Below are 57,671 nucleotides of genomic sequence, written 5' to 3'. Positions count from 1 at the left end.
CCGCGTATGTACGACATGATCCTTTTTTTACGAAACACAACGGCCACTGACGGGCTGTTTAAATAAACCACTATGAAACAAATATTACTACTGTTTACAGTCCTGGTTTCATCCGTACTGCACGCACAAACCACCGGGTACAAAATCAATATCGATGTAAAAGGTCTGCCTGAAAAATGCGAGGTGTTCCTGAAAGATTTCGAGACCACAACAGAGATCAACAAAGGTGTGTTGGTGGGCGGCAAGGGAACGCTGCAAGGGCAAATGGAGAACGCGCCGCGGTTGTTGTTCCTCACGCTGTATACCGGCAGCGAAACCTACTGGTGCAATTTTATGATCGATGCAGAGGAAGTAACGATCCAGGCTGCGACGAAGGATTTTCCGTTTCATGTGAAGGTGCAGGGATCGGCGGTACAGGATGTTTTTTCCAAACTCAATACTGAACTTGCAGACAACCGGACGTTGCGCGATAGTTTGTTTGCATATGCAAAGACTATTATGACCAACGCAGACAAGAAAGCGGAACTGAAACGGCTGGTGCGGGAAATGGCGGTGATCGATTCGATGGAGATCGTTACCAAGAAAGAATTTGTTGAAAGTAACCTGCAGAGTTATCCTGCCGTGTTGGAGCTTTTCCTCGTGCGGTCGTCTTATGAGAAAGCAGAAGTTGCAGCGTTGTTCCTGCAACTTTCCGAAACGCTCAAACAAAGTGCATATGGTGTCAAGCTGAAAAATTACCTGGGTATTGAAAAGATTGTGGCAAAAGGAGACAAGGCATTTGCATTCAGTGCGCAGGACAAAGATGGAAACATACACCCGTTCCCGGAAGCAAATGGCAAATATGTGCTGCTGGATTTTACGAAAGATTATTGCGCGCCCTGTGTGGCTTCGGTAAAAGAACTGAAAGAGATCAGTACTAAGTATAAGGATCGGTTGGCAGTTGTCAGCTTTTCCCCGGATGAAAAACAGGGCTGGTTGAAAGGCTTGCAAAGGGATCAACCCAGCTGGCTTAACCTGTGGGACGGAAAGGGTACGGCAGGGCCGGTGATATTAAATTACGGAGTGCAGGCTTATCCCACTTTTCTCTTGATCGATCCATCCGGAACTGTTGTGGCGAAGTCGGTGGGGTATTCGGCGGGGAGTCTGCAAACCATGCTAAAGAGCTTTTTGTAAATTCTACTGTATGTGATTCTACAAGAGATTTATCGCGGCGCGTCCGTTGTAATTCTGGACTTGGATTTAGCGTTTTTTATTTCGGAACTATATCAGTTAATTCGGCTTCTAATTTTTTTGTGCAATAGTGCTGCCTGTACCACACAAGGTACTCACTTCTGAATTTGTTTTTGAATTCGTGGTATTCCTGATATTCATCAAATGCGCTTTGGTGGAGGGGGATTTTCACATGATAGAGCAACATTTTCGAAATCAATTCCAGTGATAAGGTAATTGTCCCGGAAAGCGACAATAAGACTTCTCCAAATTTCATCGCACCTTCAAATTTCTTTATAGTTTCAGTATCTTTTTGTCTTGCTGAAAGTTTTTGACCATAAAAGTGCAATATCACGGCAGCCCTTGGGGAAAGCATGCCCTTTTTTAGAAAATACCGAATGAGAATAATATACACGTCAAGTTTCTTATCACTTGCATACATTCCCGTTGCAAGCTGTTTTTCTACTGAAGTTCTGCCTTCCGTTCTTTTATGATGGTTCTCAATTTCAACACGTAAGGGTCGCGCCTTAGAATTATTTTCGATTGCATTATCCAGCTCCTCTAATTTGTCGTTTTCAACAGAACTTATATAGTTCGAAATAAGTTTGTTTTCAAGCAATTTTATTTCATGTCTAGTATTAACCAGATACATGATTTCCTCCATTTCCTTATCAGACTCAATCATGTTATAGAATTCTAGATGGCGGTATACAGCATCGGGATTGTTGAAGTGTCTCACTTCGTTAATTTCTTCTAGCAGTTCAAAATAATAGAGTCTGTTTTTAATTTCGAATTCAAACTCCTCTTGTGTAATGTTCTTAGTTATGGTAACTGGTTTTTGCTCGGGAAGGAATTTGTAAACCTTCTCCATTTTTTCGATCTCGACGATTTCGTGAGCTGTTTGTTTTAGTTGATCCCATTTCTTTTGTGCTTTGTAAACACCTATAAGTCCATATTTGGCAGGAAGAAACTTTTGGGCGCGTAAATAGTAGGTTTCAGCCAAAGAAAATAATCCACCAAGCATCATAACCTGTCCGATATAATAGCAAGTCACAGGATCTTCAACATGCGTAGTTCCGAGGGGTTCGAAAACTGATTGAAAATGATCATCCACCGGGTAGGTCAGGTTAATGCAAGACCTTATATAGTAATACATGTCAAAAATGGAAAGGCCACCGTCTACTCTGAATTCTGTATAAAAAACTGCAGTGCGCGTGGGCAGTCCCAAATAGTAAGATGAGATTGCGTTTAACACGGAAACAACAGAAGTTGCTTTGTACACCCATTTCGAATGCGATAGAAAGTCCAGGAAGGTTATCCATTTTTGGCATTTTCCATAAATGTCCGCGACGTCTTTCACGTAGTGAGAATGAGTACTCAAAATTGGATATTGATTGATCAAGGTAATGCTTGCCAAGGGACAGTCGTAACGCACAAATGCACCCCATAAAGTATGTACAACCTTCATCGTTTCAGTATAGCTATGCAGGTAAGGGTTAAACATCATAGCCTGAAAACCCATTTGAAAGTGCGCTAGAGCCTCCGAATATTTTCCTGCAAGTTCATAAATACTTGCTGCAGAAATATAAAGATGATAATCTTTCAGCTCTTTCAGCCTTTCTAACACGCCAGCGAGGGCTTTGTCAAAATCCTTTCTTTGGGCATACAATGCCGCTCTGTTTACAACTGAGGGAGTGTGATTCAGCTTTGAGGCAAATTCGAAGTACTCCAGTGCCTTGTCAAGCTGGTTATCATTAAAGTAAATGGTTCCGATAGAGCCGTGTATCTCAGCCTCCGTTGGCGCGAGGGAAAGTGCTTCTTCAAAGGCCTCCAGTGCTTTCTCGCTTTTATTAAGATTGTAGTAAGCTGTGCCTAAAAACTTAAAAGTCTCAACATCTGCCTTACCTTCCTCTACAATCTTGGTTGCAATCTCTGTGACTTTTTGGAACTCCTCCTTTCCGTGATAGGCACGCATTAATTGATACAGAATCGGAGACTTATTGGAAGGCATTAACTGCAAGGCGTACTCCAGACATTCTAACGCGGCATCATAAAAATGGAAAGTGTTCAGTTCCCGCGCACGGTACAGATAATACGAGTAGTTGCCAGAATTGAGCTTAATAGCTTGTGAAAAAAAATCGAGTGCCTGCTTGAAATTTCTTGAGTCATGCTCCGCCAAGCCCGCTAAAAAATACAGCCTATCACTTGCATATTTCTCAAGTTTTTCTATCGTCAGGAATCTCGCAATGGATTTAAAGTCTTTTTGGGCCAGATACCCCTCACATTGGTTGAGTAACAAGTCCAACTCCTTTTCTTTAAGCATGTACTGAATTTACAAAACACTGTTTAAAAAACCGCGAGTGTACGTTATTTCTTTATAGAAACACTACGACGACTATTTGTGTGTCATGGAATCATTGTACAGCAGTTCTTTTTGCTCTTTTGAACGATAACCGGTATCGATGATGTGCCGGGTGGTTCAGAAGCAGAGTCTGTTACGGAAACGAAATCAAATCCTAGAAACTACTGAGGATTAATGCGGAATGAGCCGGATAATTCAGGAGATTTAGGAGGCTTTAAGGATTATTAAAGTTGGAATTGTCAAACAATTATTTACTTTCATCCGGTAAAACAATGTCCAACCACCATGCAATGAAACCGTTGCGGTGGTTGTCTTGTTTTAGAGGGCAAAGACACTTTAGACCAAACCAAAACCCAGACCATTGCATCCATCCCCCCAGGATACGACCCATCTTTTGGATCGCCTCTCTAGAGGCGACAACGGGGCATTGGAAGCTCTCTTTCTCACTTACAAAGATTCCGTTTACGAGACCGCTTTGCGTTTCGTGAAGATCGAGGTTTACGCGGAGGAAATCCTGCAGGATGTCTTTCTTGACCTGTGGATGCACCGCGGCGAGGCACCCGGCATCGAGAACCTGCCCGGCTGGCTGTATACCGTCGCACGCAACCGTTCTTTTAAGGTTTTGCGGGGGATCGCCAGACGTAATATCCATGAGGGCAAAGTAAAGGCCGAGGCACATGAAAGGGAACAATCGGGAGATACCGACTACCTCCTGGAAGAGGCCGAACTGAAGGGCATGGTGGCGGAAGCCAAATCCCGGCTGACGGCTGCGCAGCAGACCGCATTTTACCTGATGCGGGAGCTGGGGCTTTCGCGCGACGAAGCCGCTGCACAGATGGGTATCTCTCCCAATACAGCCAAGGTCCACCTCCTACATGCCACCCGTGCCATTCGCGCGCACCTGATCGTAAAGGGCGTGATCGTTCCATCGGTACTGGCAGCCTTCCCTCTCTTTATTTACAACTGATCATAATTTCTTTTTAAAAACATAACATTTCCCTAATACAGGCTCCAACTTCCGGGGTCATGTCATGACAGGGTCAAATTTTATCTATGGCAACACGCGCAGCACTGGAACAAGTTTTAGCGGACTATCTCAAGCCGGAAGCGACTGACGAAGATCGCCAGCGCCTTTATATTGCTTTGCAAAACGAGGCAGACGCTGAAGTTATGCGCCAGCTTATCGAAGCGGACAGCAGCATACCGAAAGGTGAAGTCAGGCTGGATGATGAATCAACAGAAGCCATACGCGCTGCACTCATGCTGGCTACAACAGAAGCGCCGGTAAGAAAAATGTTCTTTGCCAAAGCGACCCGTTGGATAGCTGCAGCCGTTGTTCTGTTTGCCGTAGCCACTACATTCTTTCTCTTAAACAAGAAAGATATAGAGCCACAAAAACCAATCGCACAGCTGACACAAAAAGAAAGATTTAAAAATGATATCCAGCCCGGTAAAACAGGTGCCATTTTACGTTTATCCAATGGCCGGGAAATATTGCTGGACACAGCGAAAGACGGGCAACTTTTTGACGGATTTACCAAAGGAAATGAAGGGATAAGAGTATCAGAAAACGCTGTTCAGTATGCAACCGTCATCACACCGAAAGCGCGTATACAAACCGTACAATTAAGTGACGGAACCACGGTGTGGCTCAATGCAGGATCGAGCGTGAAATTCCCGACTGTATTCAACGGAAATACCAGAGAAGTTGAGATCACAGGTGAGGTATATTTTGAAGTTGCGAAAAATAAAGACAAGCCCTTTATCGTCAACACCGGACAGGACAAGATCACTGTACTCGGAACACATTTCAATGTGAACACGTATGCGAAGCAGGTGACGACATTACTCGAAGGATCTGTCAAAATCAACAACGATATCCTGAAGCCTGGCCAACAATACTCAGAAGGCAAATTCTTTCAACCTGACATCGAAAGTGTAATGGCCTGGAAGGATGGAAGGTTCTTATACGATGGTGCAGGTATCAAACAGATCATGCAGGATATTGAAAGATGGTACGATGTAGACATCGAATTTAAAGAAATCGTGAATTACAGTTTTGTCGCCAAGGTAAACCGCAATCTTCCTGTGAGCGAGCTATTGAAAATTTTAGAGGCAACTGGTGATGTGCATTTTACGATCGAAGGAAAAAAGATCAGTGTTTTTAAGTAGTACGAACCATACAAAATAAAAGCCAGTAGTGCGCTAACACCACCGGCCGGAAGTTAAGAGTAAACCAAAACGCTAGACACGTTCATTGTTCAACCCAAAACCAATGCAATCTATGCATTTAACTGCAATTTTCCGAACCCCTCAACTCATCAAAGCCATGAAGTTGATTACAATTTTGCTGCTTGCAGCACTGTTACAGGTCTCGGCTAAGGGACTTTCCCAAGTCGTAAGTATTCGTCTAAAAGAAAGCACTCTAGAAAAGGCTTTTAAAGAAATCGAGAAGAAGACAGGATACACATTTGTTTATACGAAAGAACGTCTTGGGGCTGCAAAACCTGTTACTATTGATGTCGAAAATCAACCTTTAGAAAGTGTTCTCGAAAAATTATTTGATGCGCAACAGCTCACGTTTAGTATCTCGGGCAAATATATTTCTGTAAAGCAAAGGGATAAAACAGTCCAGGATTATGCTACAGCCGCTGCAATTATCGCAGTTAGTGGACGAGTTACAGATGATGAAGGAAATCCACTTGTCGGAGCTAATGTTATGATAAGAGGCACCAAGAATGGTGCTCAAACAAATGTCTCTGGCATTTATCATTTGCAAAGTGTTGAAGAATCCGCGTCGCTGGAATTTAGTTATGTTGGGTTTGAAATGAAAGTAATGCCAGTACTCGGGCGAAGTGTGGTGAATGTGACTTTGAACAGAACTGAAAGCAAACTCGATGAAGTGCAAATACAGGCATACGGTACCACAAGCCAGCGAATGACGACCGGAAATATTAGCATTGTTAAGGGGTCTGACATTGCAAAGCAACCCGTACCTAATGTAATGCTTGCATTGCAAGCGAGAGTGCCGGGTTTGTTCGTACAGCAGAACAATGGCGTAGCTGGCGGTGGGATCAGTCTTAGGATACAAGGTCAAAATAGCATTGGATATGGGAATGATCCATTGATAATAATTGACGGCGTGCCATACTCATCGCAAATGCCTAAGTTTAGTAATTCAGACATCGTTCTAGGGGAAAATGGAGGGAATGGAGGAAATTTCGGAAGCGGAAGTCCACTGAGCTTTATTAATCCTCAAGATGTTGAAAGCGTGTCCGTGTTAAAAGATGCTGAGGCCACATCAATTTACGGATCTCGAGCTGCTAACGGGGCCATTATCATTATTACAAAAAATGGGAAGGCGGGTAAGGTTAAATTAGACGTCGATGTGCAGGAGGGTTGGAGCAATGTTACGCGGTTCATGAAGATGATGAATAGGCGTCAATATCTTGATATGCGCTACGAAGCGTACAAAAATGATGGTGTTAACTTGTCGACGATAACAAGTAATAGCACAAATTATGATGTGACACTCTGGGATACCACGCGTGAAACAAATTGGCAGAAATTTTACATTGGTGGGACTGCTAAATATACAAATCTCAATGCAAGTGTATCGGGTGGAAGTTCAGAAATACAGTATTTGTTAAGCACGACATATAATAGGCAATCGACTGTTTTTCCGGGCGAATATGCCGACCAAAAGGGGGCCGTTCATCTGAGTGTTTCTGCAAACTCACCTAACAACAGATTCAAATTACGTTTTACAAATAACTACACTATAGATGATAACAAATTGCCAGGTGTGGATCTTACAGCAGCCGCTAACTTAACCGAGCCTATTGCGCCAGCACTTTTTAACCCAGACGGGAGCTTGAACTGGGCAATGACTCCATCAGGGGTCTCAACTTTGGAGAATCATCCAATGCAGTATATTATTTACAATCAATATCATCGCAAGGTTAATAGTCTTGTTACGAATTTGCTATTATCCTACTCTGTATTACCGGGGTTAGATTTTAAAACAAGTTTTGGGTTTACAAATCTAACCGCAAGTGACTTTAACAGCAGTCCCCTTGCCGGTGCAAAGCCAGAAAACGTTTCAAATTTCGTTCGCCGAGCATCATACGGTAGTGTGGCTTCAAACTCGTGGATTGTCGAGCCCCAAGTGACTTATAAGCTTGCTAAAAAGAACCTAAATGTTGATGCATTAGTAGGTTCAACTTTCCAAGCCAATAAGAATAACTCGGGAGCGTATGTTGGAACCGGTTATGTCAGTGACGCACTATTGACTAATCCAAGTGCTGCAGCGACAATAGTATCAGATGTCTCGAATATCTCAGAATACAAATACAATGCTCTCTTTGGAAGAATTCAATTGGCTGCAAGGAAAAAGTACATAGCGACATTTACTGGTAGATACGATGGAACAAGTCGCTTTGGCGAAAAAAACAAGTTCCAAAGTTTTGGAAGTGCGGGTCTCGCATGGATATTTTCTGAGGAATTAATGTTAAAAGGGAAGCTACGTTTCTTAAGTTTTGGTAAATTAAGAGCGTCGATCGGCACAACGGGAAGTGATCAAATTGGTGACTATCAATACATTGGTCTTTTTGGAGCTGGCTCTTCCGGGAATCCTTATCAAGGTGGGAGCTTTCTGTTACCACTTGGGATAGCTAATCCGTATATTCAATGGGAGTCGACGACCAAAGTTCACGCCGGGATTGATCTTGGTTTTATCAATGACAGAATTATTCTTTCGGCGAGCTATTCCAGAAACAGATCGTCTAACCAACTTCTTCTGTATAAATTGCCTTCTACTGCAGGTCGTACATCCGTTCCCGATAATTTTCCGGCAACAGTTCAAAACTCATCATTTGAATTATCGTTGAATTCAAAAAATCTTACAACAAAGAAGATTTCTTGGACTACCAGTTTGAATATGACGGTTGCGCGAAATAAGCTTTTAGAATTCCCAAATCTATCGCAATCATCATATGCAAATACCCTGATAGTAGGACAATCTATCGCGACGCAAAGGCTACTACGCTTTGGTGGAGTTGATCCCGCCACAGGAGTTTATAAAGTATTGGACCGTTTCGGCAATCCTACCAGTACCCCAGATCAAGCAAACGACCGAACGGAATTTGTCACGTTCTTCCCTATATATTATGGGGGGATTGAAAACTTATTTAATACTGGGAATTTCGAGCTAAGTTTTTTATTTCAATTTGTTAAGCAAAATACTGCAAACTTGCTTTTTAATAATGGAACATCGGTACCTCCAGGTGCTTTTGTGTCTGGATCAAGTAATCAACCGGTAACTGTTTTTGATCGTTGGCAAAATGTAGGAGATCATGTGACTATTCAAAAATACACGGCGGATTATTTCAGTGCAACAGCAGCTCAACAAGATTTGGCTTTTGCCAGCGATGCGAGGAATTCAGATGCGTCCTATATACGTTTGAAAAATATCGCAATTGGTTGGACGTTACCATCTACTTGGTTGAAATCTGCAGGTTTTAAACTTGTCAAATTTACCCTAAATGCCCAGAATTTGTTGACCATGACTAAGTTCAAAGGAGGTGATCCTGAAACTCCTGGTTATAGCAGTCTACCCCCTTTGCGAACAATAACATTTGGTGTACAAATAGGTTTATAATTTTAAAAATACACTCATGCAAACCATTCATAATACTCGGCCCCAAATATTTATAACGTACTCTTTTATTATCGTCTTTTTAGTTTCAGGCTGCAAGAAATTTGTTGAAGTAGATCCGCCTGTGGTAAGTGTAACAAAAGAGAATGTGTTTAAAACAAAAGAAACTGCGGTCGCGACAGTGACCGGCCTATACACGTATCTATCAAATACTTTCACACCTTTTACAGGAAAAATGGGGATTTCAATGCTTGGAGGTCTTCTATCGGACGAGCTAACGTTGAACTCCTCAGTAACTGACACCAAATTGAATGCTTATTTCAGAAACAATCTATTGGTCAGCAATGGGGCAGATGGATGGGAGCCATGCTATACATTTCTTTTTTGGACGAACTCTGTCATAGAGGGATTGCAAGAGGAAAAAGCATTGCAAAGCTCAGTTAAAAGTGAATTAATAGGCGAGGCTAAATTTCTTCGTGCTTTTGTAAACTTTCATTTAACTAACACCTACGGTGCTATACCAATTGTGCTGACGACAGATTATAAGGTTAATTCCACCTTGTCGCGAAGCAACATAAGTGATGTTTACGCCCAGTGTATTAAAGATCTTACAGAAGCAAAGTCCTTGCTGAGCGAAAACTATCTCGACTTAAACCTGCTACCTTACTCTTCGGCAGCGCGCAGGGTTCGAGTGAACAAATGGGCTGCATCAGCTTTATTGTCACGAATTTATCTGTACAATAAACAATACAGCGAAGCGGAAAATGAAGCCTCATTAGTAATTTCAGCATCGCAAACTTTTTCACTTGCCCCACTTAAAGATGTTTTTTTAGCAACCAGCACTGAAGCGATTTGGCAACTTCAGCCAACTGCAGCGGGTTGGAATACTGAAGATGCTCGGGTTTTTGTTATTAATGGATCGCCAAATAATAGTCGGCCAATACGACTCAGCACATATTTGTTGAGCAGTTTCGAACCAGGCGACCAAAGAATTAGCAACTGGACAAAAGATACGACCATCGGAGCGGTAAAATACACTTACCCTTTTAAGTATAAGATCGCTACACAAAACAAGCCTGTCGATGAATACCTTACAGTTTTACGCCTTGGTGAAATATATTTAGTACGATCAGAAGCGAGGGCGCAGCAAGATAAAATTGCTTTAGCAAATTCAGATCTCAATACGATCAGAAATAGGTCTGGATTGGCGAGTAAATCCTATACAGACAAAGGTAGCTTACTCGATGCCATTTTTCAAGAACGGCGGGTCGAGTTATTTACTGAGTTTGGACACAGATGGTTTGACTTGAAAAGAGCAGATAAGGCTAATGCAGTTATGTCCACAATTACTCCATTAAAAGGAGGGACTTGGACAACTTCGGATCAACTTCTTCCTTTACCGCTAAATGATATCCTCAGAAATCCCAATATAACTCAGAATCCAGGGTATTAAGCTAATCTAATTGAATCGCCGAGTTGTTACGAATGTTAATTCGAGCTATCAGACTAAAGATTCTTCCAAACTTAGAAAATTCATGCAAAGATGAGAAAGATTATTATAGTTCTATCAATCCTAACGATAAGTCAGTTTGGTGACTTACAAGGGCAGATAATTAGAAAATCGAATGGCGGCATTATATTTCGGCAGTTTGCGGATTGGTCTGAGGTTCGCACTGCTGCCAAGAAAGAGAATAAACTAATCTTCGTTGACTGTTTCACCACTTGGTGTGCGCCTTGCCGCGCCATGGAGCATGACGTTTTCAGTACGGACACCGTTGGCAGTTTTTTCAATTCACATTTCATATCTATCAGATTACAGTTTGATCAAACTAAAGGAGACAATGCTCACGTGAAGTCATGGTATGGCGAAGTAAAGAAGATGGACAAGAAGTTCTCTGTTGACGTGTATCCTTCGTTCCTGGTTTTTGATTCCACAGGCCAAATTGTCCACAGGGGGACCAGCTACCAAAATGTTAATTCATTTCTTGCTTTCGGCAAAACGGCCCTAGATCCCAAAACTCGATATTATTCATTATTGAATCAATACGACCTAAAATTGCTACATCCGGAACAATTTCCCGCTATCATAAAGATGAGCACAAAGTTTGGAAACGTTCAATACGCTAGTCGTCTTTCAAAAGACTTTCTTAGTTACTTGGTCACTCGTCCAGAAGAAGAATGGTATTCGAAAGAAGCGATTGCTGTGATTTCTGATAATATCAGAGGAAAGCAAAGTAGATTTTACAAAATGTTTACAAGCAATCCTGGTAAGGTTAACAAAGTTACTGGTGGGTCAGCTTCTTCTCAACGAGTACTGGATACAGTTATTGGACGATCATTTCTTAATCATGCGGTATCAATTTACATGAGCCAAGGAAAAGAGCCGGCTTGGGATTCGTTATCCAAAGTGCTAACACGTGAACATGATGTAGTTACTGCGCGCCGAAATATACTTCTTGCGAAGTTAAGTTACTACGAGGTCTTAGGCGATAGAGAAGGTTATTTGAGCTGCTTCGTTGAGCTTGTTGCAATGAACGCTTTTGATTTGCCTGCTAGTGATTCCTGGCTCAATTATGTCGCCTATAGTAATATCTACGGGGATAATGGCAATGCAGGAACGGATGATTCGTCGAAATTGTCAGCAGCAATCAATTGGATGGATGGCGTTGTGAGTCGAGCTCGAGATAATCATGTGAGAGGATGGTATTTCACCGTGCTAGACACATATTTTATGCTTTTGTATAAAGGAAAACAAGTAGATAGAGCATTGGAAGTTGCAAGCAACGGATTAAAGGAAGCGATAGGAGACAATAATATAAAAGTGATCGGTAACCTTGAGGAGCGTATTCAACAAATCAAATCTGGACGACGAACGTGGTTAGTCGAAGCGGATCTAAAAAAGAACAATTAAAAACAGCTAAAATTCAACATTGTGTCCTTTGATAAAAAGAGAATATTAGTAGCCATTTTCACATGCTTTTTAAGCATGGTTGTAACAGCCCAAACAAAAAAATGGAAATTAGTCCAGCAACATCCTGTCAGCGGTAGTATATATTACTGGGGTTCGACACCAATTTCCGTTCAAATCAATATTTCTGGTAAGAAGGTAGTTATAGAGGAGGCGTTAAAAGTTGATTCGAGTGTATCAACAGTTATTGATACACTTGTTGTGGGCAAAAAAAGTGAACTGACTACAGCGAGTGGGCGGAAAAAAACGAAGTTAGTTAATTTTAATGCCAGCAAAAATTACATAATTGTTACATCTTCGATCTATAATCCCTTCAAAGATTCTTATTTAGAAATAGTGTCAACAGACGCTTGGCGAGTGCTCGATGATAAGCTTTATCTGAGTAGAAAGAGTTTAAATTATATCACTGGCGAGGAATGGCAGATCGATGCTATGTATAGTCGAGATTAGTATTCTCTTGCCAAGTTCATAAAAGCAAACAACTTCATATCGTGATGAGAACACAGCTTACTCGTATAGTTATTTTATTTGTCATCGGTTTGTTGCCGTTTGTGACTAGTGGTCAGATTAAAAAAGTAGTTGATAGTTCTGCGGTAGTTAGATGGCCCTGGGTTTCGAAAGACGTCCTTTTGTCTAATGATGGTCGTTATGTCGCGTATACTATTTCTAATGGTCAAAGACGTACTAGTACGTATCTGAAAAACTTTGATAATCGTAGAATATTGGAAATCGACAACGAGAAATTGATATCTTTCTCCAACTCCAGCAGATATCTACTTTTCGAAAGAGGAGATTCGATATTCACATTGGATTTGGTCAATGACTTTAAGCTTACCTATGTCGGTTCCGCCACTTATAGGCAGCCCATGTCGTGTAGATCTGATAAATGGCTCTGTTTTTTCGAACCAAAAAAGAGTCTAATTTTATACGATATAGATGAGGGCAGGAAGTTTGAATTTCAACAAGTGATAGCTTATAATTTGTGCAAGAATCAATCCAGCCTCCTTTTGATAGACTCATCAAAAACTCTTTCCCTTATAAACCTCCCTTCTCAAACTCGCCGTATTATATACAGGGGTGCTGACAGCGTAACTAACGTTTCAAATTTAATCGCTAATGATTCAGGTGATAAAATTGCTTTTATTACTTCAGGTACTTTGCCATTTCAAAGTGATGATAAGTCTATTTATTATTATTCGTCGAGCCGTGGATTGAAGCGATTGTATTCTGATAATAAAAATCAACAATATGTATTAGGAGACCTTTTTGGGTTTACCAATGATGGCGAATACTTAAAATTAACTCTTAAATACAAAAAAACTGCGAAAGTAAATACGCCAGAGAAAGGCAACCCAAGATTAGACCTTTGGAGTTATACAGATACTTTTCTTCAGTCTAAACGTATTAACGAAGGTGCAACATTGCAGAGAAATGTTTTCGAAGCGAGGTTGAATATTGATGAGAACAGCATGATAAATCTGGTTCCTAAAATTGGTGATGCAGTAGAGGCGTATCCCTGGAAAATTGGCGACTATTACCTGGTCAAAAATGATACACAGGGAGATAGGTTTTGGCTGAAAGATATTGATAGCCTTTTCCTTGTTTCTATGAAGACTGGCCAACGACAACCATTTCTGAAAGGGGCATTGTCTAGTTTTGTCTTTTCCCCGGACGGGAGATTCTTGTTGTACTATGATGGAAAACTACAGCATTTTTGTTCCTATGAAATTAGCAGCCGAAGGATAAGAGTACTAACTGAAAGCCTTACACCCGGAGCTTTTGCCAACGATTTTGAATTTAAGCTCACTGAAAATGGGAAAATGGTAGTAGTAGATGATAGATCGGCGGGCATTGCAGGATGGAATCCAGATGACGGAAGTTTAGTTGTTTATGATCAGTTTGATCTTTGGTCTTTAGATCCTTCCGGCCTACGGAGCCCTACGTGCTTAACTAAGAAATTTGGTCGCGGAAATATGATTAAGTTTCGACTAATAGCTGCAACATCTAAAGATAGCTTTTTGGAGCTGGAGTCTCATAAACTTTATTTGGTTGCATTAAACAACCTAAATAAAGAAAATGGTATTTTTTGTTTGGACCTGACGAGTGGCACGTCCCCACAATCATTATTCATGGGTAATTATACAATATATACTGAGCCGTTTCAAAATACTGGGCGTCATTATGATCAGGGTATGAAACCTCTTAAAGCAAAAGACAGCGATAGATGGGTGATTATGCTTCAGAGTTGCCAGAAATCACCCAACTTATTCTCCACGTCGAATTTCGTTACGTTTGACACACTCACTACGATCTATCCTGAGCAAAATTATAAATGGTTGAAGTCGGAATTGATGCGCTTCAAATTGGAAGGTGGAATTGCTTCCCAGGGAGTATTATATAAGCCTGATAATTTTGATAGCAGTAAAAAGTACCCGCTTATTTTTATAATTTATGAACAATTTTCAACTAGCTTGAATGAGTATATAAGGCCAGAATTTTCAAATGGCATGATTAATATACCATGGTTTGTAAGTCAAGGTTATCTTGTATTTACACCTGATATACATTTCCGTGTTGGGGAGATTGGAAAAAGTGCATTGCGGACTGTTGAGTCTGCGGTAGCTGTCTTAAAGTCCTATAAATTTGTAGATCAAACCCGGTTAGGGTTGGTGGGACATAGTTTTTCTGGTCAGATGGTTTATCATATTGTTTCCCATACGCAGTTATTTTCTGCTGCTATTGCAGGAGCGGGAGTAAGTGATATGGTTAGCGGTTCCTTAAGTTTATCAGGGTACGGCTTGAATAAGAAAGCTAGCCGATTACCGAATGCAGAGTCGAGGTTAAACACTAGCCTGTGGGCAGATCGCAAGAGATACATAGAAGAATCACCAATTTTATTTGCAGATAAGATACAAGCCCCTCTTTTAATATTTCATAGTCAGATAGATGGCGGAGTTCCTTGGGAACAGGGGATTGAGATGTTTGTAGCTATGAGAAGATTGGGTAAACCGAGTTGGATGCTTAACTATCGCAGTTCGGGGCACATAGTGGGGGGGCTTGAAGCCGTTGACTTCACAAAAAGAGTTGAACAATTCTTTGACCACTACTTAAAAGATAGTCCACCTCCTCGTTGGATAATTTCAGGTACCAATACATGGTCAAATTTCTCAGACGAATTTGAACTCGTGCCAACTAAAAAATAATCTTTTGGTATAGTTTTGCGGTTAGTTATTTCAGATGTTGTCTAAGCGATAATTTCGCCCAAATAAATTCAGGAACTGGTAGTACGTTTCCTGTTCTCTACTATTGTTTGCAGTATTTGCTATGCAGTCAGATTATGTCTATGCCCAATAGGCAGCTGATGAAAAAAAGATCTTTTCATTAATTATTTGAATAAACGTTGAAGAAAAGGTATGCCAGTTGCGTAGCTCATTTGCTGCCAACCCGAAGATCAAAGCTGCTTTTTTTGAGAGTAAATTCAAACTCGATTCGCTGTTTGGCAATGGAGTCGCCATGATCAAACCCGACTTCGACAACAGCCTTGAAGAATCGATAAACAACCGGAATTTGACGCAGCAATACTTAATAAAACAAACACGTCTGGGTATACCAGCGATATTCCTGGACGAAGCCCATCACGGACTTCTCGCAATGAAATCAGACATCTTTCCAACGAGTATTTCCCTAGCCTGTTCATGGGATACGCTATTAACGGAGTGTATCTATAAATAAGCGGCAATCCAAGCCGGGGCACGTGGTACAACAATGATACTTGCTCCGGTTATAGACGTCGTTCGTCACCCCCGCTGGAGCAGGACCGGAGAAACTTATGGTGAAGATCCTTATCTAAGGGGTTTGATGGGAAGCGCCGTAGTACGCGGATTTCAAAGAGGCGGTGTTATGGCTACGCTCAAACATTTCACTGCCCACGGCCAAAGCGAATGTGGTATTAACCAGGGCCCCGCAGATCAGGGTATGCGTGCCTTTCGTAATGCCCACATGGAGCCTTTCCGCCTGGTCATCCAAAGAGTAAACCCAGCTGGCATTATGCCAGCCTATGTTGAGATGAACGGTGTTCCCGCTCACGCGAAATAAATGGCTGTTAACCGATGTCTTACGCAAAGAATGGGGTTACAAAGGCGTGGTGGTTTCCGACAGTTGGGCAATTGACCAATTGTACAACAAACACCTGGTGGCAACCGACAAAATGGATGCAGCTTTACAGGCGTTGAACGCAGGCGTAACAGTCGATTTGCCGTACGGCAACAACTACGAAAGACTGATCCAACTGGTCAAAGACGGCAAGATCCCGATGAAAGATCTTGATGAAGCAGTTGCTTATGTATTGCGTTTAAAATTCAAAATGGGTTTGTTCGACAACCCACCAGCAGTAACGCTTGAAGGAGCACTTAAACACATCAACCAACCCGAAGGCAGAGAGCTATCCAGGATCGCTGCAGAACGGTCGATGGTCCTGCTCAAAAATCAAAACAACATACTGCCCTTGCAAAAGGCCAACACAAAACAATAGCCGTGATCGGGCTAATGACAGCCACCAATTACTTCCGCGACTATTCAGTTTACTTGTTCAAGATGTTTCGTTTGCTGGAAGATGTGAAATTATTAAGTCGTGAAAAATATTGGTTAAAAAATAGTGGATTGACTAATACAATTTGCTTTTAGAAGGGTCTTTATATCTAACCACAGGAAATGAGAAAACTGACATTATTATTGCTTGCCTGCATTGGCGTGTTCAATATCCACGCGCAAAACAACGAACAACGGATCGAAGAACTGTTGAAGAAGATGACCGTGGAAGAAAAGGTAGCGCAACTTCGCAGTTCTTTTGCGGCGAACCCAAAGGTCAACAGGGCTTTCTTCAATGACAAAAAGAAGATCGATTCCTTATTTGGTAACGGGATCTCCATGATCAATCCCGATTTTGACAACAGTCTCGAAGAATCCATCAACAACCGCAATAAAACGCAGGAATACCTGCGTAAAACAAGACTGGGCATTCCCGCGATATTCCTGGATGAAGCCCATCATGGTTTACTCGCCATGAAGACAGATGTATTCCCGACTTCGATCGGTCTTGCGTGTTCGTGGGATACGCTTCTGACAGAAAGGATATACAACTACGTTGCCGCACAGGCCAAATCAAGGGGGACCACAATGGTGTTGTCGCCAGTGATAGATGTTACGCGGGATCCGCGCTGGGGCAGAACAGGAGAAACTTTTGGCGAAGATCCTTATCTCTGCGGCCTTATGGGATCAGCGGTCGTTCGGGGGCTACAGGGCGGTGGTGTGATGGCAACCCTTAAACATTTTACAGGACACGGTCAATCCGAAGGTGGTGTTAACCAGGCACCGGCAGATTTTTCTGAACGGGTGTTGAGAACCTTTCACATGGAGCCTTTTCGTCTCGCGATACAACGGTCCAGCCCCGCTGCGATCATGCCTGCTTATGTAGAGATCGATGGCATCCCGGCGCACGCCAACAGCTGGCTCTTAAAAGATGTATTACGCAAAGAATGGAAATATGACGGCGTACTTGTCTCCGACTGGTGGGCGATTGATCAACTGCACAACAAACATTTCGTTGCGAAAGATAAATCAACAGCTGCACTGATGGCATTCAATGCCGGTGTGACGGTGGACCTTCCTTATGGGAATAATTACGAGAAACTCATTGCGCTCGTTAAAGAAGGCAGGATCAACATGAAAGATCTTGACGAAGCAGTTTCGTATGTGCTGCGTCTAAAGTTCAAAATGGGCTTGTTCGAAGCCAAAGAAATCAAACTCGAAGAGGCGCTCGCGAAGATCAACCAACCGGAAGGGCGTGAATTGTCAAGGGTTGCAGCTGAACGTTCGATGGTATTGCTGAAAAATCAAAACAATATACTGCCTTTACCAAAAGGGCGGTATAAAAAGATCGCGGTCATCGGACCCATGGCGGCAACAAATTATACGGGTGATTATTCAGGTGTACCTGTACATAATGTTTCACTTCTGGAAGGCGTCAAGAATAAGGTGGGTAACACGGCGGAGGTGTTGTATGCAAAAGGGGTAGACCTTTCTTTAAACGGTGACACTTACTCTTTAAATAATTATCAATACACGGGACGTGTTAAATGGCCGAGCCGCGAAAACAACCTTCGTAAAATTGATTCAGCAGTCGCAGTTGCACAGCAATCGGATATCATTATCTGCGCAGTAGGAGAGAACGAACAATTCTCACGTGAAGCCGGAAACCCGGATCGCTTCGGAGATGTATCCACTTTAGAGTTATTGAGTGATCAAAATGATCTTGTCAAAGCACTGATCGCGACAGGTAAACCAGTGATCGTCTATCTCGCTCATGGACGTCCGCTTTGTGTGAATTATATCCAGGAAAAAGCAAGCGCGATCATTGATGGCTGGTTCTCGGGACAGGAAACGGGTAATGCATTTGCTAATATTCTCTTTGGCGATGTCAATCCATCCGGAAAACTCACGATAAGTGTGCCACGTAGCGTAGGACAGCTGCCGATCTATTACAACCGCAAACCCAGTGCGCATCATTTTGAGTACGTGTCAGAAAAGAATACACCACTCTATCCATTCGGATTCGGCTTGAGCTATAACAAATACGGCTACAGCAATATTCAGCTGCGCGGTAACACTGTCAGTGTCGATGTTACCAACCAGGGCAAATTGGCGGGTGATGAGATCGTGCAACTCTATGTCCACCAAAAGGTGAGCAGTGCTACCCGCCCCGTCAAGGAACTCAAAAACTTCCAGCGCATCAGCGTGCAGCCTGGCGAAACCAAAAAGGTTTCCTTCGAGATCGATGCCAACATGCTTGCCTACTGGAATGCGAAGATGCAATACCTGGTAGAACCGGGTGTGTTCGAGATCATGATCGGGCCGAATTCAGAAGAACTTTTAAAAATCAATTACAACTATAAATAATCCTTATGAAAACCTTCACGCTTGCAGCTTTGTGCTTTGTGGTCTTTAGTGCGTTCGCACAGAAAGCAGATTTTACTGGTAACTGGGTATTTGTCGAACAGGAATCCATTTCAGGAAACCTGTATTCCAATGGGTCACCCAAACAGATCAATATCTCGCAAACCGCCACCGTGGTGAATCTTGATAAAATCACGATGGGTGCCAACAATACCGATTTTACGGTCAGTGAAAAACTTACCAAAGATGGCAGGGCTGTAGAGTTGACAACGGCATCGAAAAGGAAAAAGACCATTACCACCACCTGGAGCAATGACGGCAACAGCTTTGTCTGTTTTACTACCATCTCCAGCCCGGACGATGCGGGTAAACTGGAAAGAAAAGTGACGGATACTTACAGTCTTGAATACGGCTCACTGATCCTGCAGCGCAAAGATGAAAATTTAACAAACGGTGAAGTGTGGGAATCGAAGGCAGTGTATGAGAGGAGGTAAAGATCCCGGGATAGGCGACCTGTCGCTGGTTGAAAAAAGGAATCGAATGCCGGAAAAGGTGCAATCGTATGCGCGGAGAATTCTGTTCAATACAGATTTCCTGTTTATCCGCTGTGACAAGCAGTACAACCAGGTGGCATTTGCCGACATACTGTATTGCATGGCGAAAAACCGTTTTTGCCTGGTCGTAACCAAGCATCAAACTTTCATCGCAGGTAATTCGCTTTCTGAAATTGAGGGCCACCTACCAAGCCACCTGTTCGTGAAGATACACATGAGTTATACTGTGGCCATCTCCCGGATCAAATGGTTTACACGAACCACATTGCAGCTGCATGAACCCGGACCTGATTTTAGAAAGGGGTATGCGCACAAAGTGGATTTTAAGATCGGTCTCACTTATCAATCTTCTATGCGCGACCCATTGCTGGTTGTGGTAGGAAGGTGCGGTGGGGATCCTTACCGTTTTGCAAAGGACTTGGAACGGACGAAAATGGATGTGATCGAGGAGGAGCTTAGTGAAATGCATCAAATGGATGGAGTTGCGGTGATTGAAGAAAGACGTCCCTCTGCAAGGAAAAAGAAAGCAATTGGTATTAATACCGTGAAAAATGCACGGTTTACATCGAAAGGCTATACAGCAGACTGATAAATTACAGAGTACAATGAATGAACAAACAAAAATATTAGTGATAGGAGCAGCCGGACAAATAGGCGTGGAGCTCACGCTTGCACTGAGGAGGAAATATGGAGCAGAAAATGTGTTTGCCTCTGATGTTGTGAAAGAGCCGAAAGCCCTTAAAGAAACAGGACCATGGCAGAACCTGGATGTGTTGCGTGCAGATATACTTCACTCGAGAATCATCCGGTTAGGAATCACCGAAATATACATGCTGGCCGCCACCTTATCGGCAACAGGGGAACAGGATCCCCGGAAGGCCTGGAAGCTGAACATGGATGGGCTTATTAATGTGCTGGACATTGCGCGTGAAGAGAAGATAAAATTATTCTGGCCCAGCAGTATTGCGGTTCACGCGCCTACTTCAACGGTTTATGGGATTTCGAAAGCTGCAGGAGAGTGTTGGTGCCAGTATTATTTCGATAAGTATGGTGTTGATGTGCGCTCTTTGAGATACCCCGGTTTGATCTCCTACAAGACACAGCCGGGTGGTGGTACGACCGATTACGCAGTAGATATATTCCACAGCGCGCTTGAGAAGAAAGTTTACAAATGCTTCCTGAAAGAAGACACCCGTCTTCCAATGATGTATATGCCGGATGCAGTCCGTGCGACGATCAGGTTGATGGAAGCAGCACCGGAGAGAATTGAGAACAGGATGAGCTATGATGTTTCGGCGATGAGTTTTACACCTGCAGAACTGTACGAGAGCATCAAAGGTTTCTGTCCTGAATTCCAGATCAGCTACGAGCCCGATCACAGGCAGCGGATTGCAGACACCTGGCCCGCAACAGTAGGTGACCTGGAGGCAAGAGAGGATTGGGGATGGCGACCGGAATACAATCTCACCATGATGGTAAACGACATGCTGGTGAAATTGGAGGATATCAAAATGAAACAGAAGATAGAAGACCTGGAAAGTGTGGGTGTATTATGAAACGTTGCCTGGTCATTGACGATAACGAAACTTCTGCCGCGGCGCTAAATGCCCTTTTGGAAAAGCAGCCGGGCGTATCGCAGTCAAGTATTGCCATACAGCCCTACCAGATCAGGAACGCCTTAGCGGATGAGGACGATCCGGTGGATATGGTCTTTACCCGTTTCAAACAATGGAACATCAATGATTACCAAGTGTTCAACAGCTCTTTGAAAAATACAAGGCAGATGCCCCTGGTGGTGTTCCTTTCCATTCCATCGGACCGGAATATCGAGGATAACCAGGCTTTGTTTCCCTATGCTTTGAAGTATCCATATGATGGTGAGGTGGTAAGCAGACTGCTCACTCGTATGCAGCAAACTGAATGCAGGTTAACACCAGATTTTTTGTTGCTGCAGTACCGGCGGCAATGGTGCCGCATCCCTTTATCGTCTATTGAAATGATTGAGAGCAGGGGATACATCGTCAGGATCCATACTGCAAACCAGGTGTACGAGAAAGCGATGTATATGAAAATGATCATGCAGTTGTTGCCCGGGGATCAATTTATGAGGGTTGCGGACCAACTGATTCTGCCGGTGGGGAAGATGCACGAGATCAAAGGGAGCTCGTACTATCATAAGGGCAGAAAAATACACCTGACGTTCCGTTACGCCGCGCAGGCACGCCAGGAAATGGAACTGGCAGATTTCAATGGATGGTAACAGCGGTGGTTTAAAGATAATTTTCTCATGTGTGTTGCACAATATGGTTTTGGATGAACTAAAAGCATCGCATAAAGCGGGGAGCTTTTCCAGGCTCCCCAGTTTTTTAAAAGTTTTTTCTCATGTGCTGAATAAAGAGTTGTACGCCACCACCAGGTCGTACACATGACTAACACTGACGGCGGCTGTTTCTACGGCTGCCTTTTACACAGTTGAGCGTATTAAAAATAGGTCCAGAGAAGCTTTAAAAGGAGAACCAACGATTCAATCGATGGTTTTAAAGCACAAACAAACGTCCGGCACACCCGTTTCAACGGGTAGCCTTTTTTACAACAAACATGGAAGACATTTTTAATGAATAGTATCTAAGATTTTAGTTTTTGATTACAGTTGTTTTTAAAATCGGGGGAACGGCACCAAATGCCGTGACTTACAGGGCTGGACAATTTGTTCAGCCCTTTTTAAAATGAATAGCTATGCCAGACGTAAAAATACCCGGAACATTATTGGAATTGCATCGCGAGTTCATGGCAGATTTGCTGTTTTGCTGTAACGAAGTGAGTGATACGCTTAAGCAAATAGAGTCCTCCATTCAACTTTGCGATGTGTACCGTTCCAGGTTGTATGGCTATTACCGCGAGAACAAATTTGAAAACCAGGTTGAAGAAGTTCACTTCTTCAAAGTCGTTAAACCCATGTTTCTTTCGGAGCTGGAATACTTTGCGCGATTGCAACAGTTTCAATTGTTTGGATTTGAAACCCTGGCGTTTTGCAAAAGGGAACACTTGCGTATGAAGCGGATACTGGAAGCAAACAAAGGGTTTGCCGAATACTACAAAAGGGGAGTGACTTATTTTGATGAAGCGTGGTTTACGCGCGGGACACCTGCGCAGACTACTTTATCCATCCTGCCATTGGAGGCTGCGGGAAAATTCACGAGTGTCCAGGATGGATCGGTGAGCGGATTACTTGCCATCAACCGTTACCTGCTATGTCTTGAAGAGAAAATTAAATTCTTATCATAACCAAATGGTGCACTAAACATTCTTTCCGCATGTTCCTTGTCAGTTACCGGTTCAACAATCAAACGCACTTAGCATACCTCGAAAAGGACAGGTTGTACAACTGCCATGATCTGCACAACGGACTGCCTGAAGATCCAAACGTATTTATGGAAAAAATCGATCTTTTTAAACCGCTTGCAAGGATCATGCACTACTCGTTGGTGCATCATTTGAATGGGCGGAAGATTGCCGGCCTCGATGTTGGGCAGGCAACCGATATTGTCTGCATATATGAAGAACCAGAACCTAAATAAAATACACTTATGATCGCAAATATGAATTACTTACCGGGAGAAACGGTACTTGTTGTAAATGACAAGGGAGAGCTGGCGGGAGAAGCCAGGGTTAATATGTTCATCGTAGAGGAGCAACGCTACTCAGTTAATTTTCTCTACAAGCAAACGAATGAGTTTGAGAAAATCAAATTGCCACCGTATCATTTGCGGAAAAGGAAGCAGCCGTTGTTCAATGGTGAGAATTGATAATTACTTCTTTGTTTTCTTTTTAGCGGGTGCAGACTTTTTTGTAGTGGATTGTTCTTTGAATTTTTGAATGTCAGAATCGGTGATTTTGTCGATTACTTTCGAGAGGTCGGCAAGTGACTTATTGAGGGACTGCAGGATCAGCATCACAGTTCCAATTTTAGGATGGGTTTTACCATTGAATATTTGCGACAGACCAGATTTTGTAATACCAGTATCAACTGATATTTTACCTAATGAGTTATTGTGTTCTATCTTTTTGTCTGTTATTCTAGCGTACGCAGTTCCCTTGCCTTTCGCGTCGTGCAACAACTTCGAAAGGGCGATGGCGACCTTCAGTCCAATCAGCTTACTTTCAGTTCCAACCATGTGGTAAAGAACAAGAATCTCTGAGGTTAAGTGTTATATTCTGCTTAACTAAGGTGCAATTGATTTATCTTCGCCGATATATCAAATTATGAATGCGCAAACTGTCACAATCCACGAAAAAAAAGGGAAAATTACCCTGATTGAATTACACAGCCTTACCAACTGTCTTCCTGTGAAAGATGAAACCTATGCACGTATCTTACATGGTCTCATGCTGACCGGTTATATCAAAGTCCGTTCACAGAAGAAATAAGAAGATTGCGTAGAACCCGCCACTAAAAAGGTAAAACCCGCCAATACAACCGCCAGTTCAGACCTAGTATTGCACCTCAAATAAAATACTATGTCTATGACCCCCATTCAACATTCCATTTCGCTGGAAGAAGCGATCGAGTTGACGTCCCGTTTCCAGGCCAACCGCCCTGCGGATATGCCGATTTGCGAAACCTTCGAAAAAGACTCTGTAAGAAAAATGCTCCAGGCGCACGGAGCTGACAAGCTGCGCATTTATTATGGCGAAAAAGAAGACGGCAGCGTATGCGCCGTTCTTGTGGCCGCTGACGCTGAAGGCAATGATATGTTGCCGGGCGTAAACAGAAACAACAAAAATGAAGAAGATGATCCGGATGAATACATCCTGGAGAATTCATACAAGTGTCCTCCGGCCTGTCCGCCGGAATCACCTTTGAACAACAATTGATGACAGTCTATTATTTATCTCATCTTTCCGCCTTTTCCGTGTTGTTTCCGATAACTGTTGCTATCTGGAAGCGGCACGCGATCTGGCGGAAATTTTCGTTATTGGTGGTCTTTCTCGTTGTCGGTGGCTTGAGCGACCTGGTGAGCTATTGTTCGATCAGTCACGTAGGGACAAACACATTGGTGAGTAATATTTATCAGCTCATCGAGTTTGTATTACTTGTATTGGTGTTTAAAAAATGGCCCTCTACACGAAAAAATTATTTTCACCAGATCATTCTTGTTATGGGGATCATTGTCTGGATCATTGATTATTACATCGCCCATTCACTTGCAGAGTACAGTTCGATGTTCAGGGTACTTTCTTCCATCTTACTGGTTTTTGTATGCGTTGACCAGATCAACTTCACGTTGCTGAACCGTGAGAGTTCCATCATTTTTTCACGTATGCTGATCAAGACAGGATTTGTTGTTTATTTTTTTTACAAAGCGTTTATCGAATCCTTTGATCTGTTCGACATCAAAAGCAAGTATCCCTATTCGGCCAAATTCTGGTACATCCAATGTTCCTTAAGTATTCTACTTAATCTACTGATCGCTATCGCTTTTATATGTTACAGGACCAAACCCACCCGTTCTATTCTTACCTCACCGCATTAATCACATTAACCCTGATGTTGTTTGCGTTTGCCTTTTCGGTGTTTTATCACTTGCGAAGAAAGAGGAAACTGATGAACACAAAAACTTTCCAGGATGAATGCAATGCCGAAGCCAACAACAGGAAAATCGCTGCTGATCTTCACGATGATCTCGGATCTGTATTAACCAGTTTAAAGCTATCCCTGCGTGAGTTGTTGCTGAAGCAACCCGGTAACGGCCTGATTGAAAACTCCACCCATCTTTTAGAGCAATCCATCCTTACCGTCAAGACCGTATCCTTTAATCTCGTGCCAAGGGAAATCGAGACCGGCGGCCTGCATGCAGCGGTTGAGGCGCTCGTGGAAAGAATGAATGCAACAGCCCTGATGGATGTGTATTACAAAGCTGTATTTGATGGAACCAGGTTTGATAAGCAAAAAGCAATGTTTGTTTACCGGGTGATCCAGGAAATGGTTACCAATGCCGTCAAACATGCTGGTGGAAGTATGATTGAAATCGGCATCGCACAGCAAATCAACCGTTTGCTTGTTGAAGTCAGGGATGACGGTCAGGGTTTTGATTTTGAATCCGCTGTAAAGAAAAAGAACAGTTCAGGGCTCAAGAACATACGCTCCAGGCTTGACGTGCTACACGCTGTACTGATGGTTGAATCAAACGCAACCACGGGCACACATTATTTCATCAACATCCCGATCAAAGAGCTGACCAATGAATGATAAGATCAAAATCATCCTTGCCGATGATCACCAGGTATTTATAGATGGTATGCTGCTTGCATTTTCCAATCACCCTGACTATGAGATTGTCGCTACTTTCAAAAACGGAGAACAACTTGTTCGCGGTGCCAGGCTATACAAGCCTGACATAGTACTCACCGACATCAGTATGCCCGTTATGAACGGTATCGACGCGATCGAACAGATCAGGCGAAATGATCCGGACATGCTCTGTATTGTGCTTACGAACTTCGACAGTGATCACCTGATCTTAAACTCCCTTGAAGCCGGTGCTTTCAGCTATGTGAACAAGATCATGGACAAGGAAGTCATCTTTCTTGCCATCGAAAAGTCACTCCGCGGTGAACCGCATTATTGCGATTCCACTTCGCAACGTGTCTTGCGCATGATCCACCAGAGTTCGTTTGTGCCGGGCATGCAGCGCACGGAACTGTTTAATACGAATGAGAAAAAGATCATCGCGCTCTTCTGCAAAGACAAGCTCGTCAAAGAAATTGCTGACGAACTCTGTTTGGGTAACCGGACTGTGGAGCGATACAAAGCGAACATCATGGAAAAGATGGGTGTGAAGACTGCTGCAGGTATCGTGATGTATGCTGTTAAGAATAAGCTGGTGATACCGGATGATAGCGGGATATAAAAGAATGCGTAAAAGCCGCCAGTCGTTGCGGGGTTTCCGCCACTTAATCCCTTACCTGTATGGCTACATTTACTTCGTCTTACCCCCCGAGGCACGGTTGGTTTTGGTTAAGGACGGGGCCCTCAGCCCGTCCTTTTTTCGTGCCCGCATGAAAGCTGATATCCAATGGATGAACTATTTCAATATCTTGATTCGCTCCACCCGCTTTCGGATGAACTGAAGGCGGCGCTTGTTGGGAGAGTTCATAGAGAGTCGTTCCGGAAGAACAGGCCGCTGTTGAGTGTGGGTGATGCGGGCGACTGGATTGCGTTTGTTGAGAAAGGTTTTGCCAAACTGTGTTATGATATTCCGGGTGGGTATGAACGAATTATCTGCTTTCTGCGTGCAGGAGAAATGATCGGGCGTGGTAGTTATCCTGCTGTACCGTCACGACTTGCGATCGTGGCGCTGGATGAAACTGTGATTTGGAAAATTTCGCGCAGGGATGCTGAGTGGATTGCTGAAAAGCATTCGTCATTCCATGTGCATCTGCGGCGGATCACTGAGATTCAATCGGCGCAGCTGGAAATGCATTACCTGTTGCAGGCTCTGCCCGCCCGGGAGCGATTGGCCAAGTTGCCGAAGCTGTGTGAATGGATGCTGAAGGACAAAAGAATTAAGCAGTATATGATTGCGGATTACCTGGGGGTGGATAGAGCGACGGTGAGCAGGTGGAATGGGGGGAAGTTCAGATCAGGAATAGATTAAGCAGGATAGTTTCACAGAAACCTATCCGCGGATGACACCGGAAGGAATTGATTGATCGCTGCCAGTCTTTTTGGAAATTTTGAAAGTTATTGGTCAGCGTTCTATTTTGTTGAAAACCAACCATCCGTAAGAAGGATTCGGAAAATACTAAGGGAATTCGGAAATTTTATTCGCGTGAAAGTCAGACGATTTGTAAGTAATTTGGCTATCAAGTAAGCTTACCTCTATGGCATATCCACATTCATTACCGGGCCCTGATTCAGAAGAACAGTACGCGCAACTGCAGGGACTTACCCGGGGTGGTATGGGAGCCATTCTCTACACCGCAACGGATGTGATCAACAACATGGAAGTTGTCGTCAAAGTCCTTCCGGTAACCAGTGAGGATGAAGAAAAATTATTAGAACAGGAATTTCAGATCGCCATTTCATTAGATCATCCCAACATTATACAGACTTTTTTCTATGGAAAGTTTGAGGATCTGAGCGGTCTACATTTCTATAGTATAATGGAATACTGCCGTTCTGGAAATTTGTCTAAAGTTATTGCAGAAGGGGAGCGACCCGTAGAATCTGTTGTTGATGATTTCAGGCAGTTGCTCGAAGGACTGCGCTACGCTCACGAGCACATTATTCACAGAGATCTTAAGCCTCATAATATTCTCGTCGGCGATAATGGAAAACTTAAGATCTGTGATTTTGGAATAGCAAGGTTAGTTGCAGAAAAAACAAGAACCAAAACCTTCAAGGGCTGGGGAACCTATCCCTATATGTCTCCAGAATGCTGGAAGAATGATCCGAATACCCGGCAAATGGACATTTACAGTCTCGGGATTATTTTTTATGAAATGCTTACGGGCCACTGCCCATTTAACGGGCCAACAGAAGCAGATTTTCAGCGTCAGCATCTGTTTGAACAAATGCCTTCCGTGCGGTCTGTCAGAAATGAAGTGCCCATATATGTTGCGGAGATTATTAGGAAAATGAGTGACAAAAGCATCAACTCCAGGTTTGCAAGTGTTGCGGAAATTGAAGAGATGTTTGAAAAGCAGGCAGCTTCACAAAAGGAAAAGGTAATAGACGTCAGTGGGATCTTACAGGCAGTGCATAATCTCAACCAACGTGAGGCAGATGCCAAAGCAACTAAAGAACGTATTGCTGAACAAGAAAGAGTTAAGGATATGCTACTCGCTGCTTCGATTGATAGTTTGTTTATGGAGTTTAAGACCGTTGTTGAGATATTGAATGATCAATTAGTAGGTCAGGAATTTTATATCGGAACTCCGCAGGGGCCGGGCATGTCGGCACATAACAAGGAGTTGAGAATCAGTTTCGGCCAAATGAATCTGTTGTTGAACTTTACCTGGTTTGATCGAGACACGTTCATCGAAAATCATAAAAAAGCTATTCTGTATGCACAGCAAAGGGAGTATGGTTATGTGCTCAGCCCCCCATTACCCTCGCACATCGAACTGGACAGAGTAAGCGCGTATGGTAGGGTTTCGATACTCCATACGCACTATGAGAAACAGCCTGGCTTCAACGTTGTATTGATTCATTCCAGTGCCGATGATCTTTATGGAGTCTGGAACTTATGCAGAATTGAGGACAATAACTTTTATAATACCGGCGCGCCGTTTGGATATGGAGTTCCATTGAACGAATTCACCGCAGTATTTGAGGCGGGCCGGAGCGGCATATTAAATCTTAAAAACATGGAGTTCAGAAAGCTGGAACAAAACGATGTTATCGAGCTGCTCCAAATGATGCCAGAGCTTCTCTGATTGACAATGTTTATTATTTAATCGTGTTTGCAGGTATTATGAGAGCCAACGCGTACTTAATAAAAATGATTTCTAACCCTATGTTATTCAACACGATAAACTTAAAAATGAATAATAAAGTTCTCTGGTTTATTATTCATTTCCCGTTTATCAAGAGGGATCAGAGGGTGGAGGAATAGGGTAAAGCCTGTATTTGTCAAGTATTTTGCGCCGTTTACTTGGCACAATTGATATTTCAATCAGCTACAATCCGCTATTTTTTCTTCGCACTTCCATGGCCCTGGTGATCGGTGAGCTTTTCTGACACCTCTTTGGAGAAATTGATTTCCTTGTTTTCAATCTTCTCATAATACAGATTGTTTTCCCTATCGATGATCCTTGTCCTTTCCTGCCAGGTGCCCGAATTACGGTGGTATTCATCGCCCGATTGTGTAGTGCTCAGTACCTTTTTTTTGCTGGGTAGCTTGGGGTCGATTTTTTTAATCATAACATCTTCCTTCACGAGCAGACTGTCGTCTATGGAAATTTCAATTGATTTTACGGTGTGACCACATACGGCACAGGGCGTTTTGCTGTCCTCTTCTGTAAAAGCACGATTTTCTGGATGGTCTGTTTTGTGTTGGCAGTTGGTGCAGGTGATTATCATGGCAGCAAAAGTAGCTTGTTGGTGCGTCCGCAGCATTTCTTAACAAACGTAAACCTGATAATTTTTGACTTTTTCCGACTCCAAATTTGGAAATGTAAAATGTATTATTTACCTTTACTGAAAGGATATATCCTTTCAGTATTGAATCAGAATAGAAAAAAATATTGCTCCGGGGCGTTTATTTCAAATGAAACATTTAACTTCGTACAAGTATATATACTTGTACGGTGGCCGAATTAATCCTATAATTCATTTATTTATTGGGGTTGACAATGTTAAAGTAGGGGGTACCCCTGGTTGATGTCAAAAAAAATGACTAACTTAGATATACTGTATATATACAGTATATCTTCAGCTCTTATGGCTAATAAATCAAGATTTGTCATTGCAGAAAATAATATCAAAGCTTATTTCAACAATGGGCCTAAAAAAGTATTTACCAAAGCAGATCTTGAAGAAGCATTCAATACCTACCGTGGCACCTGGAACCTGCCCGCAACCATGTACCTGCCACGCTTTATTGACCAACTGAAGAAAAGGGGTGTTTTGGCGCATGAAGAAATAAAATTCGAAGAACAGGGTACTAAAAAAGACCGGTATTTTTCACCAGATGCGACACCCTTACAAGTCGCACTTTCACTCGCACCCAAATCCTATTTATCGCATTATACCGCTGTTTCTATGAATGGCCTGACCAACCAGGTGCCCAAAACCATTTACGTGAGTTTTGAACAAAGCAGGAAAAGAGGTAAGGATCTGGAAATGGAGCAGGAGAACATCGATTATGCTTTCTCGCAGCCACAAAGAAAATCTAATAACAAGACTGTCTACAAGGATCTCAATATCGTTCTCCATAATGGTATGTACACAAACAGGGTAGGTGTCGTTGCGATGGACGATCTGCCGGTAACATCCCTGGAGCGTACACTCATTGATATTGCAGTGCGTCCCAATTATGCAGGTGGTGTTGATTCCGTGCTGGAAGCTTACAAAAATGCTATCGAATCGGGATCGCTGTCCATGCGCAAACTACTGGTCTACCTTGACCAGATGGATTTTCTGTACCCGTATCACCAGTCGATCGGGTTTTATCTCCAACGCGCAGGCGGCGAGCATCCCCGTTTAGAGGCCTTGCGGAAAAAAGAAATGAAATACAAATTTTACCTCACCTATGAAATGGGAGAAACCGATTATTCGAAAGAGTGGAAGCTGTACTATCCTAAGGGAATGTAAGCGGCTCGAACGTATCAGTAACAAAGTTTACGTAAAAATCAAACCCCTGTAATTTCTCAGAAGCTTCCACCGTGTTTTCTACCTGGTTCCAGTTATCCCTATGGAAACCTGCATTTTCCCTCAACTGTTTGATGTAACTCAACGGTACTTTTTTCGCTGCAAAGATTCGTATCAATGTTTCTTTATTGACAGGATCAGCCGGATCAAAGGGATGCGTCTGCATCAGTAGCCAGATGTCGTAAAAGTCTTTGGCACGTTGCCTTCCGTGAAATACAGGAATAACAGAAGCGTAGTCCGGCAACTGCTGGCAGAGGGCTCTTACTTTTTCAAGTACGATCATTACCGGCGTATAAATATACATGGGAAATCCATCGATCGTTATTGCCTGTTTGCCTCCAACATATTCAAATTTGCTGAACTCCAGTTCAAAAACTGTCGAATGATTTTTGCGCAAAACCACTGCGTTGCGACGGATGGTTTCCAGGTTTCCCTGGTGCAGTTCAAACAGTTTTCTTTCTATTACTTTGAATGTCGCTTTGTAGCCACCCCAGAATTCCTGCATCTCCGCATTCCTGGATGCGGTTTTCGGTTGGGGTTCAAATACAAAATCTAAAAGAACAAGGTCCTTTCCTGAAAAAGTATTTTCCAATGCTGTTTTCATTCGTCTTTCTACCGTGGGCCAGTCATCAAAATCACCCCCTTCGATGGAAAAATCCAGGTCAAACGAAGCGCGCGAAAGGTGCCCCAAATGAGCGTCATTGTGAAGATCAATCGCATTACCTCCTTTTAATACCAATAACTCCATCAGATCTTCCTCTGTAGCCAGCGCAACAAGGATCAGTTCCTTGATCGTTTCTATTAATACCGGGTTGTGTACTGCCATACCACAAAGATACCTCAATGGAGGGAATGGCAACTGTAGGGATATGGACTGAAGTGTGATAAACGTTCTTGTCTTTTTATTGACCGATATCAATTTATATTTTCCATTCTGTTGACTACCATCAACTTTCTCCCTTAAGAGCGCTGGTAGTTTTGGTGTGTCAAAATGTTTGACACAATACCCAAACTACTATGGCAATTTGTGACAGAATACCGCGCTGCGGTAAGGGGCCTTGGCTTGCCCTGATCGCAGTCCTGTTTTTTACCGGTGTACATGCGCAGGCGAATTTTGGCGCTGTTGAATTGCGTGGTGGCAGGACTGTGTTTCCCGGTGATTATGTTTCACTACGATACCAGCATCCAACCAATTACGCGTTCCAGTTTTCCGGGAAATTGTTTCTCGAAAAATCAAAAAGAAATCACCTGGACTATTCGGCATTTGGCATTGATGTGCTGGCTGAATATCCTTTTGATCCGTTCCGTGTTGGTTTAGGACCGACTGTACAACTCGAATCAGAACCCTGGGTGTACCGCAATTTCTCTTTCGCGCAACGGCTCAATTACGGTGTCTGTGGGGAAGCCGCGGCCGAGCTGGTTTTAACCGAGGCATTCTCCCTCACTGCATTCGCCAATCAAAAATATTTTTTCAATGCTTTGCTTGGTCGCACCTCTTTTGTCTTTGGTGTCGGTCTTAAATACAGTTTCAGCAATTAATCAATCAAGTATATGTGGAAGTATGTATGGTGTGTTTTGTTCTTACTTTTTTGTTACCTGTGTCGAGTAAATGCACAGTTCACTTATACCAATCACGCTACGACCGTTGACACGCGGCAGTTTTGTAATGTCTTTGGTGTGGCGCAGATAGGTGGTACGATACGTGCGAATAATAACACTTATTCAGGATACCATTTTGTTGGGATGACCTACCGGTTTTATTACAAAAGCGGTACAAGTTATGTGCCGATCGGTACTTACACAATCCGTGATGTATCCGGCTCGTTGCAAACCAGTTTTGTCACCATCAATTCAACCTACTTCGATGGATCGCGATTGTACAACCCAATGATTCTGGAGAACACGTATGATCCTTCGTTACCGAATGAAGGTGGATTGCTCCAGACCTCATTCAATATGCCGCCTGGCGTATTCCCGAATCACGCGGGCATGCAGTTCGCGTTTACGATGGAAGCAATCGACCAGATCAATGTTACCTCACTTGAAACAGCATACAAGGATTTAATCAATCCCATCCTGCATCCGGGAAGTATGACGGCTCCTTCGATAAATGCATCGCAGACTTCACTCTGTAATGGCAATGCATCTTTTATCTCCACATCACCAGATTATTCCGGTACGTATAATTACCGCTGGTATCGCGACAATGTTGAGTTGGGTGAAACGGGTTCAGCTGTTACGACAACAATACCTGGAACTTACAAGGCGGCGATTTATGATGGCTGTATGTCAGCGACCACTGATGAGATTGTGATCAGTGCGGGATCGTCGCCAACGACACCGACGATTGTGACCAATACTGCTTCGCAATTGTGTGATGGTGCATCAGCTGTGATTTTTGTGCAGGGTTCTCCTTCCGGAACGATCACCTGGAGCAATGGCATGACAGGTAACAGCATTACTGTATCCGCTGCGGGTTCTTACACTGCGCGCGCGAGTAATGGTTGCGGAACTAGTGCGTGGAGTAATGCGGTTGGTTTTACCACACTTAATTCTCCATCCGCACCGAATGCGGTGAACTCCGGTGCGAGTAATTTATGCAATGGTTCATCGACCACATTGTATGCAGGTGGTTCTGCACCCTTTACCTGGTACAAGGATGATGTACCTTATAATTCAGGTAATGCACTTTCGGTAAATACTGCAGGAACCTATACCGTGAAGTCGAATAATAGCTGCGGATATTCTGCGGCAAGTAACCCAATTGTGATCACAACCGGTGCGCGACCTGTGGCACCGATTATTGCGACCAATATTTCAACACCACTTTGTCCCGGAGCGACAGCGCAGGTGTACGTGACCAACCCGACAGCGCCCGTCACCTGGAATACAGGGCAGTCGGGAACAAGTATTGAAGTTTCCACTGCCGGATCTTTTTATGCGACACAATCGAACAGTTGCGGAACGTCGTTGCAGAGTAATGTCATAACGTTCACGACAAAATCCATTGCGCCAGCCCCAACAGTTACGAGCAGCAGTGGAACATCATTGTGTAATGGATCGACAACAACGCTCAGCACGACGCCATCAGCAGGTGGTACGATCTACTGGACCAATGGCGCGATGGGTAATTCTATTACGGTAAGTAGTGCGGGAACCTATGCTGCGCGTGAAGCGACTGATTGTGGATTTGGGCCGTACAGTAATTCGATCACCATCACTGCGGGCTCTCCACCAGCCGCGCCAACTGTTACACCTCCTGGCAATTTTTTATTGTGCAATGGGGAGAGTGCAACGTTTACTTCATCGGGAACAAATATCACCTGGAGCAATGGTGTAACCGGCAATAGCATGACCACTGCCATTGCGGGGACGTATTATGCGACAGACAGGAATGGGTGTAGTAATAGTGCAAACAGTAATGCGGTTGTGGTCACAACGGGTAATTGCCCGACTCCGTCACCGGGTACTTCATTCTTTGTTTGTCCGGGTGGCTTAAAAACACTGGATGCGGGTGCGGGATATGAAACCTATTCCTGGAACAATGGGGAAACGACCCAGAAAATATCTGTAGGCCCGGGTAACTATGCAGTGACGGTAACAAAAAATGGTTGCTCTGCGACTTCGGTGATGGTGACGGTTGGTTATTATACTGTTGTCACTCCGGTGATCAATCCATCGGGGCCACTTACGTTTTGCAATGGCGGATCGGTGACACTTTCCGCAAGTACGGGATCAGCGTATGCGTGGAGCAATGGGGCGACTACCAATCCGATCACCGTTACCACACCGGGAACTTATTTTGTAACCGTTACGGATGCGAATGGTTGCCAGGCAACTTCTGCGAATACAACTGTCGTGGTGAATCCTTTGCCTACGGCTTCCATTGCGGGAACCAATGCGGTTTGCCAGAACAGCGCATCGCCATCGATTTTATTTACCGGTAATAATGCGATTGCGCCTTACACATTCTTTTATAAGATCAATGGTGGTTCGACGCAGACAGTTACGACAACGTCAGGTAACAGCGTAAGTGTTGTTGTGCCCACTTCTGCGTTCGGAATCTTTGCGTATGAATTGGTGGGGGTACAGGAGAGCAGTTCGACAACGTGTTATAACGCGGCGAGTGGAACTGCAACAGTTACCGTGAATGAATTGCCGGCTGCAACGATTGCCGGAACCACTACGGTTTGTAAAAACAGCAGCGCACCATCCATTACTTTTACCGGAAGCGGCGGTGTTGCGCCTTATACGTTCACTTACAGTATTAATGGTGGAACGAGTCAAACAGTGACGACAACATCTGGCAATAGTGTTTCTGTCAGCGTGCCGACTTCTGCGCCAGGAACGTTTGCTTATACACTCATCTCAGTAAAAGAATCAAGTGGTACTACCTGCAGCAATACTGCATCCGGAACAGCCACTGTTTCGGTTCGTGATCTGCCAAATGCATCAATTGCTGGATCAACAGCAGTCTGTCAATTTGCGGCAACGCCTAAGGTAACCTTTACCGGTTCTAATGGGGTTGCTCCTTACACATTCACTTACCGCATCAACGATGGGACAAACCAAACCATCACGACAACCTCGGGGATTAGCGTCTCGTTGCCTGTTCCGACAAATGTTGCAGGATCCTTTGTGTATACTTTGCTTTCTGTTGCTGAATCAGGTACTGCGACCTGTGCGAACACGGCATCGGGATCGGTTGAAGTAGTCGTCAACGCACAACCGGTGAATGCAATTATTGCCACGCCGAATACGCACCTATGTAATGGTGAAACGGGAAACATCACCGTGATGAACTGGCAGGAAGGATTTTCCTATACCTGGTACCGTGACGGCGTATTGTTTGCGACATCAACTGCGCAAAGCATTAGTGTTACGCTCGCTGGATCTTACACCGTGATGGTTACTTCTCCAGAAGGATGTACAGCGGCTGCTCTCTCAAATGTGGTTCTCATCACCGCAGGCACTATCTCAAATCCTGTGATTACCGGAAAGCTGAAAGTGTGCGAGGGAGGTAAGACAAACCTGTACCTGACACCAACGAATGCTTTGATGGCTTATGAGAAGATACTGTGGACGCATTTACAGAAGGAGCCACCGCTTTATGATTCAGTGAACAATTCGAACCGTTTTTCGGCTGCAGCCGGGCAGTATCGTATTCTCGTAAAAAGAGAAGGTTGCGTTGACAGCACATCGGTTGCTGTAACAGCAAATGATACTGAGGTTCCGGCTGGCGAGTTGACAATATTTCCAAAAGCAATTCCTTACGGCGGTAGAACAACACTTACCGCGCAAGTAAACAACACAGAACGATACGAATGGGATTTTGGTGATGGCCGTAAGGCTGTCACCGTTTCCGGTTCACTGGAACAGGCTTTCTTTAGCACACACGATACCGTGCTGGTGAGGTTGCGCGCGGTGAGTGAAACAAATTGCCAGGCTGATTTTACGGCGATGCTTTTGATCGGTAAGCCCGGTAAACCTTCCATACCTGATGTACCATTCGCGGGCAACCTGAAGGACTGGAATTTCTTTCCTGTACCCTTTCGCGAGGAATTAAAACTGTCGGTGATTTTGCAAAGAAATGAAAAGATAAGGCTGGATCTTTTTACGGGTGATGGTTCCTGGGTCCGCTCTTATGAATTTTCAGGAAAGAAAGGGGAGAACCTGTTTCAACTACACAAACTCGAATCCTTAGCACCAGGTGTTGTGTATTTCGTTACGGGTATTTACAATGGTGAGAAACACTACGATAAAATCTATAAATATTAATTCAATGAAACTTGCTCTGGTTTTAATTGCAGCTGTTGTAATGTATGGCTGCAGTGATAAATACAAAACGATCTATTCGTCGGCCTTAATTCCTGTGCTTGCCTTTAATCACGATACGTTGCATATCCGGGAAAAAGATTCACTAAACATTACGGGATGGCCGAACCCGATTCTTTGGGTGAAAAGCATTCCTTCTTTACCGGTGATGCATATGATGTTCAGTGAACCCACTGGCAAAGTTCATTTCATGTACCGGCAGGAACCGATGAGAGATTCGGAACCGATTATTGTGGCCGGTGATTCCACTTCGCTCTACTGTCATTGCGATATGGCGGGTGTTTATCCGGTTGATTTTTATCTCCTCGACCAGCTGGAAAGGGTGTCGACCAAACAGCTGATCGTGAATTGTCTTGCGAATGATAAAGCACGGGCTTCGCTTTCTGTTTCCTTCGTTGACAGTTCCCGGACCGATAACTGGGCATACCGCCTGGATGCGTCTGCTACTTCGAAGAAATATGGAAGGATCTATGGATACTATTTCAATGTTAACGGGCTCCCGTTCTATTCTTTCGATGCTTTTGTCGATTATGTATTTCACGCGAGGGGTGAACAAAAGATTTCTGTGTTTGTGAAAGATGATCTGGGCCTGCATTCGGACACTGTAACTGCTAAAATTGTAATACCATGAGATTGTTATTGGTGATTGTGTTTCTACCGGTTTTTGTTTTTGCGCAGTCCGCTGTGATTACCGCATTTCCTTCTTTGCAGATACCCACATCGAGCCGTGGCCTCGCGATGGGCAGCACAGGCATCGCCTCTGCTACTGAAAACCAGCAGTTGTTTTACAACGCCGCGAAGACGGCCTTCCTGCAAAATTTCCACCAGGCTTCTGTAAGTTATGTGCCGTGGATGCGTTCAGTGAGCAGTGATACAAGGCACTTAAGTCTGGGTTATGTCGCCAATGTTTTCAATACTTCTGCGATCGGATTACGCGTAGGCTATCTTGATCTTGGCAGGATCGCTGTGCGGGACAACAATGGTGCTACGCTGGCGGAATACAAAGCGAGGGAATACAATGTTGGGGCTTCGTATGCACTGCAGTTGAATGAGCGTGCCTCCGTATCTGTCGCAATGTGTTTGCTGGGACAAACTGCTTTTACGGACGGGCCGAAAAATGTAATGAGTTTTTGCGGTGATGTATCCTATTACCAGTTCACGGAGTTGGGAGATGTGAACAGGCGGATAGAATGGGGCGCTTCTCTTTCCAATGTCGGGCCGAAGATCAATTATGGATCTGACAAGACATCGCTTCCGATGGACCTGGGTGTTGGTATTGGATACTCGGGTGTGGATGAAGATGGGAGTGTATTTGCGGCGGGGCTGGATCTGCATAAATTACTCGTTCCTTCTGAGTCATCTGATAAAGGAATATTAGCAGGTATGATGGCTTCTTTTCGTGAGCCAGGGCAGTTGGGTTTGCTACGAGTCAATGCCGGAATGGAGTATGGGTACCTGGGTGAGTTTTTTCTGCGCGGAGGAGTGAGTATCGAGAATAAGAACAGAGGGAACCGGACTTTTTTTGGATTGGGCGTAGGGTACAAAGGATTTGTGCTTGATCAATCCTGGGGGATTGATTTTCATTACCTGGTTCCGTTTGGAACTGTGGCGGCTGTTTCGCCGTTTGGTAATTCGTTTGGATTTACGCTCAAAGTAAACTTTGGAAATTTTCAATGATTGAATTTTTTAATTATCTCAATTCAATCCAGCCACTGACGGCAGAGGCGACGGTTGCTGTCCTGAAAGCCAGTAAAACGAAAGCGCTGTATAGGGGACAAGTGTGGCTCCAGGAAGGTGCTGTATGCGATAGGTTAACTTTTGTTGTAAAGGGACTTATGAAGTCATACTTCGAGACGGATACGAAAGAAGTGATCATCAATTTTGCACGCGAGAATGAATTCATCCTCTCAGCGGAAAGTTATTTCAACGCGGTGCCCTCTAAGTATATCATCCGGGCGATCGAACAAACTGTGGTAGTTTACATCCAGCGCAGTGAACTTGATTATTTACTACACCGGTTTGCAGATCTCAACAAACACTACCTCATGATTGCGCAGGAACAACTACGAGCATTGGAAAAGCACGCAGCTCTTTTGTTGCTGCCCCCGAAAGAAAGGCCCGATGCATTGATGCGGGAACACGTCTGGATGATGCAGGGCAGGCTCACTGACCGTTCGCTGTACGGATATTTAGGCCTTGGTTGCAATGGGCTCGGTAAATGGCGGAACGAAAAATGAAAGGTTTGTAAAGCCAGTTACCTCTCTGTTACTACTGTGTAATGCGCATTTTTATCTGCAGTTATGGAAACAGTTCCGTTCCAATCAGTAGCAAAAATATTATGCTTAATTGTTGCCATTCTGAACACAGGGGTCTTTGTGGGATCTTTCGGATCCTGACCTTTGATTCCAATGTGTTTTTTAACCGGTTTTTCCAGGAGTCCCGGTATATGGGCCTCTAAAAGGTCAATCGCTTTTTTATTGGGATGGCCATACGCGTATGTCGTAAATTTTGTCGATGAACTGTCTGCAGGGTTTAGTCCGAATGTCCAATTTCCTACATTGATCACGGCGTATTTTGGCTGAACCGCAGTGATCCAGGGTTCAGTGGTGGCATTAGCCGAACCATGATGGCCAACCTGGAGAACATCGGCTTTCAATGCCTGCGGCGCGCCCTCATACCAGGATAGGACCTTGGTGATCCCGGCTGTTTCCAAATCGCCCATAAACAGGAAACTTGCTTTCCCAAATATTACCTTGATAATAAGACTGTGGTTGTTTTCCTTAGGGTCACTGACTTGTCCTTCAGCAAAAGCACCACTGTATACGCGGATCTCCGGATCGGTACCACCGGTCTTCCCATCAACGGCATCTATCAATTGATCGGTATAACCCGCTTTGTTTTTACCCTTGGTTACTTTGTCGAATGTAATCGCTTCGTACTTGATACCGAGCTCGCCTTTGTACTGCTGCATCAATAGTTGTCTTACGCCGCTTCCTTTGGGATTGTTGTGGCCGTTGTCTACATAATTCAGAATTGTAAAATGTTCTGCCACATCCAATAATGCCATGTCATGGTCAATGTGCTGGTGTGTGACAAAAACTGTATTCAGCGTCCGGTTGAGATCTTTTCTCCGGTCAAAAAATTTGTCGAGGAACAGGTGTACATTTTCTTTCATTTCCGGCTGGGCACCCGCATCGATCAGAACTGCGCCATTGGGAAATTCAAGAACCATGGATTGTGCCTGGCCAACGTTGATGTAGTGGACAGTCATCACATCGCCGGATTGCGTGAAGGCTGCCGTTGATATCAAGAGACAGCAGAAAACTTTTACGACCAGTACAGAAAGACTTTTCATTGTGCAGGGTTTTGGTCCTTCAATATTGTCATAAAATTCCGATCATGCAAGCGTAGTTCTACTGAATTTTATCTTGCGTTCAGTTTCAATGGATTGTATTCTGTTTTTCTTAAGAGTTATAAGAATTAGCCCGGTGATCGTCATCCGGTTGCTAATTTTGCGTTTCCATTATGCCCGTACAATACTGCTCTGACCTGCACCTTGAATTCGAAGAAAACAAAGATTTTCTGCGGCGGAACCCTATAACTCCTGTCGCGGATATTCTTATCCTGGCAGGTGATGTTTGCCTGCTAAACTCTGTGCATCTGCACGATGATTTTTTCGGTTATGTTTCCAAAAATTGGAAGTATGTATACTGGATCCCCGGCAACCACGAATACTATCACGCCAATGTAGCCGATCGCCCTGATTCATTTTGTGAAACTATCAGGCCCAATGTATTTCTTGTCAACAACTACGCTGCGGTTCATTCAGGCGTACGATTTTTATTCACAACGTTGTGGTCTTATGTGTCTCAAATGAATGAAAAAATCGTTGCCCGGAATGTAAATGACTTCCATATTATCAGGTATCAAAACCGGGGGCTGACTGTTCCAGATGTTAACCGGCTGCACCTGAAGAGTCTTGGCTTTCTTCAATCCTCCTGGGAAGAACCGGCACATAAGACTACAATCGTAACTCACCATGTTCCTACGTTGCAAAATTACCCGCCACAATTCCTGGGCAATGCGATCAATGAAGCGTTTGCGAGTAACCTGGATGAGCTGATTATGTCCTCCGGAGCAGACTATTGGATATATGGACATCATCATGCAAACATCCCTCCGTTCAAGATTGGGGATACGACTTTGGTAACGAACCAGCTGGGTTATGTTCGGTCAAAGGAGCATGTGAAATTTTACCAGGCGGCAGTAATTCCGCTGTAAGATCGCTTGGTACTATTCAATGCCTGGCCGCATCCTGCTCGGCGGTCAGCTTGTCTTTGAGTTCCTGAATCAGCACATGGTAGTTTACAAGGTTGCTGTCTGCTATCAGCAGATTGTTTTCAAGCAGCCTGATCTTTCCCGAACTTCCTACTATCAGCCGATAATTTTTTCCATTCAGGTTTTTTGATACAGTGGAATCCGGAGATAAGTAAGTTGACGGTTGATTGGCGTGTCCAATAGAGCTGTTTTGCCGCTGCTGAAAAATTAACAGCATTGCTACAACGAGAACGGCGAGCGACAGTGCTATCACAAGGGTTTTCTTTTTAGATTTCTGCTGGGTTTGTGATTGTATTTTCTCCATGGTTGGCCTGCCTGTTATTACGGCATGGAGGACATAGCCTTTTTTCGGCACCGTTTCAATTACCTGTTTGCCGGTGTCTGCCAGGGCTTTTCTTAACATTGAAATTCCCTGGTGCAGACCATCCTCTGCTCCACCATAGTCGTTCCATATTTTGGAAATCAGTAGTTCACGGGGCACCAATTTTCCTTGATTTTCGGCAAGGATCTGTAAAATGTGGATCAACCTTGGTTCGAGCCGGGTTTGCAAACCTGTTTCACAGTTTGTGAGCATGTTGAGTGAAGCGTCGACTGAGAACCGATTGTTCAGCACAAAAAAGGCCTTATCCATGGGAATTTTGAATAAAACTACTGAAAAGGGAAGGTTTTGACCGCCCTATAGGTAAAGAAAAGGTTTTCTATAGATGCAAAAGGGCGAATTGCAGGGAGGTTTGTATTCTAATCAAATTACCTACTGATGAAACTTAAGGCTCTGATTCCCTGTCTGCTGATTGTGACTATTACGTTTGCCCAAAGTCCCGCTCAGAAATTAGACAGTTTATTTAACTCGCTATACAATTACAGCCAGTTTAACGGCAATATCGGTGTGGCAGAGAATGGATCAACTATTTACTTTAAATCATATGGGTTATCCGACTTTGCTACCAAGCAACTCAACCAGGAGCAGTCGGGATTTTCCCTGGCTTCCGTTTCAAAAGTTTTTACATCCGTCGCAATTCTTCAACTAAAAGAAAAGGGAAAATTGAAACTGGAAGACTTTGTCAGCAAGTATATTCCTGATTTCCCGTACCCGTCTATTACCATCCGCCACCTGCTTACCCATACATCCGGTTTGCCAGACATTGACATCTTCCGCCAGCAGGTGCGAGACAATCCCGATAAGGTATTTTCCAACAGGGACCTGGTGCCCGCACTCAGGACAGGAAACCTGCCATTGGAGTTTCAACCCGGTGAGAAATATCAATATACCAATAGCAACTACATTCTACTGGCCTTGTTATTAGAAAGGATTTCAAAACAGACATTCCAGGCATACATCCAAAATAACATCTTTGGTCCAACAGGGATGACCCATACATACTTCCAAAAAGACAGTACGAACCCGGAGAACAGGAACCGTGTGGTAGATCATGATTATCCATTTCTTTTTTCAACTGAATTGGAGAATGTAGACAGCTTACCCAAACACAGGGTCCGGATGCTTAATTTAAGCGGCTTTGTTGGCAATGGGAATATCATAACAACAACGGGTGATATGCTGAAATTTGACCAGGAACTTTATTCAGGGAAGTTAGTTAACCAGTCTTCCCAGCATGAAGCTTTTACACCCAACAAATTGAATAATGGACAGATCGTCCAAACCACTTTTGGGGGCGAGAAAGCTTCCTATGGACTCGGGTGGTTTATTCTTTTGGATAGTTCTTATGGAAGGATTGTCGGGCATACCGGTGGTGTACCTGGCGCATTGAGTTTATTGTTGCGGAACATTGATAAAAAACAAACTGTTGTTCTCTTTGACAACGCATTTAATAAAAGTCTTTATAAAAGCGGTATCAATGCAATGAACCTTCTTAACAACCGTCCGCTTCAGATTGCGAAACAATCACTGGTCAAAACATATGGAAGTACATTGGTGAATCACGGCGTGGATATCGCTTATGTAAAATTCCAGGAGTTAAGAGATGATGCTTCACACTACTATGTCAGCGAAGATGAAATGAACGATCTCGGTTTGCAGCTTCTTTATGAACCAACATTTGCAAATCACAACCAGCTTGCATTAGAAGTCTTGAAACTGAATACTCTGTTATTCCCCAACAGCTTCAATACCTATGATAGCTATGGGGAAGCACTCGCAAAAGTGGGCAAAAGAAAAGAAGCCATTTCCATGTATCGAAAATCTATCAATATCAACCCAGAGAATGATGCGGGTAAAAAAATGCTTGAGTCATTGTTGAAAGAATAGCACAGGTTGTTGAAAACTGATTGTTGAAACCGGCCCCGAAAGGGGCTTTTGGTTTTTACGTAGCCGGAACCGATATTTATTTTGACTTTCACTTTTAGTGAGTTTTATTCCTGCCTTGCCACGAATGGTGATCAATCTCTTGGTGATCCCAAAATAGCTTTGTGTAACAAAAGGCAAAGCAAATGTTTACTTCTTTCAGCTGGACCAATTACTTCCTTCTTACCGGCTTTCTTGTTCTTGGTTATGCAATTGTCATTCTTGTCTTCTACTACCGCATTGAGATGCGAAATCTGTTTTTTGGAAAGCCTGACGCCCTCAATGAAATGATCGAACGGCCGGTGGCAGCGATTGCTGAACCGATGCAACTGGTCCACGAGCTGGTAAGTGAACTGGGTGTAGTGATCCGTAAAGCAGCAGAGGACAGGATTGTCGAAAACGAGTTGTTTTTCGGGCTGCAACAGGTTGTGAGAAATTATTTGATCCTGCGGGATACGGAGTTTAAGTCGCGTATCAATCTTTTCATTAAGGATGAAATGGAAATCTGTGGTTTAGCGCCGATAGCAGAAGAGCAGTTTGCGTTGTTGTGGAGGGATTAATTGAATGGCTCCATCCACTGTGAAGAGATTGGTGTGAGGGGTGGGTGGAGCTTTTTTAGAACAAGGAAATGTGTGAGTGATGATGCGAATAAGATTGTTGTATGTGATCGTGTTTGTTTTTGTCTGCCAGTTTATACATGCGCAGGATGGAAACGCGGGTATACAGGATGCAAATACTAAGGTGAGAAGTTATTTCACCAGCGGAACGCAACTGATGTATGCAGTTGGTGCGATCGTTGGACTCATCGGTGCGGTGAAGGTGTTTCAGAAATGGAATGCGGGTGATCACGATACGGGCAAGGTGGCAGCGGCCTGGTTTGGCAGCTGTGTATTCCTGGTGGTTGTGGTGACAGTGATTAAAGCCTTCTTTGGAATTTAGGTATGAGCAGCAGGAGAGCCAGGCAATTACCGATCATCGATATAGGCGGAACAAAATTTTACCTCGACCTGCGCCTGAACCAGTTTCGTGATATTGACAACTGGGCAAACAGCATCAACCTCGATCATCTCTACGAGATAACAACGGGTGAGTTAAAACTGGGGTTTGACCGGAAAATGAAAAACCTGTTTGCGGGAACACGGGAAGAATTTGATGCGTGCAAACATGCCGTAGAGATTACGCTGCCACCCATGCATGAAATGGATCCATTGGGCGTATTGTGGAAACTCGAAGAAGATGGGTGGATCAGTGCTGAAGAATCAAAGGCGCAGACAGACCAACTACTCAAACAGTACATTATCCATGAGAGCGGGATGGTCCTGCAGAAAAAGCAGCCGACGGTCAAACTACTCGAAAAGAAAATAAGAAAGACGAACAAACAACGGAGGAAACGATTATGAGTGACAAACTACAGGGCCTGCTACTGGGCTATATCCGGGAAAACAATCCTGAACTTTTACAACAACTTGATGAGGATGATGCGTTGCATGCGTGGGTGCTTGAAAAGATTCATGACGTGGAGCTTGTCCTTCAACATTCTAAACCTGGTCGAATCCCGGATGGTGAGTTCCTCGATCTGATGACGGCATCCTTAAAACCTTCACGGTTTCACTACATGCGTGATTTGCTGGAAGACCAGTTCCCGGAAGAGTTTGATCAGCTGCTTGCTTCTGGAACCCTTCGTTTTGAGATCATACAGTTGATCGGATTGTGCGGTCATTTGTTTGAGGAGATGCCATTGCGCGCCGACATGGAAGAAAATGTACAACTCGATTATGCGGTGAAGAATGTCGTGTTTCAGCATCTTTTGAGTATCCCTGCTGACGGTTTATGAGCAGTGTGTATGAGATCAACAAGGGCATTGGTAAACCTGTTGTGTTCAAAGGTTTAAAAGCGCAGTGGATCTGGTGGCTCGGTGGAGGCATCGTCGGTTTGCTCTTGTTGTTTGCGGTGATGTATTTGGCTGGTGTCTCAATGGGTGTTTGTGTCTTTGTTATTGGTGTGCTGGGAAGTGGATTGTTTGTGTTGGTATATCGACTAAGCCGCAAATATGGTGAGCATGGGTTGATGAAGGCGATTGCGTTTAAGTCAGTTCCGAAAAGATTGAAAGGTGTGAGTGACCAAAGTATAAGAAAGAATTTGTGCGATGAGAAAAGTAAACGAAATGTTACCGATCTGGGCGGTCGAAAATGATGCGATCCTTTCGAAGATGGGAGACATCACGATCGGTTACAGGGTAGAATTGCCTGAGATCTTTTCAATGTGCGCTGCGGAGTATGAATCGTTTCATCACGCATGGATAAAGGCGATTAAGTTGCTGCCTTCGCATGCTGTTTTGTATAAACAGGATTTGTTTACAGAAGGACGGCATGCGGGTGATTTTGAGAAAGCGCATTCGTTTTTATCGCGGAGCAGTGAGCGTTTTTTTCACGAACGGCCTTACCTGGATCATGATTGTTTTTTGTTTTTAACGAAGCTGCCGAGGGGGCGTGTGGTTCCCAGTTCCGCGTTCTCGACGCTTCTGCGTAAACACATTGTTCCGGTAGACACATTGGACGAGAAGTTCTTTGATTCATTCGCTCAAGTTTGCGGACAGTTTGAAAGGGTTTTGTGTGACACTGGATTGGTACGGATGAAGAGAATGGGTAACAGCGAGCTGGTAGCAGCTGTGAACCGTTACCTGAACCTCGGCACCGATCTGGTGTTGCGTGATCTTTCATTTGATGGAGGGTTACAGATTGGTGAGAAGCATTGTGCATTGTTTACGATGGCGCATGCAGAAGATCTGCCTTCGCACTGCGGGCCCCGCATCACGTTGGAAAAGTATTCAACCGACCGGACAAAATTCAGTACCGGGTTTGCTTCCCCTGTTGGTCAGTTGTTGTCGTGCAATCATGTGTACAGCCAATACCTGTTTACCGGTGATGGAGAGGCAGCGATCAAAAAACTGGAATCAAAGAAACTGCGTTTGCAGAGTTTGTCTGCTTACAGCCGTGAGAACGCAATCGGGCGGGATGCTACAGATGCTTTCCTACAGGAAGCAGTTGTTGCGGGCAGAATGCCAGTAAAGGCGCATTTCAATGTGCTGGCGTGGACGGAGAAGAAAGAGGAAGTAAGCCATTTACGAAATCTTTGTGCTGCGGCTTTGGCACAAATGGATGTTGTTCCGAAAATCGAAACCGTGGGCGCTCCGCAAATATATTGGGCGGGTATTCCCGGTAACGGGGCCGACTTTCCAGGGAATGAAACCTTCTATACATTTTCAAACCAGGCGTCCTGCTTCTTCAACCTGGAGACCAATTACCGTTCTTCTCCGAGCCCAATCGGTTTGCGTGTTAGTGATAGAATTTCCGGACGACCACTGCATATCGATCTGTCGGATGAGCCGATGAGTCGCGGCATAATCACCAACCGGAACAAGATCATCATCGGGCCCTCGGGAAGCGGTAAGAGTTATCTGACAAATCACATGGTGCGTTCTTATTACGAGTGCGGTTCGCATGTGGTGATCGTGGATGTGGGACATTCCTATCGTGGTCTGTGCGAAATGTTGGGTGGTACTTATTTCACTTACTCAGAAACCACGCCGATTTCTTTCAATCCATTTCACCTGGGTGCTTCGGATGTGTTGGATACAGAGAAGAAAGAAAGTCTGAAGAACCTGCTGATCGCGCTATGGAAAAAAGACGATGAAGGATTTAACCGCTCGGAATATGTCGCACTTTCAAACGCCTTACAGTTGTACTATGCTGCGACGATCCCGTTCCGGTGCTTTGATTCATTTTACGAATTTTTAAGTCGTGAGTTTGTTGGTGTGTTGGCTGAACAGGGAGTAAAGGAAAAAGATTTTGATGTTTCCAATTTTCTATATGTACTGCGACCGTTTTACATAGGTGGTGAATTTGATTACCTGCTGAACGCTACTGAGAACCTGGATTTGTTGTCACAACGGTTTATTGTGTTTGAGTTGGATAACATTAAAGACCACCCCATCCTGTTTCCCGTGGTAACGATCATATTGATGGATGTTTTTATCGCTAAGATGCGGAGGCTGGAAGGGATACGAAAAGTGTTGCTGCTGGAAGAAGTATGGAAAGCCCTCGCGCGTGAAAGTATGGAAGAAGCGATACAGTACTGGGTGAAAACAATCCGCAAATACTTTGGCGAATTGTGGCTGGTGTCCCAGGAGATCGAGGACATGATCTCATCTGCGATCGTCAAGAATTCGATCATCAACAACTGTGATTGTAAGATACTGCTGGATCAATCCAAGTACCAGAACAAGTTTTCCCAGGTGCAGGAGTTGCTGGGATTCAGTGACAAGCAGACGGAGCAGGTGTTGTCCATCAACAAGGCGAATGCGTCTGGTGAAAAATACAAAGAAGCTTATTTCTCCACGCACAACAAAGTGTACAGGATACAGGTGTCGCCCGAAGAGCATTTGTGTTATACAACGGAGCAAACGGAAAAGATGAAAGTGATGCAAGCAGCGAAAAAATTTGGAAGTATGGAGGCGGGGATTAAAGCGCTGTTGTTATGTGCGCTATTGTTTGTTTCCACTACTGTACCTGCGCAGATCCCGATCATCGGAACCATTGTCGCCAAAGTGATCAAGGCGATTGACCTGAAGGTGCAGAAGATTCAACTGCAGACGATGTGGTTGCAGAACGCGCAAAAGGAAATGGAAAATAAACTTCATGCACTGAAGCTGGATGAGATCAGATCCTGGACGGATAAGCAGCGCGCCCAGTATGACAACTATTTCAAGGAGTTGGAAACAGTGAGAAGTTCTGTTTTACGGTTCCAGCAGGCAGCAGGTATTGTTGAAAGCCAGGTTGACATCGTAAAGGAATACAATGAGGCCAGGCGTCTGCTATCCGTCCGGTCACTCTATACTGCTTCGGAGATGCAACAGATCGGCGTTATGCACTCAGGGATACTGAAACGAAGTTTAGCATGCCTGGATCAGTTGGCATTGGCATCCGGTAAGACTTCTATGACCGATGGTGCACGGTTGGAACTGGTCGCATGCGCCGCTGCTGCGATGGATTCCTGCCTGGCCGATATGCGGCGTGTGAATTATGATGTTCTACAGGTCAACGACAAGCGGATCGCGGACAAAGCAAACATTGAGAGAATGCGAAAACTAATTGGAAAGCCATGAAAAGGAAAGTTGTGTTGTATGTGCTATTGGTATTGGTATTTTTTAGGTCTTCGGCCCAGGTGCGGGAACTGGAACAGCTGGCACTCAATATCCAGAAGCTCGCCCAGTTGAAGGCCATGTACCAGTCAATGGTTAACGGTTATCACACCCTCTTAAAAGGCTATGATCTTGTGATTAATGTGTCAAAGGGAAATTTTGACCTGCACAAAAATCACCTCGATGGGCTGATGGCAGTCAATGCACCGGTAAAGAACTATGGGAAGATTGAATACATCTCAGCAACGCAGGAACTGCTTATTAAAGACAACCGTGCAGGATACTTGCGGTGTGTTGCGAGCAAGGCTTTTAGTTTGACTGAACTTTCTGCGAGACAAAGTGAAGGATTCAAACTGCTTAATGAAAGTGTGAAACATCTGGATGAACTATTGTTGGTAGTCACACCCGGTAAACTCCGGATGAGTGATGCCGAGCGGATTGCGGCCATTGACAGGATCGGTGATTCGATGGCAAACCTGCTTGCTGAAGCCAGGAAGTTGAACGCAGCGAATGATGCATTGATGGTGTTGCGCGGCCAGAGACAAAAGGATGTAAAGGAGATGAAGACATTAAACGGTATAAAGAACTGAGATGAAAAGTCTGCATTTGATACTGGATCAACTCTACCGGGAAATGATGCCTTTGTGTGCACAGCTGATCGGTGTGTCGCGTTTGATTGCGGGTTTTGGAGCATTGTGGTTTATCGGTATGCGCATCTGGCGGCATATGGCGAATGCAGAACCTGTGGATTTATATGCATTGCTGAGGCCTTTTGTTTTGGGGTTTTGTATCCTGGTTTTTCCTTCAGTGGTGGCGCTCATCAATGGCGTGTTGCAGCCAACGGTTGCGGGAACGGAAGCGATGGTGAAGAATTCGAACGCTGCTATTGAAAAATACCTGCTGCTGAAAGATTCGAGCACGATGGGGCTTGGTGCGTTGAACCCTGCCAACTGGATACGTGAACTGCTCCGTTTCTTGTTGGAGCTTGTTTTCGAAGCAGCTTCACTTTGCATCAATACTATACGTACGTTTTACCTGGTTGTGCTTTCGATTCTCGGGCCTTTTGTTTTTGCAATCAGTATTTATGATGGGTTTCATCACACCGTTACTGTATGGCTTGCGCGGTATGTAAACGTGTTTCTGTGGTTGCCGGTCGCGAACATCTTTGGTGCGATGATCGCGAAGATCCAGGAGAACATGATCCTTGCGGAAGTCGCATCGACCGGCGCTTATGATATGACGGGTACAGCGTACCTGGTATTCCTGCTGATTGCCATCGTAGGTTACTTCACTGTGCCTTCCGTTGCGAACTATATCGTGAATGCAGGTGGCGGTAATGCGCTCGTGCATAAGATCAGTTCGTTTGCTACTTCGGCAACAAAATCTGCAGCCGCAGCGGCCACGGGTGGTGGAACCATGGCAGCAGACGCATATGGAAACAGCGCTTCACGCATGAGCGGGAACATGGCAGACAATGCCACCAGCAATGCTTATTTCAAAGATAAAATCGGTGGAAAGTGATGTTCAGGCAGTTGAAGAACGTAGACTCGGCTTTTCGCTATGTGAGGGGTTTTACGCTGGTGCTGGTGTGTTGCTGTTTCCTGCTTTGTTGTTTTGTTCTCTTTAAGAGTTATGAATTGTCGGCGCGGTTGTCGGACAGGATTTATGTGATGGCGGGCGACAAGGCGATTGAAGCATTTTCAGGATCGCGTCGTGAGAATATTTCAGTAGAGGCGAGGGATCATGTGCGGACTTTTCACACAGCTTTTTTTTCACTCGATCCGGATGAGAAAGTGATAGAAGGAAACCTACGCCGGGCTTTGTACCTCGCTGATGTGAGTGCGAAACGACAGTATGATAACCTGAAAGAAACCGGCTACTATGCCGGCGTGATATCCGGTGACATCAGCCAGGAGATCAGTGTTGACAGCGTTTTGGTAGACACGCGTGTTTCACCGATTGCTTTCCGCTGTTATGGTACCCTATCGATTATCCGCCCAACAAGTATTGTCATCCGTAGTTTGGTTACACAGGGATATTTAAGAAATGTGGCACGAAGTGATCACAATCCGCATGGTTTCCTGGTGGAAAAATGGGAGACAGTTGAGAACAGGGATTTGAAAACAGAAACAAGATGAGTATGGAACATTCACAACAATTTTTGAAACGCAGAAAATTTCTGGTGGCACTTCCTTTGATCATGTGGCCATTTGTGACGATCGTATTCTGGTTACTGGGAGGCGGATCTGGTGCTGCTGCTGGAACAGCGCCGGTGAAGAGCGGATTGAATACGCAGTTGCCTGATGCTAAGAATGCGGGAACATCGATGGTTGACAAGATGAGTTTCTATGCGATGGCTGATCGTGATTCGGTGAAGCGGGGTGAGCAGATCAGGATGGATCCTAATTTTTCACCGATGCAGGAAAAGCCAGTAGCGAAAGCAGGGAAGCTCAATACGTCTTTCGCTTCGCGCGGAGAGATCGATGATCAGCAAGAGAAGATCAATGAGCGTTTAAGGATGTTGCAGACTTCCTTACGCGATCCTGTACGAAAACCAATTGCTTTTGAAGATGTTTCGACCCGCGAGATTCCGGTTGTGAAGGAAAGGCAAAGCGACCCAGAGATGGAGGCGATCAATAGCACGCTCGAAAAGTTACTGGATGTGCAGCACCCTGAAAGAGTGAAGGAAAGAGTGGTTGAGAAAAAACCGGTTGGTTATTCCGTGCGTGTAAGCGGTTCTGAGAGCGCAAGTTATTTTGGGAAAACTGATACAGTTCGCAGCGGGTTTTATGGATCGGATGATGCGGGTACTGTTGGTGCAGCAGCTGGCGAGATTGCGGCGGCCATTCATGGTGGGCAGGTGTTGCAGAATGGGAGCGTTGTGAAGCTGCGATTGCTCAACCATGTATTCGTAAATGGGGTGCAGGTTCCGGTGGGAAGTTTTGTGTATGGTATTGCAGCGTTACAGGAAGAGCGGCTGCATGTTTCTGTCTCTGCGATCCAGTTTGAGAATCATCTGTTCCCGGTTTCATTGAAGCTGTTTGACATGGATGGTGTTGAGGGCATCTATGTGCCAGGATCAGCCACAAGAGAAGTGGCGAAACAATCCGGAGAACAGGCAGTGCAGTCATTGGGTATCGTGAACATGGATCCGAGTCTGAAGGCACAGGCTACTGCGGCCGGGATCAGTGCCGCGAAAGGTCTCCTGACAAAGAAAGTGAAGCTGGTGCGGGTTACGGTAAAAGCGAATTATAAAGTCCTGCTGAAAGATGAAAATGCGAAATAGGATGCGTGTGTGCGGTTTGGTAATCGGGATGCTGTGTTGTTTTGAGTCGATCGGGCAAAGCGATTCTCTGCTGCGCATTGAAGTGGCTGTGCAGAAAACGACGAGCGTTGTTTTTGGCTCAGCGATTGTTTCGATTGATCGCGGAAGTACATCCATTATTGTGCAGAAATCGACGGAGAACATTCTGAAGGTGAAAGCTGCTGCGGACAGTTTGGTAGAGACCAATTTAACAGTGGTGACTGCAGCAGGGAAATTGTACTCGATCCTGGTCCGTTACAATTCCAATCCCGCCAATCTTTCCGTGTATGTGGATCATGAGGCAACCGTGCCTGCCAAACATGTGCTTGCGCCGGTCTGCGAAGATGTGCTCAAACAGAAAGCAAACCTGGTGGGTTTGACTTTCACAGCAAGTAAAATGTCGTTGCGTTTACTGGGTTGGTATGTGCGTGGGGCAAATATGTTTTGCAAACTGAAAATTGAGAACCGCTCACAGATCGGCTATGATATCGACCAGTTGCATTTCTATATCCGCGATAATTCTGTTGTTAAAAGAACCGCGTTGCAGGAGATCATCCTTCGCTCCACTCACCTGGAAGGTGACACCATCACCATAGCAGCGCACAGTTCGCGCGTGTGGATCGTGGCGCTGGACAAATTCACCGTGCCTGACGACAAACACTTCGCCATTGAAATCCTCGAGCGAAATGGGGGCAGGCACCTCTACCTGAAATCTTATAACAGGCAGGTCATGCTTGCCAAAGAATTTTAAACTATGGAAGTTCCTGATTTGATCTCGCCGGAAGTGTGGGACAAGGTCCGCGTGGCAATGGCTAACCAGGAGCATTGGGCGGCTTACAACAATACTTTGCTTTTTGTTCACGAAGATGATCTGAAGTTTTTTACAAATCCTTCGGACGCAGAAGATTTTGCATTTGATCCTGACCGCGAGAATGAAAAATGGAAAGTGGTCCGGATCAACAGCCTTGAAGACTTTCAGCAAAAAGTTGAATCGGTAATGCCGGGAGTTGTGTACAAGCCTGTTGAAGAAATTTCCGTGGTAGCCGAAGAAAAACTTTATACCATGGGTGAATTATTAAAAAATAAAACAATCGTTATGAATGCAGACAACCTCGAGTATTTAAAGAACCAATTGTTTTTCCTTGGATTTGGTGAAGGGCTTGCCGGACAGCTGGAAGAGAGAATGAAACAGCAGTTGCCTGAGTTCAGCCTGAATGCTACACACCAGTTTGGGAGTGACAAAATGGAGGCGGTGATCCATTTCAGGCACAATGAAAAAGATGGAAAGCAGGCTTATTTCTGCAACCACTATATCGCCACTTTGCTGCGTGAAGACAAGAACCGTTCGCAGTTCATCTACATCAATGGCAAGGGTCAGAATGTAACTTTTAAAGAGGCCTGCAACCTGCTCAACAGCCGTTCCGTTTTCAAAGAACTTACGCCCAAGGATGGAGAACCTTATAAAGCGTGGCTTCGCATCGATCACGAAAAAATGGATGAACGTACGGGTTATCCCAAACTGCGCCAGTTCTCCGCAAACTGGGGATTCGATTTGAAAGAAGCGATCGGGCGGATGGATTTTAAAGGAATGAAGTACGACGACCAGATGAAAGGTCTCATGAAGTCACTGCAGAAGGGAAATGAAACAAAGGCCACACTTCTGAAAGATGGCAAAGAAGTTCCGGTGGTGCTTTCTGCCAACCCGATGCTTCGTACGCTGAACATGTATGATCTTAAGGGGGAACCGATGTTTTATCCTGCACAGAAAGTGGAACAAAAATATGGCCAGGCCCCTGCGGATGCCGCGAGACAGGAGGCTGTGCTCAATGATTCCGGAGTTAAATACGAAAAGAAAAACCTGCTGGATAAGAACAAGCCTTCGAATGGCTTGCTTGATAAGAAACCCCGTAATAGTCAATCGCGTTCGCGCAAAATTTCTTAGCACTTATGGACGAGAAAAATATTCTGGCGCTCAAAGCCCGGCTGGTACAGCTGGGTTTTGAGCCGGCGGTGGAAACTGTGTTGCGATGCAATGTATGTTTTGGCGCGGATGCGTTTGATGTGTTTTGTTCGCGGGTTGTTGGGAGTGATAGCTTTCATTTTGTGGTGCATGCAGAGAGAGCTGATGACCAATACGCGTTGAAGTATTATTCGGCTACGTTGCGTAAGCAGGTGTTGGTGCCTACGGAGCTGGCTGCGCTCGATCAATCAATGGGCGCATTGGACTGGCGTTTACTTGTATCCGGTAAAAATGAAATCGTCCCACTGGACAGCGCAACGATTGACCGGGCGCATGAAGTGTTGGTGCAATTGCAAGAGACTGTCGATGCTGCTGATATTGTAAAATACAAATACTGGAGTGGAACATCGCTGGAGCCGATGGTCTCGCAGCTCGCGACCTTAAAAAGTGAATGGGAGATCAGTGAGCGTTTCCATTTTTATGATGAAACGGTGCTGATCACTTTTGATGATGCGGTAAGATTTCTAAGCAGCCGGTGGATGGAGAAACAAATGCATGCGCGCAAGAAACTGCTGGTGAAAAAGTCTTCGGGTGGTGGATCTGGAAGTGGCGTTGCCGAGGGGAAACTGCTCACTAAAAATTCACGGCGGATACAGAAACGTCGGAGCGATATAAACAAGTAAGGTGCTTTGCGATTTCTTTGATACCATCGCTGAAGACCCACGGATCGGTACTGGTCATATTGTGGTATACCTCGCGCTGTTGCATCTGTGGGAGCTACACGATCAACCGGTTGTGATGCAGGTCGCTGCCTTTGAAATCATGCGGTATGCCAAGTTCCGGAAGCGGGACACTTACCTCGTACGGATAAAAGATCTGGCTGCTTTTGGATATATCCGATACACCCCTGCAGAGAACGAATATGTGAAGGCAGAAGTGTCTTTCAGGAAATTGTAACCGGCGTTTGACAGCCGGTTTTTTTGTGTACATGAAACTGTGAGAAATGAAAGAATTGACACCTGAAAAAGTGATGGAAATATTGACGGAAAACGGTACCTTAGTAACTCTAGATGAGGCCCGAATCATACTCTCCTTCATGATTAATCTGGCCACAATAATCCTTGACCAAATTTTTGAATCATGACAGCAGATCTCTACATCCGTGTGAGTACGGATGAACAGGCCGAACGAGGCTATTCGCAACGTGACCAGGAAGAACGTTTGCGCAAATATTGTGTACTGCAGAACATAACGGTACGCAATGTTATTTATGAAGACCATTCCGCAAAAACCTTTAACCGTCCGCAGTGGATCCGGTTCCTTGACGGATTGAAAAAGAAGAAAGGCGAGATTGATCGCATCCTGTTTATCAAATGGGACCGATTCAGCAGAAACGCGGGCGATGCTTACCAGATGATCAACACGCTTCGCAAGTATGGTGTAGAACCGCACGCAGTGGAGCAGCCGCTGGATCTCGACATTCCTGAAAACAAAATCATGCTGGCGTTTTATCTAGCTGCGCCGGAAGTCGAAAATGATCGCCGTGCCCTCAATACATTCAATGGTATGCGGCGTGGGCGTAAAGAAGGAAGGTGGATGTCAGGCGCTCCGATCGGCTATGTAAACAAGACAACAGAGGATGGCAAAAAGTACATCGCCATCAACGAGCCTAAAGCCGCTATCATCCGTTGGGTATTTGAACAGGTGGCAGAAGGAAAACTTCATGTGGAGCAAATCCTGAAGGCAGCGCAATTGCGTGGTGTGCGCGTTACGAAATCCACCATGTGGCGTTCTCTGCGAAATCCGGTGTACTGCGGAAAAATATTGGTAAAAGCACACAAGGATGAACCGGACATCCACGTAAAAGGTAATCATGAGGCGATCATCTCTGAGGAACTTTTTTATGATGTACAGGATTTCCTGAATGGGAAGAAAAAGCGCTCCAAACGCACGACTATTTTTACCAGTGAGGATTTTATTCTGCGCGGCTTCCTGATCTGTCCCAAATGCGGCAAGAATTTAACAGCGAGTGCGTCGGTTGGCAGAAAGAATAAGTTATACCCCTATTATCATTGTCATTACAGCTGCGGAACCCGTTTCAAATCAGCTTTCGTCAACGAGGCATTTGCGGATCACCTGATGAAATACGCCGCACGGCCCGGAATGGCCATTCTTTTCCAGTTTGTGATCAAAGGTTTGTACCAACGCGATTGGGCAAAGAAATCGGAACAGCAAAGTCACCTGACCGAACGGCTTGACGCGCTACATGAGAAAATGAAAAGGGCCAGGGGGAAATTTATGATGGATGAAATCTCTAAAATGGAGTTTGCGGAGTTTAAAAAAGAATGTGATGCCGATATCGAAAAGCTGGAAAATAAGCTGATCCAGGCTGCCGGTCGGCTCGAACAGATCGATACCCTCCTCCAGCAATCCATCGATAACCTGATGAACCTGCGTTATTTCTTTGAAAAAGGCAGTATTGACGGAAGGAGACGGATCATAGGTTCGATCTTTCCGGAAAAGTTCGTTTTTGATGGAACTGATTTTCGAACCACCCGGGAGAATGAGGTAGTGCGGCTGGTATACAGCATTGACAAGGGTTTGGACAAAAAAAATACGGGACAAATCGATCATAATTTCGAATTGTCCCGTATGGTAGCCGGTACGGGAATCGAACCCGTCTTTGCCCCGTGAAAGGGGGCTGTCCTAACCGATAGACGAACCGGCCGTTTTTCTTATCGGGACGCAAAAATAGGCGCAACTCCCTTTTCTGCCAAATCATTTTTAAAAAAATCAGGAAGCCCAATGTTTTCAAGGGTTTCACCGGGGCGGTCTCCGGTCATACGGCGTTTTTTGTGCGAATTCACGGTTTTTTACGCTTCGATGGACCTGGTTTTATCGTTCCCGGTCGATCATCCATGCTTCCCGCCCCCCGATCCTTCATCAAAATTTATCACCACAAATCTTTCCAATCATCGTAATTTTGCAACTCGTTTTCGATTTCTTAATCATTAAATACGGAATTCAATGAGTACAGTAAAAGTTGCCATCAACGGTTTTGGACGTATCGGCCGTTTGGTATTTCGCCAGATCTATAACATGGAAGGAATTGAAGTAGTTGCCATCAACGATTTAACAAGTCCGCAGGTATTGGCTCATTTATTGAAATACGACAGCGCCCAGGGCCGTTTCGAAGGCGCTACCGTTACCTCCACAGAAGATTCAATTGTTGTGAACGGTGATACCGTTAAAATATACGCGCAGAAAGACCCTTCCCAGATTCCATGGGGCTCGCACGGGGTTGATGTTGTCATCGAATCAACCGGGTTCTTTGCCGATAAGGAAAAAGCCTCCGCTCACCTCAAAGCTGGTGCAAAACGCGTAGTGATCTCCGCACCCGCAACCGGCGACCTGAAAACCGTTGTTTACAACGTCAACCACAGCATCCTCGACGGTTCTGAAGACATTATCTCCTGCGCTTCCTGCACCACCAACTGCCTCGCGCCAATGGCGAAAGTGCTCAACGATCAGTTCGGGATCCAGACCGGTATCATGACCACCATCCACGCCTATACCAACGACCAGAACACCCTCGATGCCCCGCATCCGAAAGGCGATCTGCGCAGGGCCAGGGCCGCGGCTCAGAACATCGTTC

At 44.5% G+C, this 57,671-nt stretch carries 54 protein-coding genes, 1 tRNA gene and 1 pseudogene (2 of these 56 only partly in view); 48 read left to right on the top strand and 8 right to left on the bottom strand.

The annotated features are described in order from the left end of the window. Both GWC95_RS15545 and GWC95_RS15540 read left to right on the top strand, forming a co-directional pair. Nucleotides 1-66, top strand: the 3' end of a protein-coding gene (locus GWC95_RS15545; protein WP_161819632.1) for an erythromycin esterase family protein. The gene continues 1,137 nt to the left of window position 1, outside the view; the window shows 66 of its 1,203 coding nt (coding positions 1,138-1,203); its start codon lies off the left edge, out of view; its stop codon occupies nt 64-66. A gap of 6 nt (nt 67-72) precedes the next feature. Beyond that, nucleotides 73-1,173 carry a thioredoxin-like domain-containing protein gene (locus GWC95_RS15540; protein ID WP_161819631.1) on the top strand — a complete coding sequence of 367 codons (1,101 nt, stop codon included), beginning with the start codon at nt 73-75 and terminating at the stop codon, nt 1,171-1,173. 76 nt (nt 1,174-1,249) lie between these two features. Here GWC95_RS15540 and GWC95_RS15535 read toward each other — a convergent pair whose 3' ends face one another. Beyond that, a complete protein-coding gene (locus GWC95_RS15535) occupies nt 1,250-3,532 on the bottom strand; it encodes a tetratricopeptide repeat protein (protein WP_161819630.1) in 2,283 nt (760 codons plus the stop codon). Nucleotides 3,533-3,932: 400 nt separating this feature from the next. Between GWC95_RS15535 and GWC95_RS15530 the strand changes: the two genes are divergently transcribed. The 17 genes from GWC95_RS15530 (at nt 3,933) to GWC95_RS15450 (ending at nt 23,506) form a co-directional block, all read left to right on the top strand. After that, nucleotides 3,933-4,538 carry an RNA polymerase sigma factor gene (locus GWC95_RS15530; protein ID WP_161819629.1) on the top strand — a complete coding sequence of 202 codons (606 nt, stop codon included), beginning with the start codon at nt 3,933-3,935 and terminating at the stop codon, nt 4,536-4,538. A gap of 86 nt (nt 4,539-4,624) precedes the next feature. Then, entirely contained in the window at nt 4,625-5,743 is a 1,119-nt protein-coding gene (locus GWC95_RS15525; RefSeq protein ID WP_161819628.1) for a FecR family protein, read from the top strand. A gap of 112 nt (nt 5,744-5,855) precedes the next feature. Next, complete coding sequence (locus GWC95_RS15520) at nt 5,856-9,230, top strand: SusC/RagA family TonB-linked outer membrane protein (protein WP_161819627.1); 3,375 nt, start codon at nt 5,856-5,858, stop codon at nt 9,228-9,230. Nucleotides 9,231-9,246: 16 nt separating this feature from the next. After that, nucleotides 9,247-10,680: a RagB/SusD family nutrient uptake outer membrane protein gene (locus tag GWC95_RS15515; protein WP_161819626.1), complete on the top strand. Its 1,434-nt coding sequence runs from the start codon at nt 9,247-9,249 to the stop codon at nt 10,678-10,680. A gap of 90 nt (nt 10,681-10,770) precedes the next feature. Continuing rightward, nucleotides 10,771-12,138 (top strand): thioredoxin family protein, encoded by a 1,368-nt coding sequence (locus GWC95_RS15510; RefSeq protein WP_161819625.1) that lies wholly within the window; start codon nt 10,771-10,773, stop codon nt 12,136-12,138. 21 nt (nt 12,139-12,159) lie between these two features. Then, nucleotides 12,160-12,645, top strand: a complete 486-nt coding sequence (locus GWC95_RS15505; RefSeq protein ID WP_161819624.1) for a hypothetical protein — start codon at nt 12,160-12,162, stop codon at nt 12,643-12,645. Nucleotides 12,646-12,689: 44 nt separating this feature from the next. After that, on the top strand, nt 12,690-15,398 hold the full coding sequence (locus tag GWC95_RS15500) for an alpha/beta hydrolase family protein (protein WP_161819623.1): 2,709 nt from the start codon (nt 12,690-12,692) through the stop codon (nt 15,396-15,398). A gap of 562 nt (nt 15,399-15,960) precedes the next feature. Next, a complete protein-coding gene (locus GWC95_RS20085) occupies nt 15,961-16,290 on the top strand; it encodes a glycoside hydrolase family 3 protein (RefSeq protein WP_161819622.1) in 330 nt (109 codons plus the stop codon). Further along, complete coding sequence (locus tag GWC95_RS15490; RefSeq protein ID WP_161819621.1) at nt 16,268-16,726, top strand: glycoside hydrolase family 3 N-terminal domain-containing protein; 459 nt, start codon at nt 16,268-16,270, stop codon at nt 16,724-16,726. The genes GWC95_RS20085 and GWC95_RS15490 overlap by 23 nt, the downstream gene beginning before the upstream one ends. Nucleotides 16,727-16,905: 179 nt before the next feature. Further along, nucleotides 16,906-19,149, top strand: coding sequence for a glycoside hydrolase family 3 N-terminal domain-containing protein (locus tag GWC95_RS15485; RefSeq protein WP_161819620.1), 2,244 nt, complete (start codon nt 16,906-16,908; stop codon nt 19,147-19,149). A 5-nt stretch (nt 19,150-19,154) separates the two neighbouring features. Beyond that, nucleotides 19,155-19,640, top strand: a complete 486-nt coding sequence (locus tag GWC95_RS15480; protein ID WP_161819619.1) for a hypothetical protein — start codon at nt 19,155-19,157, stop codon at nt 19,638-19,640. Next, nucleotides 19,627-20,289 (top strand): LytR/AlgR family response regulator transcription factor, encoded by a 663-nt coding sequence (locus GWC95_RS15475; RefSeq protein ID WP_161819618.1) that lies wholly within the window; start codon nt 19,627-19,629, stop codon nt 20,287-20,289. The genes GWC95_RS15480 and GWC95_RS15475 overlap by 14 nt, the downstream gene beginning before the upstream one ends. Nucleotides 20,290-20,305: 16 nt before the next feature. Then, entirely contained in the window at nt 20,306-21,256 is a 951-nt protein-coding gene (locus GWC95_RS15470; protein WP_161819617.1) for an NAD-dependent epimerase/dehydratase family protein, read from the top strand. Then, entirely contained in the window at nt 21,253-21,960 is a 708-nt protein-coding gene (locus GWC95_RS15465) for a LytTR family DNA-binding domain-containing protein (protein ID WP_161819616.1), read from the top strand. The genes GWC95_RS15470 and GWC95_RS15465 overlap by 4 nt, the downstream gene beginning before the upstream one ends. 476 nt (nt 21,961-22,436) lie before the next feature. After that, a complete protein-coding gene (locus tag GWC95_RS15460; RefSeq protein WP_161819615.1) occupies nt 22,437-22,985 on the top strand; it encodes an RteC domain-containing protein in 549 nt (182 codons plus the stop codon). A gap of 146 nt (nt 22,986-23,131) precedes the next feature. Then, a complete protein-coding gene (locus GWC95_RS15455) occupies nt 23,132-23,278 on the top strand; it encodes a hypothetical protein (protein WP_161819614.1) in 147 nt (48 codons plus the stop codon). Nucleotides 23,279-23,287: 9 nt separating this feature from the next. Then, a complete protein-coding gene (locus tag GWC95_RS15450; RefSeq protein WP_161819613.1) occupies nt 23,288-23,506 on the top strand; it encodes a hypothetical protein in 219 nt (72 codons plus the stop codon). 3 nt (nt 23,507-23,509) lie between these two features. Here the strand turns inward: GWC95_RS15450 and GWC95_RS15445 are convergent, their stop codons facing one another. Further along, entirely contained in the window at nt 23,510-23,875 is a 366-nt protein-coding gene (locus GWC95_RS15445) for a helix-turn-helix domain-containing protein (protein WP_161819612.1), read from the bottom strand. 349 nt (nt 23,876-24,224) lie between these two features. Here GWC95_RS15445 and GWC95_RS15440 point away from each other — a divergent pair, with 349 nt between their 5' ends. The 6 genes from GWC95_RS15440 (at nt 24,225) to GWC95_RS15415 (ending at nt 29,141) form a co-directional block, all read left to right on the top strand. Then, a complete protein-coding gene (locus tag GWC95_RS15440; protein WP_161819611.1) occupies nt 24,225-24,575 on the top strand; it encodes a hypothetical protein in 351 nt (116 codons plus the stop codon). Between the two features lie 182 nt (nt 24,576-24,757). Beyond that, nucleotides 24,758-25,234 (top strand): hypothetical protein, encoded by a 477-nt coding sequence (locus tag GWC95_RS15435; RefSeq protein ID WP_161819610.1) that lies wholly within the window; start codon nt 24,758-24,760, stop codon nt 25,232-25,234. A gap of 71 nt (nt 25,235-25,305) precedes the next feature. After that, complete coding sequence (locus tag GWC95_RS15430) at nt 25,306-25,950, top strand: sensor histidine kinase (RefSeq protein WP_161819609.1); 645 nt, start codon at nt 25,306-25,308, stop codon at nt 25,948-25,950. Continuing rightward, nucleotides 25,943-26,611, top strand: coding sequence for a response regulator transcription factor (locus GWC95_RS15425; RefSeq protein ID WP_161819608.1), 669 nt, complete (start codon nt 25,943-25,945; stop codon nt 26,609-26,611). The genes GWC95_RS15430 and GWC95_RS15425 overlap by 8 nt, the downstream gene beginning before the upstream one ends. A gap of 165 nt (nt 26,612-26,776) precedes the next feature. Next, nucleotides 26,777-27,358 (top strand): Crp/Fnr family transcriptional regulator, encoded by a 582-nt coding sequence (locus GWC95_RS15420; RefSeq protein WP_161819607.1) that lies wholly within the window; start codon nt 26,777-26,779, stop codon nt 27,356-27,358. A 226-nt stretch (nt 27,359-27,584) separates the two neighbouring features. Next, nucleotides 27,585-29,141: a serine/threonine-protein kinase gene (locus GWC95_RS15415; protein ID WP_161819606.1), complete on the top strand. Its 1,557-nt coding sequence runs from the start codon at nt 27,585-27,587 to the stop codon at nt 29,139-29,141. Nucleotides 29,142-29,394: 253 nt separating this feature from the next. Here GWC95_RS15415 and GWC95_RS15410 read toward each other — a convergent pair whose 3' ends face one another. Beyond that, nucleotides 29,395-29,823 carry a hypothetical protein gene (locus tag GWC95_RS15410; protein ID WP_161819605.1) on the bottom strand — a complete coding sequence of 143 codons (429 nt, stop codon included), beginning with the start codon at nt 29,821-29,823 and terminating at the stop codon, nt 29,395-29,397. Between the two features lie 324 nt (nt 29,824-30,147). Between GWC95_RS15410 and GWC95_RS15405 the strand changes: the two genes are divergently transcribed. Further along, nucleotides 30,148-31,020: a type IV toxin-antitoxin system AbiEi family antitoxin domain-containing protein gene (locus tag GWC95_RS15405; protein WP_161819604.1), complete on the top strand. Its 873-nt coding sequence runs from the start codon at nt 30,148-30,150 to the stop codon at nt 31,018-31,020. Here the strand turns inward: GWC95_RS15405 and GWC95_RS15400 are convergent. Then, nucleotides 31,007-31,903: a nucleotidyl transferase AbiEii/AbiGii toxin family protein gene (locus tag GWC95_RS15400; RefSeq protein WP_161819603.1), complete on the bottom strand. Its 897-nt coding sequence runs from the start codon at nt 31,901-31,903 to the stop codon at nt 31,007-31,009. The two genes, GWC95_RS15405 and GWC95_RS15400, sit on opposite strands and share 14 nt — an antisense overlap. A 191-nt stretch (nt 31,904-32,094) precedes the next feature. On the opposite strand from GWC95_RS15400, the gene GWC95_RS15395 reads away from it, so the two are divergent. From GWC95_RS15395 to GWC95_RS15375, 5 genes are all read left to right on the top strand, one after another. Further along, a complete protein-coding gene (locus GWC95_RS15395; protein WP_161819602.1) occupies nt 32,095-32,616 on the top strand; it encodes a hypothetical protein in 522 nt (173 codons plus the stop codon). A gap of 138 nt (nt 32,617-32,754) precedes the next feature. Beyond that, the gene (locus GWC95_RS15390; RefSeq protein ID WP_161819601.1) at nt 32,755-36,855 is read left to right on the top strand and encodes a beta strand repeat-containing protein; all 4,101 of its coding nucleotides are present in this window, start codon (nt 32,755-32,757) and stop codon (nt 36,853-36,855) included. A 4-nt stretch (nt 36,856-36,859) separates the two neighbouring features. Then, nucleotides 36,860-37,543: a hypothetical protein gene (locus tag GWC95_RS15385; RefSeq protein WP_161819600.1), complete on the top strand. Its 684-nt coding sequence runs from the start codon at nt 36,860-36,862 to the stop codon at nt 37,541-37,543. Next, complete coding sequence (locus GWC95_RS15380) at nt 37,540-38,589, top strand: PorV/PorQ family protein (protein ID WP_161819599.1); 1,050 nt, start codon at nt 37,540-37,542, stop codon at nt 38,587-38,589. The genes GWC95_RS15385 and GWC95_RS15380 overlap by 4 nt, the downstream gene beginning before the upstream one ends. Continuing rightward, entirely contained in the window at nt 38,586-39,149 is a 564-nt protein-coding gene (locus GWC95_RS15375) for a Crp/Fnr family transcriptional regulator (protein WP_161819598.1), read from the top strand. The genes GWC95_RS15380 and GWC95_RS15375 overlap by 4 nt, the downstream gene beginning before the upstream one ends. A gap of 17 nt (nt 39,150-39,166) precedes the next feature. Here GWC95_RS15375 and GWC95_RS15370 read toward each other — a convergent pair whose 3' ends face one another. Further along, on the bottom strand, nt 39,167-40,267 hold the full coding sequence (locus GWC95_RS15370) for a ComEC/Rec2 family competence protein (RefSeq protein ID WP_161819597.1): 1,101 nt from the start codon (nt 40,265-40,267) through the stop codon (nt 39,167-39,169). 170 nt (nt 40,268-40,437) lie between these two features. Between GWC95_RS15370 and GWC95_RS15365 the strand changes: the two genes are divergently transcribed. Continuing rightward, nucleotides 40,438-41,193 (top strand): metallophosphoesterase, encoded by a 756-nt coding sequence (locus GWC95_RS15365; protein WP_161819596.1) that lies wholly within the window; start codon nt 40,438-40,440, stop codon nt 41,191-41,193. Between the two features lie 16 nt (nt 41,194-41,209). Here GWC95_RS15365 and GWC95_RS15360 read toward each other — a convergent pair whose 3' ends face one another. Continuing rightward, a complete protein-coding gene (locus tag GWC95_RS15360) occupies nt 41,210-41,881 on the bottom strand; it encodes a winged helix-turn-helix domain-containing protein (RefSeq protein WP_161819595.1) in 672 nt (223 codons plus the stop codon). 126 nt (nt 41,882-42,007) lie between these two features. Between GWC95_RS15360 and GWC95_RS15355 the strand changes: the two genes are divergently transcribed. The 15 genes and pseudogenes from GWC95_RS15355 to GWC95_RS20080 all read left to right on the top strand — a co-directional run. Then, a complete protein-coding gene (locus tag GWC95_RS15355) occupies nt 42,008-43,516 on the top strand; it encodes a serine hydrolase domain-containing protein (protein WP_161819594.1) in 1,509 nt (502 codons plus the stop codon). Between the two features lie 182 nt (nt 43,517-43,698). Beyond that, nucleotides 43,699-44,112 carry a hypothetical protein gene (locus GWC95_RS15350; protein ID WP_161819593.1) on the top strand — a complete coding sequence of 138 codons (414 nt, stop codon included), beginning with the start codon at nt 43,699-43,701 and terminating at the stop codon, nt 44,110-44,112. A 79-nt stretch (nt 44,113-44,191) separates the two neighbouring features. Beyond that, nucleotides 44,192-44,491, top strand: coding sequence for a DUF4134 domain-containing protein (locus GWC95_RS15345; protein ID WP_161819592.1), 300 nt, complete (start codon nt 44,192-44,194; stop codon nt 44,489-44,491). A gap of 2 nt (nt 44,492-44,493) precedes the next feature. Further along, the gene (locus tag GWC95_RS15340) at nt 44,494-44,952 is read left to right on the top strand and encodes a hypothetical protein (RefSeq protein WP_161819591.1); all 459 of its coding nucleotides are present in this window, start codon (nt 44,494-44,496) and stop codon (nt 44,950-44,952) included. After that, the gene (locus GWC95_RS15335; RefSeq protein ID WP_161819590.1) at nt 44,949-45,386 is read left to right on the top strand and encodes a hypothetical protein; all 438 of its coding nucleotides are present in this window, start codon (nt 44,949-44,951) and stop codon (nt 45,384-45,386) included. Before GWC95_RS15340 ends, GWC95_RS15335 begins: the two co-directional genes overlap by 4 nt. Continuing rightward, nucleotides 45,383-45,745 (top strand): DUF4133 domain-containing protein, encoded by a 363-nt coding sequence (locus GWC95_RS15330; RefSeq protein ID WP_161819589.1) that lies wholly within the window; start codon nt 45,383-45,385, stop codon nt 45,743-45,745. The genes GWC95_RS15335 and GWC95_RS15330 overlap by 4 nt, the downstream gene beginning before the upstream one ends. Further along, the gene (locus GWC95_RS15325) at nt 45,717-48,716 is read left to right on the top strand and encodes a TraG family conjugative transposon ATPase (protein ID WP_237722173.1); all 3,000 of its coding nucleotides are present in this window, start codon (nt 45,717-45,719) and stop codon (nt 48,714-48,716) included. The genes GWC95_RS15330 and GWC95_RS15325 overlap by 29 nt, the downstream gene beginning before the upstream one ends. After that, entirely contained in the window at nt 48,713-49,342 is a 630-nt protein-coding gene (locus GWC95_RS15320; protein WP_161819587.1) for a TerB family tellurite resistance protein, read from the top strand. The genes GWC95_RS15325 and GWC95_RS15320 overlap by 4 nt, the downstream gene beginning before the upstream one ends. A 1-nt stretch (nt 49,343) precedes the next feature. Beyond that, the gene (locus GWC95_RS15315; protein WP_161819586.1) at nt 49,344-50,273 is read left to right on the top strand and encodes a conjugative transposon protein TraJ; all 930 of its coding nucleotides are present in this window, start codon (nt 49,344-49,346) and stop codon (nt 50,271-50,273) included. Continuing rightward, complete coding sequence (gene traK / locus GWC95_RS15310; protein ID WP_161819585.1) at nt 50,273-50,890, top strand: conjugative transposon protein TraK; 618 nt, start codon at nt 50,273-50,275, stop codon at nt 50,888-50,890. Before GWC95_RS15315 ends, traK begins: the two co-directional genes overlap by 1 nt. Before the next feature lie 2 nt (nt 50,891-50,892). Continuing rightward, nucleotides 50,893-52,038, top strand: coding sequence for a conjugative transposon protein TraM (gene traM / locus GWC95_RS15305; protein WP_161819584.1), 1,146 nt, complete (start codon nt 50,893-50,895; stop codon nt 52,036-52,038). Then, nucleotides 52,028-52,807, top strand: coding sequence for a conjugative transposon protein TraN (gene traN / locus GWC95_RS15300; RefSeq protein ID WP_237722172.1), 780 nt, complete (start codon nt 52,028-52,030; stop codon nt 52,805-52,807). The genes traM and traN overlap by 11 nt, the downstream gene beginning before the upstream one ends. A 3-nt stretch (nt 52,808-52,810) precedes the next feature. Further along, complete coding sequence (locus tag GWC95_RS15295; protein ID WP_161819582.1) at nt 52,811-53,998, top strand: hypothetical protein; 1,188 nt, start codon at nt 52,811-52,813, stop codon at nt 53,996-53,998. Between the two features lie 5 nt (nt 53,999-54,003). Then, entirely contained in the window at nt 54,004-54,699 is a 696-nt protein-coding gene (locus GWC95_RS15290) for a hypothetical protein (protein ID WP_161819581.1), read from the top strand. Between the two features lie 457 nt (nt 54,700-55,156). Further along, nucleotides 55,157-55,927 (top strand): annotated as a pseudogene (locus tag GWC95_RS20080) (recombinase family protein); the annotation flags it as partial. Between the two features lie 351 nt (nt 55,928-56,278). On the opposite strand, the gene GWC95_RS19625 reads toward GWC95_RS20080, so the two are convergent. Together GWC95_RS19625 and GWC95_RS15280 are read right to left on the bottom strand one after the other, a co-directional pair. Beyond that, nucleotides 56,279-56,650: a hypothetical protein gene (locus tag GWC95_RS19625; protein ID WP_202630301.1), complete on the bottom strand. Its 372-nt coding sequence runs from the start codon at nt 56,648-56,650 to the stop codon at nt 56,279-56,281. A gap of 19 nt (nt 56,651-56,669) precedes the next feature. Beyond that, nucleotides 56,670-56,744 (bottom strand) — tRNA-Glu (locus tag GWC95_RS15280). Nucleotides 56,745-57,043: 299 nt separating this feature from the next. Here GWC95_RS15280 and gap point away from each other — a divergent pair. Continuing rightward, nucleotides 57,044-57,671: the 5' portion of a type I glyceraldehyde-3-phosphate dehydrogenase gene (gene gap, locus GWC95_RS15275; RefSeq protein WP_161819580.1), read on the top strand. The gene runs 389 nt beyond the window's last position; the window shows 628 of its 1,017 coding nt (coding positions 1-628); its start codon is at nt 57,044-57,046; its stop codon lies off the right edge, out of view.

The organism is Sediminibacterium roseum, assembly GCF_009939005.1.
In the GTDB taxonomy this organism is placed as follows: domain Bacteria; phylum Bacteroidota; class Bacteroidia; order Chitinophagales; family Chitinophagaceae; genus Sediminibacterium; species Sediminibacterium roseum.
Note: the sequence above shows the minus strand (reverse complement) of the source record. Positions and strands in the feature narration are given on the sequence as shown.

Excerpts from the sequence above, each read along its gene's own strand:
- GWC95_RS15415 (WP_161819606.1), top strand. The coding sequence starts at position 27,585 with ATGGCATATCCACATTCATTACCGGGCCCTGATTCAGAAGAACAGTAC.
- GWC95_RS15515 (WP_161819626.1), top strand. The coding sequence starts at position 9,247 with ATGCAAACCATTCATAATACTCGGCCCCAAATATTTATAACGTACTCT.
- GWC95_RS15460 (WP_161819615.1), top strand. The coding sequence starts at position 22,437 with ATGCCAGACGTAAAAATACCCGGAACATTATTGGAATTGCATCGCGAG.
- GWC95_RS15410 (WP_161819605.1), bottom strand. The coding sequence starts at position 29,823 with ATGCTGCGGACGCACCAACAAGCTACTTTTGCTGCCATGATAATCACC.
- GWC95_RS15465 (WP_161819616.1), top strand. The coding sequence starts at position 21,253 with ATGAAACGTTGCCTGGTCATTGACGATAACGAAACTTCTGCCGCGGCG.
- traM (WP_161819584.1), top strand. The coding sequence starts at position 50,893 with ATGGAACATTCACAACAATTTTTGAAACGCAGAAAATTTCTGGTGGCA.
- GWC95_RS15470 (WP_161819617.1), top strand. The coding sequence starts at position 20,306 with ATGAATGAACAAACAAAAATATTAGTGATAGGAGCAGCCGGACAAATA.
- GWC95_RS19625 (WP_202630301.1), bottom strand. The coding sequence starts at position 56,650 with ATGATCGATTTGTCCCGTATTTTTTTTGTCCAAACCCTTGTCAATGCT.
- GWC95_RS15320 (WP_161819587.1), top strand. The coding sequence starts at position 48,713 with ATGAAAAGGAAAGTTGTGTTGTATGTGCTATTGGTATTGGTATTTTTT.
- GWC95_RS15455 (WP_161819614.1), top strand. The coding sequence starts at position 23,132 with ATGGAAAAAATCGATCTTTTTAAACCGCTTGCAAGGATCATGCACTAC.
- GWC95_RS15385 (WP_161819600.1), top strand. The coding sequence starts at position 36,860 with ATGAAACTTGCTCTGGTTTTAATTGCAGCTGTTGTAATGTATGGCTGC.
- GWC95_RS15485 (WP_161819620.1), top strand. The coding sequence starts at position 16,906 with ATGAGAAAACTGACATTATTATTGCTTGCCTGCATTGGCGTGTTCAAT.
- GWC95_RS15480 (WP_161819619.1), top strand. The coding sequence starts at position 19,155 with ATGAAAACCTTCACGCTTGCAGCTTTGTGCTTTGTGGTCTTTAGTGCG.
- GWC95_RS20085 (WP_161819622.1), top strand. The coding sequence starts at position 15,961 with ATGATACTTGCTCCGGTTATAGACGTCGTTCGTCACCCCCGCTGGAGC.
- GWC95_RS15350 (WP_161819593.1), top strand. The coding sequence starts at position 43,699 with ATGTTTACTTCTTTCAGCTGGACCAATTACTTCCTTCTTACCGGCTTT.
- GWC95_RS15420 (WP_161819607.1), top strand. The coding sequence starts at position 26,777 with ATGGATGAACTATTTCAATATCTTGATTCGCTCCACCCGCTTTCGGAT.
- GWC95_RS15360 (WP_161819595.1), bottom strand. The coding sequence starts at position 41,881 with ATGGATAAGGCCTTTTTTGTGCTGAACAATCGGTTCTCAGTCGACGCT.
- GWC95_RS15405 (WP_161819604.1), top strand. The coding sequence starts at position 30,148 with ATGGCTAATAAATCAAGATTTGTCATTGCAGAAAATAATATCAAAGCT.
- GWC95_RS15340 (WP_161819591.1), top strand. The coding sequence starts at position 44,494 with ATGAGCAGCAGGAGAGCCAGGCAATTACCGATCATCGATATAGGCGGA.
- GWC95_RS15295 (WP_161819582.1), top strand. The coding sequence starts at position 52,811 with ATGGAAGTTCCTGATTTGATCTCGCCGGAAGTGTGGGACAAGGTCCGC.
- GWC95_RS15540 (WP_161819631.1), top strand. The coding sequence starts at position 73 with ATGAAACAAATATTACTACTGTTTACAGTCCTGGTTTCATCCGTACTG.
- GWC95_RS15330 (WP_161819589.1), top strand. The coding sequence starts at position 45,383 with ATGAGCAGTGTGTATGAGATCAACAAGGGCATTGGTAAACCTGTTGTG.
- GWC95_RS15375 (WP_161819598.1), top strand. The coding sequence starts at position 38,586 with ATGATTGAATTTTTTAATTATCTCAATTCAATCCAGCCACTGACGGCA.
- GWC95_RS15475 (WP_161819618.1), top strand. The coding sequence starts at position 19,627 with ATGAGAGGAGGTAAAGATCCCGGGATAGGCGACCTGTCGCTGGTTGAA.
- GWC95_RS15345 (WP_161819592.1), top strand. The coding sequence starts at position 44,192 with ATGATGCGAATAAGATTGTTGTATGTGATCGTGTTTGTTTTTGTCTGC.
- GWC95_RS15525 (WP_161819628.1), top strand. The coding sequence starts at position 4,625 with ATGGCAACACGCGCAGCACTGGAACAAGTTTTAGCGGACTATCTCAAG.
- GWC95_RS15400 (WP_161819603.1), bottom strand. The coding sequence starts at position 31,903 with ATGGCAGTACACAACCCGGTATTAATAGAAACGATCAAGGAACTGATC.
- GWC95_RS15335 (WP_161819590.1), top strand. The coding sequence starts at position 44,949 with ATGAGTGACAAACTACAGGGCCTGCTACTGGGCTATATCCGGGAAAAC.
- GWC95_RS15510 (WP_161819625.1), top strand. The coding sequence starts at position 10,771 with ATGAGAAAGATTATTATAGTTCTATCAATCCTAACGATAAGTCAGTTT.
- traK (WP_161819585.1), top strand. The coding sequence starts at position 50,273 with ATGTTCAGGCAGTTGAAGAACGTAGACTCGGCTTTTCGCTATGTGAGG.
- GWC95_RS15535 (WP_161819630.1), bottom strand. The coding sequence starts at position 3,532 with ATGCTTAAAGAAAAGGAGTTGGACTTGTTACTCAACCAATGTGAGGGG.
- GWC95_RS15395 (WP_161819602.1), top strand. The coding sequence starts at position 32,095 with ATGGCAATTTGTGACAGAATACCGCGCTGCGGTAAGGGGCCTTGGCTT.
- GWC95_RS15290 (WP_161819581.1), top strand. The coding sequence starts at position 54,004 with ATGGACGAGAAAAATATTCTGGCGCTCAAAGCCCGGCTGGTACAGCTG.
- GWC95_RS15355 (WP_161819594.1), top strand. The coding sequence starts at position 42,008 with ATGAAACTTAAGGCTCTGATTCCCTGTCTGCTGATTGTGACTATTACG.
- GWC95_RS15380 (WP_161819599.1), top strand. The coding sequence starts at position 37,540 with ATGAGATTGTTATTGGTGATTGTGTTTCTACCGGTTTTTGTTTTTGCG.
- GWC95_RS15370 (WP_161819597.1), bottom strand. The coding sequence starts at position 40,267 with ATGAAAAGTCTTTCTGTACTGGTCGTAAAAGTTTTCTGCTGTCTCTTG.
- GWC95_RS15450 (WP_161819613.1), top strand. The coding sequence starts at position 23,288 with ATGATCGCAAATATGAATTACTTACCGGGAGAAACGGTACTTGTTGTA.
- GWC95_RS15445 (WP_161819612.1), bottom strand. The coding sequence starts at position 23,875 with ATGGTTGGAACTGAAAGTAAGCTGATTGGACTGAAGGTCGCCATCGCC.
- GWC95_RS15520 (WP_161819627.1), top strand. The coding sequence starts at position 5,856 with ATGCATTTAACTGCAATTTTCCGAACCCCTCAACTCATCAAAGCCATG.
- GWC95_RS15430 (WP_161819609.1), top strand. The coding sequence starts at position 25,306 with ATGAACACAAAAACTTTCCAGGATGAATGCAATGCCGAAGCCAACAAC.
- GWC95_RS15325 (WP_237722173.1), top strand. The coding sequence starts at position 45,717 with ATGTTACCGATCTGGGCGGTCGAAAATGATGCGATCCTTTCGAAGATG.
- GWC95_RS15425 (WP_161819608.1), top strand. The coding sequence starts at position 25,943 with ATGAATGATAAGATCAAAATCATCCTTGCCGATGATCACCAGGTATTT.
- GWC95_RS15365 (WP_161819596.1), top strand. The coding sequence starts at position 40,438 with ATGCCCGTACAATACTGCTCTGACCTGCACCTTGAATTCGAAGAAAAC.
- GWC95_RS15500 (WP_161819623.1), top strand. The coding sequence starts at position 12,690 with ATGAGAACACAGCTTACTCGTATAGTTATTTTATTTGTCATCGGTTTG.
- GWC95_RS15315 (WP_161819586.1), top strand. The coding sequence starts at position 49,344 with ATGAAAAGTCTGCATTTGATACTGGATCAACTCTACCGGGAAATGATG.
- traN (WP_237722172.1), top strand. The coding sequence starts at position 52,028 with ATGCGAAATAGGATGCGTGTGTGCGGTTTGGTAATCGGGATGCTGTGT.
- GWC95_RS15440 (WP_161819611.1), top strand. The coding sequence starts at position 24,225 with ATGACCCCCATTCAACATTCCATTTCGCTGGAAGAAGCGATCGAGTTG.